Source organism: Pseudomonas sp. UF-293 (genome assembly GCF_058245595.1).
The window spans coordinates 1-57,671 of record NZ_JBSICA010000005.1 but is presented as its reverse complement, the minus strand read 5'-3'; the positions used below and the strand labels follow the sequence as shown (position 1 = coordinate 57,671).

Below are 57,671 nucleotides of genomic sequence, written 5' to 3'. Positions count from 1 at the left end.
CTAAAGCTCAATGTGCCAGTGCCGGTGGCACGCTTTCTGTTGCCCGACCTGCTGGCGCGTTTTCTGCGCCTTTATCCAGGGGTCAGTGTCGAAGTCGTCATGGACAACACCTTTGTCGACGTCAATGCTGGCGGGTATGACGCCGGCGTGCGCTATGAAGAGAGCCTGGCCAAGGACATGATCGCCGTGCCCATCGGCCCGCGTCGCCAACGCTTCGTTGCAGCCGCCGCCCCGGGCTATCTGGCTGAACGCGGTACGCCCACTCACCCCGAAGAACTGCCGGGCCATGACTTGCTTGGCCATCGCTTCGAGAGTGGCAAAGTCGGCGTATTCGAGTTCCATCGAGACGGCCGTATCGTGCGTGTCCCGCCTCAGGGGCAACTGCTGACGTCGTCGCACGATCTGAAAATTCGCTCGGCCATCAACGGACTGGGCATCGTCTATACCTTCGAGGACTTCCTGCGCGAGCCACTCTCCGATGGTCGACTGGTGCCGATTCTCGAGGACTGGTGGCAGACCTTCGCCGGTCCGTTTCTTTACTACCACGGCCGCCGCCACATGCCTTCGCCGCTGAGGGCGTTTGTGGATTTTTTGCGGGGGGAAGGGGACATTGCGGAGAGTGCAGGTGTTTGAAGCGCCGTTTCGTGAGGCGAATACATGGCCTGGCAGCAGAGCGCCCATGGCGACGGGGAGCAATCGGCCATTAGCGGACGCTCACAAGCGACCGCTACCTGCCATAATTCAACGTTCGATGATGTGATAACCGAAGTTTTTTCAGTGAAAAATAGAACCATTTTCTAGTGTTAGACCAACCGTCGCATTCAGGCATGTGTAAATGTTGGATTCCAATGAGCTAGATTTTGTTCTTCTACCTTTTTCTTTCAAGGATAGCACTGCCTTTTCGCGTTAATCGCTGGTATACCTTTCTAAGCGGTTGCGGGACAAGCCATCAATGGGTTGAGAAAAGTGAGCGTGCATGAAGGACATTAAAATAGTCAAGGCCAGTAAAGAGTTGCCTTTAGAAGACGCAGTAGAGGCATTCATCGACACCTTCGTAACCAATGAGGCTTTTGGCGAACTTCCCATAGCGGGGTCCGCAATAGGTATTTTTAAGGCTTTCAGAACATACAAAAAAGAGAGGCTCAAAGAAAAGCTGAAGGGATTTATTGAAGGTGCTGATGATTTAAAGCAGGGGGAAATCTCAAAATTCATAGCAGCTAGGGATCCTAAAGATGATCCTTTACTCTCCGAACATCTATTAGAACTTATTGAACACGCAGAATCCGAGCAGAAAGCCAAAATGATCGGCGTTACGTTCCGCAGACTTGTTAGAGATAAAATAAATCGAAGTCAATTTGCAGATCAAGTGCGCTTTATAAACAGCATATATATAATTGATATTTTTACATTTATGCATGGGTATCATAATCCGTACATTTTTGACGATGGCTTGGGAGATATCTTGGTAAATCATCGTATTTGTAAGCGCAGTGTCAACCTTGCAAGTCGAGACAGAAATTTGCTTAGTCAGGAAAAAGAACAATACATTAAAATTGCTTACGAAATTACAGGTATTGGTAATGCATTCCTAAAAACTTTGCACGACGCTTATAAAGATAAAATTGAAAAGAAGAATCTTCTGGAAGATTGATGCAGCTACAGCCTTTAGTAAAGATCTCTAAATACTTATTTCAGTCACCAGTGCGACCAGAGTGAAGTGTAAGCTTCGCTCCGGCCGCCGTATGGCATTGGCTATAGGTAACAAGCAGTCGGCGTTTCAATGTGGGTCAGGCCACTCGCTTCGAGTACCCCTCTATCCAGTCCGCAAGCGATCGCATATCTGTTTCGAGCTGGGCGAGTTCGGGGGGTACCGCTGGAAGATCGTCTGCTTGAGAATGCTCATACACAGAATATCGTGTCATCAAGTCGTCTATCAGATCGCAATCCTCCTGAGTGATGTTACTTAGCTGCCTCAGTAGCCCTTTGGTCATCACTTCCCTGCGGAATCGCAGCACGACACTGTTCAGCATTACCACCTCAACAGTGCGCTCCACGATGATCCTGAAGTCACTGCAAACACTCTTGGCCATGAGGTCGTAGCTTTCAGCATCGCCCTGTGCCTGGTGCCTCTTGAGTTGGGCTAAGTTCTCATTAAGTAGCTTGTTGATAGCCGGCTTCGGTTTCGAGTCTCGAGCACTTTGTCCTGTCAGAATGCCGGACGTTTTGTCGAGACGTCGAAGCGTCTGAACGTTAAAGACGATGTCTTGTATATCTGGATGCTCCTTCACTTTCTTTACTGCGGATTCCAGAAGTGTCACCAGCGAAAGCCTGTGGGTGAAGATGATGACCTGGCGGGACTGCGCCAAATCTACAAGGCGCGCGACAACTCGCTCCTCAAAATCTTGATCGAGTGAGGAAATCGGGTCATCGAAAATAAAGGGAGCTACTTGATTGGAGCCAGTAATATCAGCTAGGAATGCAGCCAACGCTACAATTCTTGTCTCGCCCTCACTGAGAATTTGTTCTGGTGGGCGGGCTCCTTTCGCGCCAACGAGTATCAGTCCGAATGTGGTTCTGCCTTTACCGACTGTTTTGCTTTGAGGGGCTACAGGCAACCTCGAGCCACCTAATAGTTTCAGTTCGGCGGCGAAGCGAGTTTGATATCCTGCCTCCACCTCGGATTTCGCCAACTCGTTGTTCTTGATAGTGAGCGTGTTGGTTGCAGCAAGCCGGATGGCTTTTCCGTACTGGTCAACAGCCAACAACCTGTCCCGTTCGGCAACGACTGCAGGTTTGTTTTGCGACAGCCATTGCAGAGCCTTCAGCTTAAGAAGTTGCGCCTCCATTTGCTGTCGTTTGCCGTCTTGAGAAAGCTCGTTCAACGACTTTTCTTCGCCAACTAACTGATCTGTTACTTCTGCCAGTGCTTGATCTACTAGTGACCAGTCGAATGGGGTCACATTTTCGACTTTTTCAGCGGTCTCGAGATCGGAACGTCTTTCCACCAAAGTTTTATGCAGTTCGATGGCCTGCTTTTGATCCAGTTTGATCAAGGCCATATGAGCTAACCAGTCCTGTTCCTTCGGTGATTGGGGTAAGGCTTGTAAAAAGCCCTTATGTTTGTCTTCTGCTTGTTTTGCGCTTAACTCTAAACCTTCGGTAACAAATTGCTCAAAGTGGGTCAACCGATGGCCAGCATCCTCATTGAGCTCTTGCTGGCAGAGCACACACCTTGCCTGCTCACCCACAACAGGAAATGGTTGACCAGGGTAAGCATGATTTTGAGAAAACAATCGAGCTTGGGCCCATAACTGTTGCCACACCGCTTCGCCGACTCCTTCGAGTGGAGTTTCGGAAAAAAGTTGTTGAGCAAATTTTTGAGCCGCTTGCCGCTTGCCCTTTGCATCAGCGTTGGCACTTACGATGATCTGCGCTGTTTCGTTGGAGAGCTTATCCTTGAGTTGGCTCATAGCTAGCCGAACTGTTGCCAACCCCTGCTTTTCTTTCGTGATTGATGCCAGTCGCCCCGCCACGTCCTTCTGGGCCAGCGCACCTTCTGTGATAATCCGCTCAGCATCGTGCTCGGGAGTGTACGTACAGAATCTGTCGATGACGGCATCAGTCGTTGCAGACTTAATACTCGCAAGCCACTTACCTTCCTCAGTGATTTCCAAGTCCGCTGGGAATTGTGGCAATACGCTCAGCAGTGCATTTTTCGATGCGGTGAGGTGCTGATTAACCCTGTCTGACACTGCGATCAATGACGCCACGAATTTCATTTGGCTTGGCTCGTAGCTGGCCTCGTTTTTACCCATGTACTGGGTGGCCGTTCTGGAGTCAAAAATCTGGGCGTGACGAAGTAAAGGATCTGCACCCTGTGCCAGCGTCCATTCAATAGTTCCTTTCTTTTCTCCTGCCGATATTTGGAAATTCGCCTTGCAGGCCTCAGGTTCTTCAATGAAGACGTTAGGGTGAATTTCGTCTTTTGACCTTGAGCCGCATGCCTGTTTCAGGAGGCGTGCATATCCGCTTTTTCCTGAACCATTTTGACCGTAGAACACTGTGATGTTGCCCGAGCCAAATGGTAGTGCTGCGCCTGATTTGATCGCATTCAACCCGTAGACATCTGAGATCCCTTCTATGCGTATGGCAGGACGACTGGCAGCGAGTGCCAACGAGCCTGGCGATACGGTGCAGAAGCCTGGGTCCTGTTCCTTCTTCGATTCAATCATGCACAGCCGGGCAAGCTCTCGGATCTGGTCGTCTGTTGGTGGCTTCTTGGTCTCGATTAGGTTCTTGGCAGCTGTCTGTAACCACCGGCTTCTTTCGCCGAGCCAAATTTCAAAATCGTCGGCAACGGGAGCGTCTAGCCCATTCAAATCTGGTACGACCATTGAGATCTCTCCTTGAAGACACCGCGGACGAACCGAGTATAGGCCAATAGTGGCGAATTGCTTTTGGTGCGGTTTGACCAGAAGTCCGTAAGCGTTCGCCATTAATAATCTGAAAGGAAAGACTTTTGCTTGTAGCCGTTAGTGGCCACTTGGGAGCGTCCGCTTCTGGCCGAAAGCCGACATCCGGTGACCTGCCCACACGTAATATCTCGCAGTTTCCTACAGGCAGATCCTTCAGCCGATTCTGGCAGGCTTATCTATTCAAGATCTCCCGCTTGAAGCGGAATTCGCCTGATAACGTCGTCGTAAGGCACCAGATCGAGAAAGGCAGTGACCTCAACTGCCTGCAGATTTTGCATGCGCATGATCCATACGTAGCTGTTGCGATAAGGCGCGCCGTCGGCTGCGGTGGCGGTGCCGTCCCAGTGCACAACGACGTCATCGCCTTCAGTCCAGATATCCGTCACCGTCGGGCGGACGGGCGAGGCGAGCCGTTTTGCGAAGGGTTGGACTGCGCGTTTCAGGAAGTCATCTCGGCCCCGATAAGTACCCGCCGAAGGGCTCGTCCCCTTGATTGTCCAGATCACATCGGGAGACAGCACATCTGTGAAGAACGTCCGGCCGCCTTGAGCCCACTGGCTGAACGCTTGCGCAATGAATTGGCGATTGCGTTCCGTAGTCGGTTCGCTGGCCACGGCGGGCGTCGGCCCTGCGATGAGTGTGGTGAGGACCAGTGCTAGCGCTGTAGAGAGGCGTTGAACAAACGTCATTTGCTGTGCTCCTTAATCTGTCCGATGAGCCCCGTCGAGTTGGATGGGCCGTTGTTGTTATCTGTAAGCCGCTAGTGGCGTTTTCCCGCGCCGTTGTTCTGTAGGGGCATTGGCGAAGAACCGTCGGCGCGGGGCATTGATTGGCCGGAATTACCTCTGGGCGTCATCTGAAGTGTGACTTACGAGCGGAGGAGGGCTGTTGCACGATCGTCCTGACTTCTTGCTTAATCATCCGATACCAGATGTTTAACCGCCGCATCGCCACGTTATGGAGTTGTGTTTGAATTCCCTTTCAAACCTTGTCGATATCGTTGGTCGTCACGCCCGGAATGACGGCATTCACATTCCGGGTGTAAGACTGATTCGTTTGGTTACGGCCACGATGCGTAAGCCGGTGATTTACGAGCCAATACTCTGCATGATCCAGCGAATAGATCAGTCTCTTTTTTGTCCGCCAGCTCCCCTGAGATCCTATGATCACATCGGTGTGAAGAGCTTTAGAAATTGCTGTCCTCAACAACGATCTCTAAGGATGGGAACCCACTCAGCGAGAACATCCATGAAAGCGAATCGCCTAATGCTCTCACGGCATTTTGGCCGCCGTCTGAGTGTAGCTCTGCCGTAATGGTCAGGTTGATTAGCTTCGTTGGTAACTCGCGACCCGGCCCAGCAAGAGGTGCCATCGACACTAGGTATGCAGCTTTGGCCACCTCCTCCAAAAAAGAGTAGACCAGCCCCGTACCACGGCTGCTCTTGGCGAGATACACCGCATCTAGCGTGACAGTGACATGGATTTCGTCAGAGAACTCGATGCCGGAGATGCCCAGCACAGCAACGCCGGCCAGCGAACCTTTAGTCCAGAGTTCATAGCAAGGACGACCGACGAAATTCGAAGGTTGCAGCAAATCCCCTACTGGCCTTTTCCTACGGAAAGGCCCTTTGATCTGCTGGTTAGTAGCGAGGCGGTAAGTGACTTGGTAAAAGAGATCGCGCCCCGAATCCAGGATGTGCGCGCTGGCGGCCAAGCTGCGGGGCTCATGCTCCGGGAATACGAGATCACTGCCTTCATCCTCCAACTCTTCAGCTATGCACAGAGAGTGAACGTTCATTTTTCATCCTTGGCTATCAACAAAAAGTGGGCTGGTAAGGGGCATCGACGACCTGTATAGGGTGGAGAGCCGCATGCTGTTACCTAAAGGCCCAGTGTCCGCTTTGGCTGAAAGGTGACATTCGGTGACGTGGTCATGACGTAAGCTCCTACCTGGCGCGGGGCTGGGACCTGCTGCGAAACCGGGTGTTTTTAACTTGGAAATGCGCCACAAGTTTCGATAACTTCACCATCCGTACGCCCATCAAGACCACCGTCTGCCCCGATATACACATCCGTACTTGGCCACTTCGGCTTAACCCGAACACAGTGCGCTTTCCCCGCGTTATTCCAATCAAACTCCATAAAGAACTGATCACCAGGGAAAATGTGTCCGGCGCCTCCCGTGGTTTCACCCGGGTAGATCTCGCCCTTTGAAATCTCGTGCTGAACGTTGAGGATGTAACCGAGGCGCCCCTGTCCTTTGTCAGAAAAATGAAAGCTCACTTGGGGAGTGGCGACATACCAGAGGATGATGGGAGCAACCAAGAGTGCTCCTGCCCAGCGCCAGAAATGCCGTTTCGGTTTACTTGCAGACATGATCACGCGTGCCGTCTCCCCAGCTTGAACGTGGTAGCGCCAGGACTTCGTCCATGAGCATTTTTGCGGTTACTCCACCGGTAGGATGCTGCTTGTACAATTTGATGCCGATACTGATCGAGACTCGATCGCCAACGTCATCCCATGCGCGCAGCCCTTCAATATCAGATGAGCGGTGAGGACCTTTTCGCTCGTCCCACTTCTGAATTTTCCTGATGGAGTCTGACGCAATCTGCTCGAGGCCGGCACCGTCTAGAAGAGCGCTTTCAGTGAGGCCACCCGCGCGTCCGACGTAGCCATAGTGAATGTTTCACCGCTGACAGATGCGATCGGTGTTGTAGCGTGACCGGGCAGTGGGCAGACATGCTTGTCGCCCAGTCGAGCGGAGGGAGTCATTCGTCATCCTTGTTGTGTAGTTACAGCCTCCATTCTTGAGGCTTAAGGCGTTTTTTCAGGTCGTGGAGATTAACGCAACGAACGGCGGCGAGTCAGTAGGAAATGACCGCCGCCAGATCGAGGCGAATGCTTACTCCACCGGCACGACGTTATCCAACGCCTGATTAACCGCCAGCTCGCCGAGCATGACGACCTGCGCGATACCTTGCAGTGTCTTGCGCGCAGATCCTTCAACCATCCCAATCACATCACTCAACATCACCGAAGCCGAGCCCAGCGATTCGCTGGCGTTGACCAGCAATTCTTCGGTCGCGGTTTTCGGGTTGGCGAGGAACATGCTGCTGGTTTGGTAGGGCGTGGTTTTGAGGGTGTCTGTGGGTTTGAGGTAGTGGTCGAGGGCGCGGTCGGCGGCTTCGTGGAGTTTTTTTGAGTCGAGGGATTCGTAGGGGGAGGTTGGGTCTGACTGTGGCGGGTTTGGCGTGACTTTGAACATGATGTTTCTCCTCGTGCCGCTTTAAAAGGAGCCATCACCCGTTCGCTACCAAACGAAGGGTGGCGGCCATGCACAGGTTGGTAGACCGGGACACGAGGCAAAACCGGCGCGCTCGAAAGCGCCCTGCGCATAGCCACCATAGAAGCCAGGCGAAGACTTCGCCAAACGGTGTCATTGCGCACTTCGTATACCCGGGCTACCAAACCCGATCACTGTTTTTCAGTGACCGTCCAACGATAGAACCCCGGCCCGAGGCGCACAAGCCGGCGGATTCTGGCGTAGTCGTAGGCAATGGCGCAAGGTGTTGTAGCTTGCTGGAATAGTCTGGATGTCGGTTTTAAACGGGGTGTTTAGGGAATTGGTTTTGGCTGATGTTTTGTGTTGATCGGGCTGGCTTCTTCGCGAGCAGGCTCGCTCCCACAGGTGTCGAGTTGGCAATGTTTATAGCGTCGTGCCGACAAGCCCCATCACACATTTTGAACTTTGCTTTCGGCGCCATTTCCATTGTTTGAGGTGACAACCCTCCAGCTCCTCCACACCTGAATCAAGGAATGACCGTGACGGCTCCCACTGACAAAACTTCTCTGCGCCGGGCTATCACTTTCCCGATGCTGTTTCTGTTTATTCTCGGCGATGTACTCGGCGCGGGTGTTTACGCACTCGCCGGAACGATCGCGGGGGAGGTGGGCGGCGCGATTTGGGTGCCGCTGCTGATTGCGCTGTTCTTCGCCATGTTGACGGCGGGTTCCTACGCGGAGTTGGTGACCAAATATCCTCACGCCGGCGCGGCTTCGGTGTTCGCGGAAAAGGCGTTCAAGTCACCGCTCATTTCCTTCCTCGTCGGTTTCTGCATGCTGGCGGCTGCGGTCACCAGCGCTGCGGGTTTGTCGCTGGCGTTTGCCGGTGATTACCTCAACGCCTTTGTCGACGTATCGCCGCACATTGCAGCCTTGGTGTTTCTTCTGGCAATCGGCCTGCTCAATGCGCGAGGGATCAAGGAATCGCTTGGGGCAAACCTGGTAATGACCGTGATTGAGCTGTCCGGGTTGATTCTGGTGATCGTGGCTGCGGTCTGGTATTTCCGCACAGGCGATGCGGATCTGGGACGGACGCTCACGTTCAAGCCGGGCGTCAGTCCCATGCTGGCGGTGCTGGGGGCGGCGTTGTTGGCTTTCTATTCCTTCGTAGGCTTCGAAACCTCGGCCAATCTGGCCGAGGAAATCAAAGACGTGCGCAAGGTTTACCCGCGTGCTTTGTTCGCGGCTTTACTTACCGCTGGGGTGGTTTACATGGCGGTGGGTGTGGCCGCTTCTTCGGTGCTGCCTACCGAGAAGTTGGTGGCCACGTCGGCGCCTTTGCTCGAAGTTGTCCGGGCATCGACCCTCGACATCCCGCCGGCGCTGTTTTCCTTTATTGCGCTGATCGCTGTGGCCAACGGCGCGTTGTTAACCATGATCATGGCCAGTCGTTTGACTTATGGCATGGCTAACCTCGGTCTGTTGCCGGGCGTGCTGGGCGCGGTGTTGCCTCGACGAAAAACCCCGTGGGCTGCCATTGTCGCAACGACCGTGGTCGCCATTGCCCTGACACTCACAGGGACGCTGGCAACGCTGGCAGAGACGGTGGTGTTGCTGTTGCTGTTCGTTTTTCTGAGTACGAATGTGGCGGTGCTTGTTCTTCGTCGTGACAGGGTGGAGGAGGACCACTTTCGCGTGCCGACCTTCGTTCCGGTGCTTGCGATCGTTTCGTGTCTGGTGCTGCTCAGTCAGCAGGGTTTGGAAACCTGGTTGCGGGCGGGGGCGTTGATCATTGTCGGGATGTTGCTGCACGGCTGTTCTCGTATCAATTCTTCTGCGATCAGTAAGGCTGGGTAGTGCGGCGGTTTGGGGGATTTGTGTTGTTTGGGCGGGCGTATTCGCGAGCAGGCTCGCTCCCACAGTGGTGGGCGCGCTGGCAACATTCATAAACCAACACGCATTGTCAGTCGGCGGGCGGGTGAGTAAGCTGCCGGCATGAATCACAATTCAGTTTCCCCATCCTTCCCCGGCCCGCGTGGTCCCGTCGATCACGATATTCGTGATCAGATTGTCGCGGCGGCCAACGAGCATTTCAGCCAGTACGGCTACGCCAAAACCACGGTGTCCGATCTGGCCAAGGCCATCGGTTTCTCCAAGGCATACATCTACAAATTCTTCGATTCCAAACAGGCGATCGGCGAAGCGATCTGCGCGAATTGTCTGGGGCAGATCGTTGCGGCGGTCGAGCAGGCGATCAACGAAGCAGACCTGACGCCTACCGAGCGCTTCCGTCGTTTGGTAAAAACCGTGATCGCCACGGGTGTGAACCTGTTCTTCAACGACCGCAAGCTCTACGACATTGCCGCATTCGCCGCTGGCGAAAACTGGCCGAGTGCGCAGCGTTACGATGCGCAGATCAAGCGCTTTATCACCGACATTGTCCGCGAAGGGCGCGAGGCCGGTGAGTTCGAGCGCAGGACGCCGCTGGATGAAACGGTCGAATCGATCCACCTGGCGCTGCGGCCCTTCGTCAATCCACTCATGCTGCAACACAATCTGGATTTCATCGAAGTGGCGCCGACGCTGACTTCGAACCTCATCTTGCGCAGCTTGATGCCTTGATCCTCTGCTGATCCGAGGAGTCGGATCAGTTGCCCCAACCCAATCCTGTTCCTGACGCAACGACATTTCCGCTGTTCTGGTTGTGACTCTTGAATGGCATGGTCACTAAGGCAACATGGCCGCCGCAGTTTGGTTATTTCAGTGCTGCGTACCGGGTTCTCGGTTGATCAGTCTCCGGCCAACAACACCGCTCGCGGACCGCGTATTCAACGACGCCTCGGCAGGAAAAGGTTCGTACAGCGCCAAATACAAGAATAGCGCCAGCGGCCTCGGTACTTCTGTCAGCTATCGCTTCTGATTCAGCGATGAAAATCGGGCCGGCGACGTAGTGACTGTTGACGGTGATGGTCACAAGACTGAGAATATGATGGTCATCCTATTTTCAGTAAAGGAATTCCATGCGCCGGCTCCGACCTTTCCCCCTCGCGGTATGTTTGCTGCCCTTGGCCCTGACGGCGTGCGGGGATTCCTCCAGCGCAAAAGATCCACGTACCTTGGCGCCGATTGTCAGATCGGCGGCGGTGCAACGGGCAGAAAATGGAACTCGATCATTTACCGGCGTCGTGGCTGCACGCACCCAGGGCGATCTGGGCTTTCGCGTGTCGGGCAAGGTGCTCGAGCGTCTGGTTGATACCGGTCAGACGGTCAAGCGCGGACAGCCGCTGATGCGCCTCGACCCAATCGACCTCGGCCTGCAGGCGCGAGCCCAGCAAGAAGCGGTTAGTGCCGCTCGTGCTCGAGCCCTACAGACTGCCGGTGACGAAGCGCGCAATCGCAAACTCGTCGCCGCCGGCGCTATTTCGGCATCGGCCTACGATCAGTTCAAAGCCGCAGCCGACACCGCCAAGGCGCAGCTCAATGCCGCTGTGGCGCAAGCGGACGTCGCGCGCAACGCCTCGGGTTACGCGGTTTTGGTGGCGGACGCTGATGGCGTGGTGGTGGAAACCCTCGCCGAGCCCGGACAAGTCGTCAGCCCGGGACAACCGGTGGTGCGGTTGGCGCGGGCCGGTCAGCGGGAGGCCATCGTCCATCTGCCCGAGACCTTGCGGCCCGCACCGGGCTCCATCGCTAAGGCAAAACAGTATGGCGATACATCGGCGGCCGTCAGCGCAAAACTGCGTCTGCTTTCCGATTCGGCTGACAGCACAACTCGTACTTTTGAGGCGCGCTATGTGCTCGAAGGCAGGTTGGCCAATGCGCCAATCGGCTCGACGGTCACCGTCGAAATTGCCCAGGGTTCTTCGCCAGATCAGGCGCTGAAGGTGCCCGTCGCGGCGATCTACGACCCGGGCAAAGGCCCCGGCGTATGGGTCATCGCCGGCACTCCGGCGACAGTGAGCTGGCGCTCGGTCGAGGTCCTGGGCTTGAGCGATGATTCGGCCCGTGTCGCTGGCGAGCTCAATGTCGGTGATCCGATTGTCGCGCTGGGCGCGCATCTGCTGCGCGATGGCGAGGAAGTGCGTTTGCTTGCGCGCGACGAGGGCCAGGTTGCCGGGAGTCGTCCATGAGCGAGGGCCGCTTCAACCTTTCTGCTATCGCCGTGCGCCAGCGCGCAATCACGGTGTTTCTGATTTTTCTGATCGCCGTTGCCGGCGTCCTGTCGTTCTTCAAATTGGGCCGGGCGGAAGACCCGCCGTTTACGGTCAAGCAGCTGACCGTCATCACCGCGTGGCCGGGGGCGACCGCGCAAGAGATGCAGGATCAGGTCGCCGAACCCCTCGAAAAGCGCCTGCAGGAATTGAAGTGGTACGACCGCTCGGAAACCTACACACGCCCGGGACTGGCATTCACCATGGTCTCGTTGCTCGACAGCACACCGCCATCGCAGGTGCAGGAAGAGTTTTATCAGGCACGGAAAAAGCTCGACGACGAAGCAATCAAGCTGCCGGCGGGTGTCGTCGGGCCGATGGTGAACGACGAGTTTTCCGACGTGACCTTCGCGCTGTTCGCCTTGAAAGCCAAGGGCGAGCCGCAGCGCTTGTTGGTGCGCGACGCGGAGACTTTACGCCAACGCCTGTTGCACGTACCGGGAGTGAAAAAGGTCAACATCATTGGTGAGCAGGCCGAGCGGATATTCGTCTCGTTTTCCCATGATCGGTTGGCGACGCTGGGCTTGTCGCCGCAGGACATCTTTGCCGCGCTGAACAATCAGAACGTGCTGACCCCCGCCGGATCGGTCGAAACCAAAGGGCCGGAGGTGTTTCTGCGCGTCGATGGCGCGTTCGACACGTTGCAGAAAATTCGTGACACGCCTGTTGTCGCTCAGGGCCGAACACTCAAGCTGTCTGACGTGGCCACGGTCGAGCGCGGCTACGAAGACCCGGCGACCTTTCTGGTACGCAACAACGGCGAGGAGGCTTTATTGCTCGGCGTGATCATGCGCGAGGGCTGGAACGGTCTGGATCTGGGCAATGCGCTGGATGCCGAGACACTCAAGATCAATGAAGAAATGCCCTTGGGCATGACCCTCTTGAAAGTCACCGATCAGGCGGTGAATATCGACTCGGCGGTCGGCGAGTTCATGGTCAAGTTCTTTGTCGCGCTGCTGGTGGTCATGCTCGTGTGTTTTCTCAGCATGGGCTGGCGTGTCGGCGTGGTGGTCGCAGCGGCAGTGCCGTTGACCCTGGCGATCGTTTTTGTGGTGATGGCGGCTACCGGCAAAAATTTTGACCGGATCACCTTGGGCTCGCTGATTCTTGCGCTGGGGCTGCTGGTCGATGACGCGATCATCGCCATTGAAATGATGGTGGTGAAAATGGAGGAGGGCTACGACCGCATCAAGGCCTCCGCTTATGCCTGGAGCCACACGGCAGCGCCAATGCTGGCCGGTACGCTGGTCACCGCGATTGGCTTTCTGCCCAACGGATTCGCGCAATCAACGGCGGGCGAATACACCAGTAACATGTTCTGGATTGTCGGCATCGCGCTCATCGCTTCGTGGGTCGTCGCCGTGGCTTTCACGCCGTACTTGGGCGTGAAGCTGTTGCCGGATATCCAGAAAGTCGAAGGCGGGCACGCGGCAATCTACGACACGCCGCGCTATAACCGTTTCCGGCGTGTTCTGGCATGGGTGATCACGCGCAAATGGCTGGTGGCCGGTGCGGTGGTCGCGCTGTTTGCCGTTGCGATTCCGGGCATGGGGCTGGTGAAGAAGCAGTTCTTTCCGACCTCTGACCGCCCTGAAGTGATGATCGAAGTGCAGATGCCCTACGGCACTTCCATCGAGCAGACCAGCGCCGCTGCGGCCAAAGTCGAAGCCTGGCTGCACAAGCAGGAAGAGGCAAAAATCGTCACCGCCTATATCGGTCAGGGTGCACCACGGTTTTTCCTGGCGATGGCGCCGGAGTTGCCGGATCCATCGTTCGCCAAAATCGTTGTGCTGACCGACAACCAGGACGCCCGTGAAACCCTCAAGTTGCGTTTGCGCGAAGCGGTCGCCGAAGGGCTTGCTCCAGAGGCGCGCGTCCGGGCGACGCAGATCGTCTTCGGCCCGTACTCGCCATTTCCGGTGGCCTACCGGGTGATGGGGCCTGATCCGGCGAAATTGCGCGACATCGCCGAGCAGGTCAGGGCGGTGATGCAGAACAGCCCGATGATGAGAACCGTCAACACTGACTGGGGGCCGCTGACGCCGACGCTGCATTTCAATCTGAATCAGGATCGCTTGCAGGCAGTGGGGCTGGCGTCCAGCGCAGTCGCCCAGCAGTTGCAATTTCTGCTCAGCGGTGTGCCGATCACGGCGGTGCGCGAAGACATCCGTTCCGTGCAGGTCATCGGCCGTGCGGCGGGCAATATCCGCCTCGACCCGGCGCAGATCGAAGGCTTCACCCTGGTCGGTGCGGCGGGGCAGCGCATCCCGCTGTCGCAGATCGGCCAGGTCGAAGTGCGCATGGAAGATCCGATCCTGCGCCGCCGTGATCGCACGCCAACCATCACCGTGCGTGGCGACATCGCCGAAGGTTTGCAACCGCCGGACGTTTCCGGCGCAATCACCCAGCAGTTGCAGCCGATCATCGAAAACCTGCCTTCCGGCTACCGTATTGAACAGGCGGGCGCCATCGAAGAGTCCGGCAAGGCGGGCAAGGCGATCCTGCCGTTGCTACCGATCATGATCGCCATGACGCTGCTCATCATCATCGTTCAGGTACGCTCGATTTCGGCGATGATCATGGTCTTCCTCACCTCGCCGTTAGGCTTGATCGGTGTGGTGCCGACGCTGCTGATCTTCAACCAGCCATTCGGTATCAATGCGCTGGTCGGGTTGATTGCGCTGTCGGGGATTCTGATGCGCAACACGCTGATTCTGATCGGGCAGATCCATCACAACGAACAGGAAGGGCTGGCGCCGTTCCATGCCGTGGTCGAAGCGACAGTGCAACGGGCGCGGCCGGTATTGTTGACCGCGCTGGCGGCGATTCTCGCGTTCATTCCGCTGACCCACTCGGTGTTCTGGGGCACGCTGGCCTACACGCTGATCGGCGGCACGTTTGTTGGCACCATCATCACGCTGGTGTTTCTGCCGGCGATGTATGCGATCTGGTTCAGGATTCGGCCTGAGAACAACCAAGAGGCTGACACGGTGAAATCAGCCTGAATCGAAGTAAAGGCATAAGAGGCCCGTCGTGCGGCGGGTCTTTTTTCTCGCACAAGAACAGGACGCAGAGGCTTTGGGATAGTTGAAGTGATAGCATGGCGATATCACTTTTCGCCGGAGACGGCCGCTGTTGACGAAGCGGCCGTAGGTATCTCAGCAAGGAAGAACAATGCGTTCGTCGTTTTTCAATTCACAACTCAAGCTAACCGCTGTTCTGCTGGCGGCCATTTTCACCACCGCCTGCTCCAACTATCACTACAAGGATTACCAGGGCGAATGGGCGCCGGAATCGATGACGCCTTATGATCTTTCCAATAACGCTCCCGACGCCGCGCTTGTGTACTTCGCGACCACTCAATTTCGCGCTATCGGTGTGCCTTTTCACCGACTGCTGCTGGCCACGCAAGTGGATGGCCAACCATTGCCGGGCGCCGGTCGTGCGTCAATTCTCGATGTTTCCGGCAAGCAGGCGCTACGCCTTACGCCCGGGAAGCACTCATTGGGCTGGTGCTGGGTATCGATGAACGGGCTGGGTACGGGCGGTGCCAAATGCGGCTTCGGTGCGCGCGATGTCGAGTTCCGCGCCGGTCAGCGTTACGTAGTGGATTTCTCCTCCAGCAACTCCATCAGCGGACCTCCAGGACGTGAGATATCAACCATCAGCATCGAATCCGAGATTCGCAACCTGGACACCCAGCAAGTCATTTATCCCACCGCACTGGCGCAACAGGTGAAGGAATGACTGGCAGACCCGCGAGCAGGGTTTGTGGCAGCGTCAAGCTACTGCCGAGCTGATGCGCGATTTCTTTCGTCGAAATCGGGACGAAGAACAGGATGCGCCTTGTAGTGCAAGGCGCTTCCAGATCGCCAACACCTTTTGAGCTTTCAACCTGCGATTGTCGACGTTTGAGAAAAATTGAACGGCATTTCACCAGCCACGCCTAATACTGAGCCTGTGGGCAATTCCGCTGGCGGTGCGCTAATGTCGGCACTACTCCGAGAGGTGGTTAACGTGGCTAAAGATGACAAAAAGAGCAAAGGTGAGACTTCGAAAGCCAGTAAAGAATTGAAAGACAAAAAGTCGTCATCGGCGAAGAAATCGGATGCGGCTTCGACGCTATCGAAGTCCTCCGGCAAGAAAGAAAAGCCCTCTGACAAGAAAGAAAAGAAAAAAGACGCCAAACCCAAGGATTCCGCCAAGAAAGTTGACAGCAAACCGGAGAAGGCGAAGAAATCAGAGAAGGCCGACAAGCCAGCGAAAAAGAAAAAGTGATATCTGCCAGCGCTCTGCGCCCTGCCTTGAGCTCAAGGCAGGGCTACGCTCAGGTTGGTCGCAAGCTCTGATCCTGTGCAGATGCAGGAAAAGTAAAACTGAAGCTTCGGTTGCTCGCCAGCGACCCTGGCTTCTGTCTTTTTTAGTAGCGACCAGCCTGGTCGCTACGATTTTTTATCCATTCACTTCTCCGTCCAGCTCAATCAACTCGCCACCGTCCTTTTCCAACCGCTGCAAAAAACCCTGCGCCTCCAGCAACTGATACGGAAAATACAGCCCCGGCCTCACCGGCGGCTGCCCATCCAGCCCAATCAGTCGCTCCAGTAACATGGCCACGCTGAGCCCGGTCAACGCCGCTGCACCGTCGCGGTGAACCACGGCGTGGCGGGTGCGCAACGCAGATCCCTTGTGATCCGTGCCTTCGATTTCAATCAGTATTTCCGTCGACATCGGCTGACCCTGACGCCGGGTCGAGCTGACGCCGCTGGCGAGGTTGAACTCGACGTTCGGGGCGTCGGTGGCGGCGGCCAGCCCGGTGACGTCGATGGAGGAAAAGCCGGCGCCCTGCAGGGGCGTGCCGTCGACAGCGCGGAAGTTGACCTTGGCGTCGTCGCCTTCACGCCAGATGAATTCGCCGCCTCTGCGGGTCAGTGCGGCGGGCAGCATCTTGTTCAGGTGTTCAAAATCGACGGCCACGGTCGGGCCGCCGCCGTCCTGTTCGTCGACCAGTGCATGAATGCGGATGTCGTGCACGCGGGCGAAGGCTTTGGCGATGTGCAGCGTCGCTACCGTGGTCGCGCCGACCATCCATTCGTAGCCGAGGACAATGGGCGACGCGTCAGGCGTGTGCATGAAACTGGCGATTTGCGGGGCGATTTCGAACACGCCCGAAGAGATGCTCAGGTGCGGCACCTTGCGCTTTTGCGCAAAGCGCAGCCCGGCGAGGGCGTGGTCCATGTAGAACAGGACGATGGCGCTGACCGGGCGATCACCCAGCCCCAGATCATCTGCGCCAGCATCGATGACCACACCCTGGGCATTACCGATTTGCTCGGCGGTTTGCTCAGCCTTGGCGAGGTCGCGTCCGCCGATCAGCAACGGGACGTCGGGATGCGCCGCGCGCAATGCGCGAGCCGTCTGGTGGCCGATGGCGCCGGAGCCGCCCATGAACAGAATGGGATGAAGTGGCATGAATCCTCCTCATTTTTCCTGGATTGAAACGTGCGTGGATTAGAAACTTCAGGCCGCCTGCCGTCGTCGGCTTCAGCCCACCAGATGAAGAAACTGCATGTGCCGCTCGTATTGATCGAGGATATCTCCGATCACCTCTTCGCGTGACCAGCCCATGATGTCCTTGTCTTGCCCACCTTCTCGCAAATGCACTTCGGCCCTGAAGTACTTGCGATCCTCATCCTGTGTGTCACCCATGACAAAGCTCGGCATCGCGTAGGGGTGAGGGCGCACTTCATAGATGAACTGCGGATTGTCCGCACCGCCGACGCTGAGTCGGACACTGCTGTCTTCCAGGTCTTCGACATTGCACACGTAGCCCTGCTTTCGCCATTCCTCAGCCACCGACAGACAAGCCGGTTTCGCCGTCTCGGTAATGAAGCGAAGCACATGTGAACGCCGCGGGAACATGGCCATTGTCCGCAACCTGCGTTGCCAGCTCCCCGGGCTGCGGCTGACGCCGGGCGACATTGACTGATAACGCAGTCCGCGTTTGGTCGCATCGAGTTTCAAGGCCTTGAGTAGACCTCGCATGCTGAAAAGCAGGGTGATTGTGAAGGGCAATGCGCTGGCAATGGTCGCGGTCTGCAAAGCCTTGAGACCATCTGCCAGAAGCAGAGCAATGGCAACCAGGCCCATGCTCGACGCCCAGAACACGCGCTGCCATACCGGCGTGTTTGCCGATCCGCCCGAAGCGAGCATGTCGACCACCATCGCACCGGAGTCTGCCGAGGTGACGAAGAACACCACAACCATTACCACGGCGACCAGCGAGATCACGCCGGAAAACGGGAAATGCTGAAGGAACGCAAAGAGCGCGAGGGAAGTGTCCTTATCAATGGCTGCGCCCAGGTCAGTGATGCCTTCGGTGAGAATCATATGAATGGCAGTGTTACCGAACACGGTCATCCACAACAGAGTGAAAGCTGCGGGAACGAGCAACACACCCATGACGAATTCACGGATGGTGCGGCCTCGGGAAATGCGTGCGATGAAAAGTCCGACAAAGGGCGACCAGGCCAGCCACCAACCCCAGTAGAACAATGTCCAACCGCCGATCCAGGCGGTAGGTTGGTAGGCATATAGGTTTAGCGTTCTGCTGACGATTTCGGTGAGATAGCCACCGGTGTTCTGCACGAAAGTCTGCAGGATCAGCACCGTAGGCCCGAGGACGATAACCATCAACAACAGCAGCACCGCCAATCCGAGATTGAGTTCCGAGAGGCGGCGCACGCCTTTGTCCAGACCGGTGACAACCGAAACAGTGGCGAGCCCGGTTGTGACGACGATCAAGATGATCTGCACGGTGGTGTTGATCGGGACGCCGAACAACGCGTTGAGACCTGTGTTGATTTGCGCAACACCGAAGCCCAGGGACGTCGCGACCCCGAGCACCGTGCCGATGATGGCGAAGATGTCGACGGCATGGCCTATCGGCCCGTAGATACGATCTCCGATCAACGGGTACAGCGCTGATCTGAGCGTGAGCGGCAGCCCGTGACGATAACTGAAATAGGCAAGGATCATCGCCACGATGGCGTAGATCGCCCAGGCATGCAGGCCCCAATGGAAGAAGGTGATCTTCATTGCTTCCCGTGCAGCCTCGACGGTGTTGCCGTCGCCGACTGGCGGGTTGAGAAAATGCATGACCGGTTCAGCCACGCCAAAGAACATCAGGCCGATCCCCATACCGGCCGAGAACAGCATCGCGAACCAGGTTGTGCTGCTGTAATCGGGGCTGCTGTGGTCGGGACCGAGTTTTATATCGCCGTATCGGCTGATACCGAGAAACACAACGGTCCCAAGGATGATCGCTACAGCAAGAATGTAGAACCAGCTGACATTGGTGATGATCCAGCTTTGAACCTCGGCAAACACCAACTGAGCGTTGGCCTGGAAAACACTGGCATAGATGACCAGCAATAGCAGGATGATCCCCGATGTATAAAAAACCGGTGGGTTGAGTGTAGGCGTGGCTTTTGGGTCGGCCTTGTCTGTCATATGAATCTCCTCAGGACGATCTCAGCGAATCGTGTCCCTCTGTACGCTGATGCAGTGCGTTGCAGATGACTCTGCACATCAGTGGTCGTTCCGTTTAGAGGTGATATCAAAATAGACGCTCGCAGCGCTTCCATTTCGGATCCTGGATCCAATGATTGACTCACTATATCGCTCGCCGACAAGCGGTAGGCTGAGCCTATTGCTAAAAGTGATGGCGCAATGACATATTGCAGCACCTTTCCTCACTTCAAGATGTACCGAAAATGCGCCCCCTCAAGTCACTTGTTGCAGCGTCGTTGCTGCTCAGCGGGTGCAATGGAATGCCAGTCACTTTTGTTCAGGATCCTGTTTTAGACCAAGCCTTTGTCGTCCACTCCGGTGCGCCTTTGCCTTACCTGCTGATGGGTTCGGCTGTGCAATGGAATGAGGATTTTGCCGTGACGGTGAAGCACATTCCTTACTTGTCGGGCACGGTTTTCCAGGGGCAGGCAGACGTGCAGTTCTTCCGTCACAAGGCCAATAGCGTGCCGGCGTGGCGCGGCTATACGCCGGGCGAAGAGCTGACTTCGGTGGGCTTCAATTCGCTGTATATGTCGATCAAGGGCACCGGCCAGGCTTTACCGGCCATGGTTCGCCTCGACGTCAAAGAGGGCAACGTGCTTTACGGCACCCACAATGGCGCACTGGCCAAAGGTATGTCCGGCGGGCCGGTGTTTTCTGCCGATGGCAAAGTGGTCGGCATCAACGTAGCGTTCCTCACCCGTGACGACGTCAGCCGCCTCAAGCGTAAAGACCTGCTCGATCAACCGCGCGTAAGCATCTTTTTGCCGTACGCGGAGATCAATCGCGAGTGGTCGCGCTATCAGGCCAGCATCACTCCAGCGACGCCGCCAGCGACCAAACTGGCCAGCCGCTGATCAGCGTTCGCGCAACGCTTCGCGGGCGCGGTTGAGCGGTTTGATCAGGTAGTCCAGCACGGTTTTTTCGCCGGTACGAATGTCCACCGTGGCGATCATCCCGGGGACGATGGCGAAGCGTTTGCCGGCCTTGTTGCGCAGTTCATCCGAAGCGGTGCGGATGAACACGCGGTAGTAGAAGATTTCCGGCTTGGCTTCGTCCTGGATGGTGTCCGGCGAGATCGTCACCACTTCGCCGTCGAGGCTGCCGTAGATCGAATAGTCGTAAGCGGTGATTTTCACTTTCGCCGCCTGACCTGGGTGAATGAAAGCGATGTCGCGCGGTGAGATGCGCGTCTCGATCAGCAGTTGTTCATCGAGCGGCACGATCTGCATGACCTGGCCGTTGGGCGCAATAACGCCGCCAATCGTGCTGACCTCGATGTCCTTGACGATGCCGCGCACCGGCGAGCGCAGGGTCAGACGCGACAGTGAATCGGTGCGACCACGGATCACCGCTTCGAGCATCTGCGCCTCGGCGTTGGCCTTGGCCAGGTCTTCGCGGGCGCGGACCATGTAATCGGAGCGGGCTTCGGTGGCTTTCAATTCCAGCTCCGAGCGCTGACGGGTCAGGCGCAGCACTTCAACCCGGCTTGAGGCGCCGATCTTCGCCAGGTTTTCAGTAATCGCCAGTTCGCTGCGCACCAGTTTCAGCGAGCTCTGAATACCGTCGAGGGTTTCCGCCAGACCTTTGCGCCGGGTTTGGTAAAGCTCGGTTTCGGCGCGGATCAGGTCAGGAAACTCCTGCAGCGAGGCGTCAAAAGTCAGGGGCTTTTCGCTGACCTCGGCCTGCAAGCGATTGACGCTGGCCAGCGCTGCACGGTACTTGGCCGCGCTTTCGCCGACGTTGGACTGGTTCTTCACCGGGTCCAGTTGCGCGAGGATCTGGCCGCGCTCGACCATAGCGCCTTCGCTGACATTGAGTTGCTCGAGAATGCCGCCCTCCATCGACTGAATCACCTGCTCGCGCGAGCTGGGCACGACTTTGCCGGTGCCGGTCGAGACCTCGACGATCTCAAACCACGCCGCCCAGGCAATGAAGCAGGCGAGCATCAGCGCGCAACCCCAGATCACCTTTGCGCCACCGGCAAGTGCGCGCTCATCGCGGCCGTCGAGGTAGGACATCGGGTCCGGCACGTCGGTCATCATCGGCTTCATACCGCCACTCCTTTGCCCGGTGCGCGCAACCGCGCGAGGGCCGCGTCGCGATGGTCGTCAATGACGATGCGGCCGTTGTCGAGGACGATGATCCGCTCGACCAGTTGCAACACACTGACCCGGTGCGTGGCGACCACCAGCGTTCGACCTTGGGTCCAGGTCGCGAGTTTTTCCAGCAGCAAACGCTCGGTGACGTCATCTAGCGCGGCCGTCGGCTCGTCGAGCAGCAGCACTTGCGGCTGGCGGATCAACAAACGCGACAGCAACAGGCTTTGACGCTGACCTCCGGACAAACCCAGCCCGCCCTCAAGCACCAGGTGATCCATGCCTTTGGGCAGTTGGCGAACAAAGTCCAGGGCACCGGTAACGGTCAGCGCGGCGATGATTTCCTGATCGCTGGCCTGGCCGGCACCGAGGGTGATGTTGTCGCGCAGGGTGCCGTGAAACAGTCGCGCCTGTTGCGACAGCAGGCCGACATCGCGGCGCAGATCGGCCGGATCCAGATGCGCAAGGGCAATGCCGTCCAGGGTGGTTTCACCACTGCTCAGATCCATCGCGCCGCCCAGTGCTTGCAGCAACGTCGACTTGCCGGCGCCGTTGCGGCCGAGCAGGGCGATGCGCTCGCCGGGGCGAATGCTCAGGTCGATGTTGTTGAGCGCCGGGGTCGCTTCCTCGCTGTAGCGAAAACTGGCCTGACGCAGGCGGTAGTCGCCGCGAATCGCCGGCAGGTGCACGCGCTGGCTGCCTTCGGGATGATCCACCGGCATCTGCATGATCCGGTTCAAGCCTTCGAGCGCGACCTTGGCCTGCTGCCATCGGGTGAGCACGTGGGTCAGTTGCGCCATCGGCCCCATCATCCGCGACGACAGAATCGACGCCGCGACCAGACTGCCGGTGGTGAGGTCGCCGGCAATCACCATCGGCGCGCCGAACACGATGACCACCGCGAACACTCCGCCTTGTACGTTCTGCGTCCACGCCACCAGGCTGTTGGTCAAGGTGCGCAGGCGCAGGCTGCTGTCCGCCGAGGCGGCGTTGTACTGGTTCCACTGTTGCTGGAAACGCTGCTCGGCCTGCAATGCCTTGATGTCGTCCAGGCCCTGAATACTTTCCACCAGCATGGCGTTGCGCAGCGCCGCCTCGCGCATCGACGCATTGGCCAGTCGCGCCAGACGCGGTTGCGCGATGATTCCGGGCAGCAACATGAACACCAGCGCCACTAGCGGGATCAGCACCAGCGGCCCGCCAATCAAATAGAACACCAGCAGGAACAGCAGGAAAAACGGCATGTCCGCCAGTGCCGTGGCGGTGCTGGAGGTGATCAGGTCGCGGATCTGCTCCAGCTCGCGCAGTTGTGAGATGAACGAACCGGTGGATTTCGGCCGCGCCGAATTGCGCAGACGCAAGGCATGGCCGAAGACCAGATCGGAGACGCGCAAGTCGGCGCGCTTGCCCAGCACGTCGGTGATGCGCAGACGCAGAATGCGCATGACGAAATCGAACAGCAGCGCCAGCATCACCCCGCCGAACAACACGTACAGGGTCGGCAGCGACTCGGCCGGAATCACCCGGTCGTACACCTGCATGGAAAACAGTACCCCGGCCATGCCCAGCAGGTTGGCCACCAGTGAGGCGATCATCACTTGGCTGTAGGGCCGCAGATCGGTGAGGACGATGCGCCGGAACCAGTGTTCGTCGTAGGGCTTGATGTAATCGTTGGTGCGCACGTCGGCCACCGGTTGCGTCGGACGCAGAATCACCGTGCGCAGGGCCTGCTCGGTCAGAGCGCCGGCCTCCATGCGACTCTGCAAACCTTGATCACCACTGAAGCAGATGCCCAGCTCGCCGGTCTCGCCAATGCTTTCGAGCACGCCGACCTGCCCGTCACGCAGTTGCACCACCAGCGGCGTGCGCCAGCGGCTCAGGCTCTTGTTGTCGAACACCGCGAACTTGACGCTCAAACCGGCCTGACGCGCCATGTGCCGAACCACTTCTTCGACGCGGCCTTCGCTGTGCACCGAAGCCAGGCGTACGCTTTCCGGCGAGACATCGAGGCGATAGTGGCGGGCGACCTTGAGCACCGCTTCCAGCCACGGCGAATAATCTTCGCGAGCCTCGGCAGCGGCGGGTTCGGGAGCAGTGATGCTGGCATTGGTCATGGCAGGATCTCGACATTCTGGATGGCGCTGTGGTCGATGCCGAAGACCCGGCGAATCGCACCGCTGTTGTAGAAGCAGTCGATCTGCAGGCGTTGCAGATCAGCCTGGGTGTTGACCAGATCGAAGCGCGACTGATGGATTTCCTGCTCGGCGTTGAGCAAGTCCAGCAGCGGCCGCGTGCCCAGTTCCAGGTACTGGCGGCCATACAACATGCGCGCCTCGGTGATGCTGGTCTGGCGAAATTCCAGCGAGCGCAGCCGCCGGTTCAGCCCCGAGGTTTGCGCCTGGGCTTCGGCCAGACCCTGGCGCGCTTGCAGCCGGGCGAAGTCTTCGGCCGAGTCCGCTGCGGTCAGCGCATGGCCGGCCGCGCGGCTGCGCGCACTGATAGCGCCGCCCTGATAGATCGGCACTTCGAGGTTGAGGAAGATCCCCACCTGGGTGCGGTCGGCGCGCGAGTTCTGATCGTCGTAGTGGTCATCCAGATATTGATTGACCGAGGGTTGCAGCGACAGGGTCGGGTAGGCTTCGGCTTTGGCCTGGGCCAGTTCGGCCTGGGCCTGCGTGCGTTGCGCGGCGGCCTGGAGGACAGCGGGCAGGGTGTCGGAGATCTGCGAAGCGTCACAGGCCTGAGTCAGCGTCGGCGCGGGCGCGTCGCTGACTGCCGGCGGCGTGCGCCGTCCGAGCAGGCTGGTCAGCGTCGCTTGCCAGCGCGCGTATTGCGCCTTGAATTCCTGCAATGTGGCCGTCGCACCTTCGGCCCGGGACTGTGCCTGGACCATATCGGAACGGGTGCTGGCACCCATGTCGCTGCGTTGTTTGGCCAGGTCGACGATGCCGCCGATGCCCTGAATCTGCTCACGCGCAACCTCGAGCAGACGCTGATAACGCTGCACCTCGATGTAGGCCCTGGCGGTGTCGCGGGCAATGTCGTCGATCGCCAGCAGAATCCCGGCCTGACTGCGCGCCACCCGGGCGCGGGCGGCGTCGACGGAACTGGAAACCTTGCCGAAGTCATACAGCATCTGCTTGAGGGAAATGTTCACCGACTGGCTGCCGGCATCGCTGCCGTAACCGCTGGTGTAGCCACCCTTGATGCCGCCGGTGACCTGCGGGTAATAGCCGGATTCGGCGACGTTGACCCCTTCGCCTTGCTGGAACAGGGTGCCGATGGCCTCGCCGATCCGTGGGTGCCAGTCCACGGCCAGCCTGACCGCTTGTTCCAGCCCCAACGCGTCCGCATCGGCGGACGCTTTCAGAGCAAGGGCAGGGCGCTGACGGTTGTCATTGCCTGCCGGTTGTTGCAGTTGCGACGGGCTGATGCTGCGCAAGCTGCTGTCGAGATTGTCGTCGGCGCGGACGCCGACGGTGAAAGCGGGGTAGAGGCCGATGGTCAACAGGACCACCGGCCATTTCTGGCGAAAAACTGACTCCACAGACTTCCCTTACTGTTGAGAGACCAACGTTTGATGTCTTGTTTCAAACCACTTGAATGCCGTTCTGCACCCACAAGTGATGGCTCGGATCCTCCTGTGCCGTGTATTGAACATAGTCGATGCCGTCGGCCTGTTGCGTGCCATCAGCGACCCAGCCACCGGTCATGTGCACGCTGTCCTTTTCGTCACCCTTGATCAGCAGGGTGTTGTTGTCCGAAGAGGTAATCGCCAGCAGATCGCTGAGATTCAGTGTCAGCGCAACCGCACTGGAATGGTTGAGGTCGAGGATCTCGACGTTGTGGATTTTGCTCTGCAGATCGCCGAGGTTGATCGATACGTCGCCACCGGCCCAGAGCAGGGTGTCGGTGCCGCTGCCGCCGTCCACCGAGGTGAACTGCTGATCGGCGATGATCAGCGTGTCGTCGCCACCGCCACCTTGCAGGGTCACGGCGCCACCGTGCGAGCCGTCGAGGGTGTCGTTGCCCTCGGTGCCCTGGATCAACTCGCTGCCAGTGGCATGGGCCAGACCGAGGTCATCGCTGGCCAGTGCCGAGAATGCCGTGGTAGCAAAAGCGCCGGCCTTGTTCAGGTCGATGGTCAGTGTCGCGGAATCGACCGTGCCGTTGGGGTGGGTGAGCTGATAGGTAAAGGTGTCTTCCTGGCCGATCACCGCATCGGTCAGCCCGGCCTTGAGCGTGTAGGTGTAGTTGCCGTTGGCCTGAACCACCAATGTCCCGTAGTTGCCGACCAGCGACACGCCGTTGTAACCCGGCGCCACGTAACTGCCGGCGACCAGCACGCTGAGCAAGGTATAGACCGAGCCCAACACATCGGCGCCGCCACCAGCGGTGTCGGTGAGCAGATTGCCTGATACTGGCGTGTAGCTGCCGACCACGAACTGATTGTTGTAGGTCGCGACGTTGATCAGGCTGGTGTTGACGCTGGTCAGCAGGCCGAGGCCGCCCACTGCCACCCGCACTTGATAACTGCCAGCGGTCTGGTCGTCGAACTTGATCCCGTAGTTGCCGCCGCCGAGATTGAGCAGGGCATTGCCGCCGTAGCTTTTCACCAGCACGTACTGGTTGGTCGCCGTGTTGAGTTTGTACAGGCCCACCGTCATCGAACCGAGCAGCGCCAACAGGTTGCTCGAATTGACCACCACGGTCAGATCACTGACGGTGTCCGCCGCGACCACCGTGTTGTAGTTACCACTGCCGCCGCCCAGCAGCACATTGAACGTGCCGAGGGCGGAGTTGGTGGTGACTTCGCGGTTGATCAGGGTGACGTCAGTCGAGGCGATGTCCGCTGTGGCATCCACCACCAGTGCCGGGCTGCCAAGGTTGGCGTCATTCCACACTTCGCTGGCTTGCGGGCTGTCGATGCGCACGTACAGATTGGCGGTGTCGCTCAAGCCGTTCGGGTGCACCAGTTGATAGTTGAACACGTCGACTTTGCCGACACTGCCAACACTGCCGTTCGGTTTGTAGCTGTAGTTGCCGTTGGCGTCGATGGTCAGCGTGCCGTACAACCCTTGCACCGTGGTGCCGGCACCGGCGCTGACCCAGGCGCCGTTCTTGAAGATCTGCAACTGCGCGCCGTTGTCCGGGCCGGTCTGATCGGCCGTGCCATCGACGCCGACGTTGGTGATGACGTTGCCGGTCACCGCTGGCCCGGCAATGCCGTTGAACTGGGTCAGGCTGCTGACGTCCAGTTGCAGCTGGGTATTGACCGTGGTCAGCACGCCGATGCCGGTGCTCGAAACCGTCAGTCGATAATCGCCTGACAGCAGGTTACCGATATCGACTCGCACGCCTTGGCCGGCCAAGGCAATCAGGTCAAGCAGGCCGCCGCTGCCGTTGACATCCAGAGTCACCCAGTTGCCGCTGGCATCCTTGACTTGCAGGGTGTAGACCACGCCATCGATCAGCGAAATCAGGCTGCTGGTGGTCAGCGTCAGGGTCGGATCAAGACGCGTACCGCCGGCCACGGTGAAGGTGAAGGTTTTCGAGAATCCGGCCAGCAGCGTGGTGAACGAGTCGTTGAAGGTCTGCGACGCGGTGACCGGGGCCAGGGTGACGGTGCCGACGGCGAGGTTATCGCTGGCGACCACGGGCGCATTGACGTCGACGTCCGGCGCGATGACGTTGGCGGCGAGCGAGACGTTGCCGCGTGCATCGCTGAGGTTGATGGTGAGTTTTTCGCCGTTGATCTGCGCACTGCTCAGGGTGACGGTAAACACGCCGAGGTTGTTGACCGTGCCGGTTCCGAGAACGGCGCCGCTGGCCGACTTGATGGTGACGGTTGCGCCGACTTCGCCGGTACCGGTGACGGTCAGGCCGTCGGCGCCGACCAGCAGCGCCGTGGCGGCAGCGGGCGGTGTCAGGTCTGGCGCCGTCGCGGTCGCCGCTGCCGATACGTTGCCGCTCGGATCGGCCTGGGTGACGCTGAGCACTTGGCTGTTGATCTGCGCCGAGGCCAGTACCACGGAGAAGCTGCCGTTGGCGGCGACGGTCGCGGTGCCAAGCACCACACCGCCGGCGCCACGCACGCTGATGGTTGAGCCGGGCACACCGACGCCAGTGAGCACGGTGCCGCTGCCATTGACGCTGACGCCGGTGGGCACGCCGGGGGCGGTGCTGTCCGGCGCCGTCACGCTGGCATTGGGCGACAGGTTGCCGGCCGGGTCGACCAGACGCACGGTCAACAGCTGCCCGTCCAATTGCGCGGTGTTCAGGTTGAAGCTGAACGTGCCGCCACTGCCCACCGTGGTGGTGCCGAGCAGCGCGCCGCCGGGGCCGTAGACATTAACCGTGGCACCGGCTTCACCTGTACCGCTCAAGGTCAGACCGTTGGCAGCAAGCGTCAAACCGCTGGCCGCGATCGGCGCCTGTACGTCAGGGGCCGTCAGGTTGAATACCGCCGACAGATTGCCCGTCGGGTCGGCCTGTTGCACGTTGAGCTGTTGGCCGTTCAGTTGCGCGCTGGACAGTTGCACGGTAAAGGTGCCGCCAGCATTGACCACGGCGGTGCCGAGGACGGTACCGGCTGCGTTGGTCACGCTGACGGTCGCGCCGGCTTCACCCGTGCCGCTGACGGCCAGGCCGGTGCCGTTCAGGCTCACATTGCTCAGCGGCGCCGGCGCTGTGGTATCGGCAACGCTTAGGTTGGTAACCGGCGAAACGTTGCCCGCCGCATCACTCTGCGTGACGCTCAGCTGCTCGCCGTTGAGTTGCGCCGATGACAAGGTCACCGAGAACGAGCCATTGCCCGCCACCGTCGCAGTGCCCAACACCGTGCCACCCGCACCGCGCACGGTGACGATGGCGCCGGCTTCACCGAGCCCGCCGAGCACCAGACCGGCGCCGCTGAGGACCAGCGCCGTCGGAGCCGCCGGAGGGGTGATGTCGGGCGCGGTTACGTTAAGGCCGGATGAGGTGTTGTTGGACGCATCGGTCTGAGTCGCATTGAGCACCTGACCATTGACCTGCGGTGCATTGAGTTGCGCGCTGAAGGTGCCATTGGCGCCGACCGTCGCATTGCCCAGCACCACGCCGCCCGCGCCGGTGATGGTCACCGACGCGCCGACTTCGCCGCGACCGGTAACGACTGTGCCGCTGGCATTGACCGCCAGATCACTGAGTGGCGCCGGCGCCGAGGTGTCACCTGTGGTGATTTCAGTCGGCAGCGAGGCGCCACCCAACGCAGTGTTGGCGGTGACTTCGAGGCTTTGGCCGTTGGTTTGCGCGGGCGTCAGCACCACGCTGAACGTGCCATCCCCGCCGGTGACGCCGGTGCCGATCAGACTGTTGTCAGGCCCATAAACATTGATGGTGGTGCCGATCGCCGCTGTGCCGGTCAGCGTCACGCCGTCGGCTGTCAGCACAAGATTGTCCGGCGCAGCCGGGGCTGGCACTGCCGGAACAGTCAGGTCGGCTTCTGCAGACACGTTGGTCGCGACATCTGTTTGCTTCACGGTCAGCACTTGGCCGGCGGTGATGCCCGGGTCCAGATCGATCAGGAATGTGCCGTTGGCCGCGACCGTGCCGGTGCCGACAACATCGCCCAGCGCATCGGTCACTTCGACACTCGCGCCGGCTTCGCCGCGACCGGCGAGCTGGGTCAGATCACCGCTGATGGTCAGGCCGGTAACGGCATCGGGAGGAGTGATATCAGGTGCCGGGAAGAGGAATGTCGGCGATGAGTTTTGCGCCTCGTCCGTCGCTATCACCGACAACAACTCACCGTTGGCCTGGGCTGGATTCAGCGTAACGGTGTAGGTGCCGTCGCCCAGTGCCACCGCTGTGCCGAGCACGGTGCCGGTGGCGGACAGCACAGTCACGGTGCTGCCGGCTTCGGCGGTACCGGCGAGCAGGGTGCCGGCGCCGGTCAGCGATGTGACTGTCGGTGCGATCGGTGCAGTGCTGTCCGGTGCGTCGACCAGTACGGGCTCGGACTCGTTGTTTTGTGCGTCGGCCTGTACGACCGAAAGTGCGCGACCATCGAGTTGCGCAGCCGACAACGTCACGCTGAAACTGCCGTCTGCGGCCACGGTCGCTGTGCCGAGCACCACCGTGCCGTCACGCACGGTGACGATCGCCCCGGGCTCACCGGTACCCGTCACGGTCAAGCCGTCCTGGCTGACATTGAGGTCGGCCACTACCAGCGGATCAGTGCTGTCGCCTGCCTGTAGGGGCGCGGCTGGCGAAGTGTTCGACGCCAGATCGGTCTGATTGACGCTCAACAGCTCGCCGTTCACTTGCGGCGGGTCGAGAGTCACGCTGAACGAGCCATTGGCGGCCACGATTGCCGAGCCCAGTACCGTGCCAGTCGCGCTCAGCACGCGCACCGTGGCGCCGGCTTCACCGGTACCCGTCAGCGTCACGCCATCGGGCGTGAGGGCAAGACTGGCAGGCGCGACAGGCACGGTGGTGTCCGGTGCAGTGACCGGCACGATAGGCGAGGGATTGCCCGCCGCATCGCGCTGGATCACCGACAAGGCTTCACCGTTGAGCAGCGGTTGATCCAGAGTCACGCTGAAGCTGCCATCGGCCGCGACGGTGCCGGTGCCGACGATGGTGCCCACCGCGTTGGTGACGATCACTTGCGAGCCAGCCGCGCCGGAACCAGTAATCAGGCTGCCGCTGGCGTCGATATCGACATCGGTCAGCGCGGCAGGAGGCGTGCTGTCAGGCGCGGTCAGGGTGCCGGCAGGCGAGGCATTGCCGGCCGCATCCGCCAATACCACGAACAGCGCTTGGCCATCGGTCTGCGCCGGGGTCACGGTGATCTGGAAACGCCCATCGCTGCCCACCGTACCGGTGCCCAGTTCGGTGCCATCGGCCGATGTCACGCGGACAATGGCGCCGACCTCGCCGGTACCAGTGAGCGTGTCGCCATCGGCATTCAGTTGCAGATCGGCCGGTGTCTCTGGCGGGGTCAGATCCGGTGCGGTAACCGACACCGGGGCGCTGACGTTGCCGGGTGGATCGGCCTGCTGCACGCTGAGGATCTGTTCGTTGATCTGCGGCGGATTCAAGGTGACGCTGAAGGTGCCGTCGCCGAGTACCACGCTGGTGCCGAGCAAGGTGCCGTTGGCATCGCGCACGGTGACGGTCGCGCCGGGTTCGCCAGTACCGATGACCAACGCGCCGGACGAGTTGATATCGACGTTGTCCAGTGGATCCGGCGGGGTGAAGTCCGGTGTCGTCAGGCTCACCGCAGGCGAGTCGTTGCCCGCCGCGTCGGCCTGCACGACGGTGATCACTTCGGCATTGGTCAACGCCGGGTTCAGTGGCAGGGTGAAGGTACCGGTCGCGCTGACCACGGCGGTGCCGAGCACGTTGCCGTCACTGTCGATGACCCGGACTTGCGCGCCGGGTTCGCCGCGCCCGGTCAAGCTGCCGCCGTCGCCGCCGATGCTCAGTTGCGAAACGGCCGCTGGCGGTGTGCTGTCGACCGAAGTGAACGGCGTGGCTGCCGAGGTGTTGCCCGCCGCATCCGTCAGCGACACGGTCAGCGCCTGGCCGTTGGCTTGCGGCGTGGTCAGGGTGATTGCAAATGTGCCGTCGATGCTCACGGTACCGGTCCCGACCAGCGCTCCGGCGGCGTTGTACACGTTGACCGTGGTGCCGGCCTCACCGGTACCCGACAGCAAAGTGCCGTCAGCGCTTGCCACCAGCGCCGCCGGCGCATTGGGCGCGAGCAGGTCCGGCGCGATCAGGTTGACGCTGTTGGATTCGTTGCCGGCGGTGTCGGCCTGGCTCAGGCTCAGGGTCTGGCCCGAGGTCTGGGCCGGGCTGAGGGAGACGCTGAACGTGCCGTTGGCCGCCACCACGGCGCTGCCGAGAACCACTTCGCCCGTGCCGAGCACGGTCACCGTGGCGCCGGCTTCACCGCGCCCGGTCAGGGCCGTGCCGTTCGGCGCCAGGCTCAGTTCGCTGAGCGGCGTTGGCGCGGCGACATCGGCTGCGGTGTAATCGGTCGGGGAGGAATTGATGCCGGTGCTCGACGTCGCCACGGCAGACAGCTGTTCGCCGTTGAGTTGTGCGGCATTTAGCGTGACGCTGAAAGTGCCATTGGCCGCCACCAGCGCACTGCCGAGCAACACACCCGACGCATTGCGAATACTCACGGTGCTGCCGGCGGTGGCCGAGCCGGTCAGGGTCAGCCCGTCAGCGCTGAGGGCCAGATTGGTCGGTGCGCTTTCCGCAAGATTGCCCGGCGCGGTCACCGGACCTGCCGGCCCGGTATTGCCGGCAGCATCGATCTGCACTACGGAAAGATTCGCTCCAGCCACCGCCGCCGGGGACAACGTGACGCTGAAATTGCCGTTGCTGGCAACGGTGGCGGTACCCAGCAAAACACCACCGGCATCACGCACTTCCACGCTGGCGCCAGCCTCACCGATACCGGTCAGGGTTGCACCGTTGGCGCTGACTGCCAGATCGCTGGCCGCCAACGGCGCGGTGCTGTCGAGGGCATTGACGATAGCCGGTGCAGACGGATTGCCCGCCGCGTCGGTGGCTGTCACGTTGAGTGCCTGGCCGTTGGTTTGCGGGCTGTTGAGGGTGATTTGGAAAGTGCCGTTTGCGGCCGCTGTGGTAGTGCCGAGGATATTGCCCTGGCTGTCGCGCACGGTCACTGTGCTGCCGGCCTCGGCGTTACCGGCCAGTTGCACGCCAGCCGCGTTCAGGGTCAATGCGCTCGGAATCGCCGGCGCGGTCAAATCCACGGCGGTGACTTCAACCGCCGTCGAAACGTTGCCCGGCGGATCCTCCTGAGTGACGGTCAGCACTTCGGCATTCAGTTGTGCTGCGTTGAGGGTGACCGTGAACGCGCCGCCACTGCCGACCTGCGCCGTGCCAAGCAACGTGCCGTCGGCGCTGCGCACGGAAACGGTGGCGCCCGGTTCGCCATGACCAGTGACGGTGACACCGTCAGCATTCACCGCGACTTGGGTCAGTGCTGCCGGCGGGCTGATATCGGGTGCGTTGACACTGGCCGACGGTGAAACATTGCCGGCAGGGTCGGTCTGGCTGATCGCGAGCGCTTCACCATTGGTCGGCGCTGGCGCCAGGGTCACGCTGAACGAGCCGTCCGCGCCAACTACGGCGCTGCCCAGCAGGGTGCCGTTGGCGGTGGTGACATTGACGGTTGCGCCAGCCTCACCCGTGCCGCTGAGGGTGCTGCCATCGGCACTGATCAGTGGATTCTGCACGGCGGCCGGCGGGGTGCCGTCGACGGTGATCACGCCAGTGGAAATCGAGGCGTTGCCGTTGGCGTCGGTCAGGGTGACCTGCAGGGTTTCGCCGGTGTTCTGCGCGTTGGGCAAGGTGACCTGGAAGTTACCGCTTTGATCGACTACGCCGGTGGCCAACACGTTACCGGCGGCATCCCGCACGGTTACGGTGCTGCCGGCTTCGCCCTGGCCTTTGACCACGGTGCCGACGTCATTGATCGTAACGCCAGTCGCTGCGGCTGGCGGTTGCAGATCGGTGGCAATGATGCCGGCGGGTTGCGACAGGTTGCCGGCGGCGTCGCTCTGGATCGCGGTAAGCGCCTGGCCATTGAGCTGCGCCGGCGTCAGCGTCAGGCTGAACGTGCCGTTGCTGGCGACCAGTGCAATACCGAGCACGGTGCCTGTGGCGTCGGTGACACTGACCGTCGCTCCGGCCTCACCGCGTCCAGTGAGTGTCGTGCCGTTGGTATTCAGCGCCAGATCGGTCACCGCGTCCGGCGCCGTGCCATCGACCGCCGTCACCGTGCCTGGAATCGAGACGTCACCGTCGGGACTGGTGGCCGTCACCTGGAGGACTTGCGCATTGATCTGTTTGCTGCTGAGCAACAGGGTGAACCGGCCGAAGCTGTTGATCAGACCTGAGCCGAGCACCGTGCCGCTGCTGCTGGTCACGGTCACGGTGCAACCGGGCGTTCCGGCGCCGGTCAGGGTGAAACCGTCGGCACTCAAGGCCAGATCGGTCGGGGTCGCAACTTGCGTACCGTCCAGACCCGCCAGCGGCACAACGGGCGAATCATTGCCGCCGCCATCCGTGCTGATCACTTCCAGATTGCCGCCAGGCTCGGCCGCAGGATTCAGGGTAACGACGAAGCGGCCGTCCTCATCCGCCGTTGCGGTACCCAGCACGAGACCGCCGCCAGCGATGCTGACGGTGACCGTCGTGCCCGGTTCAGCAAGTCCCGACACTTGCGTACCGGCGGGGTTGAGCGCGAGATCGCTGACTGGCGCCGGTGGCGTGCTGTCAGGCGCGGTGACATTGCCGGGAAGCGAACTGTTGGTGCCGTCCGACGCCACGACTTGCAAGGCTTCGCCATTGATCTGTGCAGTATCGAGGTTGACCGTGAAGGCGCCCGTGCCGTCAGCGGTTGCGGTGCCGATGACGTTGCCGTCGGCATCCAGCACCTGCACCGTGTTATTGGGCTGCGTGGTGCCGGTGACCGTGGCACCCGCCGGATCGATGAGCACACCGCTCGGTGCCGGTGGGGCGGTGATGTCCGGTGCGGTGACCGGCGTGACCGGCGAGGGCAGGGCACTCGCATCGGTCTGGATCACGCTCAGTACCTGACCGTCGAGCTGAGCAGGATTCAGGTTAACGCTGAAACTGCCGTCGCTGGCGACCACCGCAGTGCCGAGCACCGTGCCGTCCGGTGCGCTGACGGTTACGGTGCTGCCGGCTTGCCCGGTACCGGTCAACGTCACGCCGTTGCTGGCGAGCACGACATTGTCCGGGGCTAGCGGCGCGGTGGTGTCCGTTGCTGTCAGTGGTGTACTGGGGGAAACGTTCACGCCATCCGATTGGCTGACTTGCAGTTGCTGGCCGTTGAGTTGAGGGCTGTTCAGCGTCACCGTAAATGCACCGCTGCCGTCGACGATCGCGGTGCCCAGCGTGTTACCGGCCGCATCCTTGACCGACACCGTGGCACCGGGTTCGCCTGTGCCGCTCAGTTCAGTGCCGCCTGCATTCAGCGCCAGATCCGAAGGGGCAGTGGGGGCCTGGATATCCGGTGCTTCAACCGGAACTGCCGGGGAGCCTGAGGGCGAGCCATCGGTCTGCACAACGCTAAGGTTCTGGCCATTGGTCTGTGGCGACGACAGGGTGACTTCGAAACGGCCGTTGCTGCCGACGACGGCGGTGCCCAACACCGCACCACCGGCGTCAGTCACGGTCACGGTCGCGCCGGCCTGACCCGCGCCAGAGACCACGGCGCCATTGGCGGAAATGCTCACATCGGTTACGGCTACCGGTGTGGTCAGATCGGGTGCGACCACGTTGACCGGGGCCGAAGGATTGCCGTCTGCGTCGGTCTGGATCACTTGCAACTGTTGTGCATCGGTCTGTGGTGTTGAAAGGGGGACGGTGAAATTGCCATCGGCACCCACCGTGCCGGTGCCGATGATGTTGCCCGCCGGATCGCGCACAGTGATCGACGCACCCAACTCACCTTTGCCGGTCAGCGTCTGACCCTGACCATCGAGGACGAGGTCGGATACCGCTGCCGGTCCCTGGGTGTCCGGCGTGACGTAGCTCAGCGGCGCAGAGGTGTTGCCAGCGGCGTCACTGGCGCTGATCTGCAGCGTTTCGCCATTGTTCTGCGGACTGCTCAGTTGCAGGCTGAACGTGCCGTCCGCCGCCACCACGGCTGAACCGAGCACATTGCCGTTGGCGTCGCGCACCGTCACGGTCGAACCGGGCTGGCCGCGTCCGCTCAACTGTGTGCCGTCGACGCTTACCGCGATGTCGCTGGGTTGAGTCAGACCATCGAGATCGATGGCGATAACGGTCGCTGCTGGCGAAGGGTTGCCGGCGGCGTCAGTGACCTGCACGCTCAGCACCTGACCATCGATTTGCGCGGCGTTGAGTTGCACGGTGAACGAGCCGTCGGCGGCGACCAAAGCCGTGCCGAGCAGCGTGCCCTGGGCATTGGTGACGCTGACTGTGCTGCCGGGCTCGCCACGGCCGGTGACCGAGAGGCCATCGCTGCTCACGGCCACATCTGTCGCAGCGCCGGGGCCGGTGATGTCCGGGGCATTGAAGGTTGCGCTCGGCGATTGCGCACCGGAACTGTTGACCGCCACGACACTGAATGTTTCGCCGTTGGCCTGCGCACGAATCAGCGTCAGCAGGAAAGTGCCGTCAGCGGCCACCGCCGCGCGCCCGAGCAATTCGCCATTGGCGGCACGCACTTCAATCGTGGTGCCGGCCCGCGCGGTGCCGCTCAGTTGGCTGCCGTCGCTGCTCAAACCGAGATTGGTGGGTGTCGTCGGTTCGACGATCTCCGGCGCGCTGACCGTTGCGCCGGAGGACGTGTTGCCTGCCGCATCGGTGGCATTCACCGTCAGTGGCTGACCGCCGGTTTGCGCAGGGCTGAGGCCGACGCTGAAAGTGCCGTCCGCCGCGACGACGGCGCTGCCGAGCAGGGTGCCATCGGCGGCGCGCACCTGGATGGTCGAGCCGACTTCACCGGTGCCGCCGAGTTGCGTGCCATCGGCGCTTACGCTGAGGTTGCCCGGGGCGGTAGGCGCGGTGGTATCCGGCGCGGTGATCGAGCCCGGTGTCGACACGTTGCCCGCAGGGTCGGTGAGCGTCACGTCGAGCGGCTGGCCATTGTTCTGCGGCGTACCCAGATCGACCTGGAAACTGCCATCAGCGCCCACCGGTCCGGAGCCCAAGAGATTGCCCGCTGCGTCGCGCACCTGCACGACGCTGCCAACTTCGCCAAAGCCACTCAGCACCCGGCCATCGGCCGACAAGGTCAATCCGGTCGCAGGCGCGGGAGGCGTCGCGTCTCCACCGCCGCCGCCGCCGCCTCCGCCGCCCCCACCACCACTGCCCGTAGCGGCCGCTGCGCCCCCCGCGCCCAACAGGCCAAGCCCGGCAATCGCCCAGGCCGGCGTCGCGCCATCCACCACACCGACGCCAGCGATCAGCTCGTCCAGCGAATTGATTTCGTCAAAGGTAAAGCCGTTGAACGGCTCGGCGCTGTAGCGCGCCTGCCACAGCGTCGCGTCGTCACCCTGAAAGACAATGTCATTGGGCACGCCGTCAGGGCTGGTGACGAAGAAATTGGAGATTTTGATTTGCTCGCCAGACTTCAGATTGACGATCAAATCCTGACCGCTGCGACTGGTCGACGCCAGTTGGTCGGGACGGACCGGCATTTGTACAACTGAAGGCTGACTGAGCTGAACATTGCCCCAGTTCTGGGCAGTGAGCTGAGAATTGGCTTTGTCGGCAATGACGATGTTGTCCATTACTACTCCCTGTAAATGGGTGGGCGGACGTCCACGTGTGGTTTTAAAACCATAGATAGGGAGTGTCGGATGGAGCTGCCTGATTTTTGGCGAGCGTCGGGATTGGCAATTTGCCCACGCTTATCTATCTGAAAAATAGCTTTATTTCACACGCTACCGTTTGTCGGGATGTTGGATCCAAGCGATTTTTGGGTGCAACAAAATGTGTCGTTTTCGACATTATCAAAAGTGGCGGTGGAAAAAGTGCGGGCGGACCCGAAGAGGGTGATGGCTAAGCGATATTGAATTTCTCAAAGCTTGAGCCACCCTCCGCATTTGCCTGTCTGCGAAGGTATTAATCAATAAGCGTAAAAGCAGAGGAAGGCTTTGTATAAGAAATCCGGTTTTACCGTCTCAGCTCTTCTTGCCGTCGCCTGGCATTTAATGCGCTAGCTATCGTTCGTCGAAGTGATCGGACGATATCCAGCGCAGATTGCTCGGTAACACCGCCGGGATACTGATCAAACATATGTGGCGCCCCGGGGTAGACGTGCAGCTCGACGGCAACCCCGGCGCGCGACAGGTGCAGGGCAAACGCGACGTCCTCTTCAAGAAACAGATCCAACGCCCCGACGGCCAGAAACGTCGGTGGCAAGTCACGCAGATCATCCTGCAGGGCCGGGGAGAACCAGCCGATTTGCTGATCATCCAGCGCGTGGTCAGCGCGCAGGCACCGCCAGCAGAATTGGTTGGCTTGCGCCGGCCAGCCAATCACGCCGGTCGTGCTGTTTTGGTGAGGCGAGGCTGCGCTGCCCGAACGGTAATCGAGCATCGGATAAACCAGCACCTGGCTGGCGATGGAGTATTCGCCGCGATCCCGCGCCGCAATCGCCAGCGCTGCTGCCAGCCCGGCGCCGGCACTGTGGCCCATGACGATTACTTTGTCGGCGTCGATATTCAGCAATTGCTGGTGGGCGCAAACCCAGGCGAGGGCGGTGTAGCAGTCCTCGAGAGGAATGGGGAAGGGGTGTTCAGGCGCGAGACGGTAATCGACAGCGACGATGATCGTCTGAAGTTCTTCGGCGAGGTTAGCCAGATAGTCATCGGCCATTTCGGGACAACCAAGGACGAAGCCCCCACCGTGGATGTACAGGATCACCGCAAAAACACCGTCCGGTGCCGCGCCTGCGGGCCGGTAAAGACACAGGCGCAAATCCCCACCGTCGTAGGCCTTGGTCCACAGGCTTTCACAGCGCGCTTGTTCTGGAGATTTGAACGTCGCGTGAACACGCTCCCTGATCGCGGGCAGCGTTTCCAAAGTCCAGGCTTGTGCGCCGGGGGTTAAAAAGCTTTGGAAGTCGGGATCCAGCAATTCATGTGCTTTCACGTTCTGCCTCCTGTTCTCGAATGAGCGGCGCCTCGGATGGAGGCGCCGCTCATGATGGAGTTACAGCCAGGCCTTGATCTGTGCGCAAACGGCCGGCGTCGAAATCCCATAGCGATCATGCAGCGTCGGCAGGGCGCCGGCGTCGAGGAAGGCGTCGGGCAACGCGATCTGTCTGAAGGTCGGCGTCACGCCATTGCGCAACAACAAACCGGCGACGGCTTCGCCCAGACCGCCGATGATCGAGCTGTTCTCGGCGGTGACCACCAGACGCCCGGATTTACGTGCTTCGGCGAGAATGGTTTGCTCATCCAGCGGCTTGATGGTCGGCACGTGCAGCACAGCCACATCAATGCCGTCGGCCTGCAATTGCTTGGCCGCTTCCAGCGAACGCATGGTCATCAGCCCGGTGGAGATGATCAGCACGTCGTTGCCCGTGCGCAGGGTCTTGGCCTTGCCGATCTCGAATTGATAGCCGTACTCGTCCAGCACCAACGGCACATTGCCGCGCAGCAAACGCATGTACACCGGGCCTTGGTGAGCAGCGATGGCCGGCACGGCCTGTTCGATTTCCAGCGCATCACACGGGTCGACAATCATCAGATTGGGCATGGCGCGGAAAATAGCGAGGTCATCGGTGGCCTGGTGGCTCGGCCCGTAACCCGTGGTGAGGCCGGGCAGGCCGCAGACGATTTTGACGTTGAGGTTTTCCTCGGCGATGGCCATGCAGATGAAGTCGTAAGCACGGCGCGAGGCGAACACCGCGTAGGTGGTGGCGAACGGCACGAACCCCTCACGTGCCATGCCCGCAGCTGCGCTCATCAGCAGTTGCTCGGCCATGCCCATCTGATAGAAACGCTCCGGGTGCGCCTTGGCGAAAATGTGCAGGTCGGTGTACTTGGACAGGTCAGCCGACAAACCGACGATGTCTGCACGCTGCTCTGCCAGCGCCGCGAGCGCATGGCCGAACGGTGCCGAGCGGGTCGCCTGACCCTCGGAAGCAATCGAGGCAATCATCGCCGAGGTGGTCAGGCGCTTTTTCACCGGCGCGCCAGGAGAAGTCGAAGTCGCAGTATTGGCGGCGTTGCTCATTGGTCTTTTCCTTCTTCAAGGTTGCTCAGTGCCAGGTCCCATTCGTGCTCTTCGACGCGAATGAAGTGGGTCTTTTCCCGGTTCTCCAGAAACGGCACGCCTTTGCCCATTTTTGTGTCGCAGATGATCACGCGCGGTTGCCCGCCGGGGTGATTGCGCGCGGCATCGAATGCAGCGACCAAGGCGTCGAGGTCATTGCCGTCGACGCGCTGGGTGAACCAGCCGAAGGCTTGCCAGCGATCGACGATCGGTTCGAACGAAAGAATCTCGCTGGAGTAACCGTCGGCCTGCTGGTTGTTGACGTCGACGATGGCGATCAGGTTGTCGAGCTTCCAGTGCGAAGCCGACATCACCGCTTCCCAGGTCGAGCCTTCATTGAGTTCGCCATCGGACAGCAGGTTGTAGACGAACGAGGTCGAGCCTTTGCGCTTGAGGCCCAGGCAGGCACCGACCGCGATACCCAGGCCCTGACCTAGCGAGCCGCCGGTGATTTCCATCCCTGGCGTGTAGGCGGCCATACCCGACATCGGCAAGCGGCTGTCATCCGAGCCGTAGGTTTCCAGCTCGTCGAGCGGAATGATCTCGGCTTCGATCAGCGCTGCGTACAGCGCGATGGCGTAGTGGCCGATGGAGAGATAGAAGCGATCGCGCTGCTCCCATTCGGGATCTGTCGGGCGATGATTCATCGCATGGAAGTAAGACACCGCCAGCAGGTCAGCCGCGCCGAGGGCCTGGCCCACATAGCCCTGGCCCTGAACCTGGCCCATGCGCAGTGCGTGGCGGCGAATGTTGTGCGCGCGCTGGGTCAGGCTCAGCGATGCAGCGTGTGAAAGATTAGTCGTCATGATGAAACTCCGTTGACTCAACGATTGACCAAAGCGGCAGGAATACGCAGGACCAGACTGGCGCCGAGGAACAGCACACCGGTGATCAGGTACATGCCGATGGCGCTGGAACCGGTCAGGGTGGTGATCCAGCCGATCAGATAAGGCGAGCAGAACCCGGCGAGGTTGGCGAAGCTGTTGACCGCCGCGATGCCGGCCGCCGCAGACACGCCGCCGAGCAGCGTGGTGGGCAGCATCCAGAACAACGAGGTGGCGGACAGAATGCCGGAAGCGGCCAGACACAGGCTGAGGATCGACAAGGTCGGGTTGCCGCCCATCATCGCTGCCAGGCTCAAACCGATCGCACCGGCGATCATCGGCACGATCAGGTGCCAGCGGCGCTCGCGATGTTTGTCGCCACTGCGGCCGACCAGGAGCATGGCGGCGATGGCGCACAGATAGGGCAGGCTGGTCAGGAAACCGATGTGCAATGGGTCGGAAACCCCTGCATTACGCACCAGTGTCGGCAGCCAGAAGGTGATCGCGTATTGGCCCATGACCACACAGAAGTAGATCGCCGCCAGCAGCCACAAGCGCCGGTCGCGGATGAACTCGCCGATCGAGGCGTGGGTGACCTTTTGCTGGTCGTCTTCGGCCAGCTCGCGAGTGATCAAGGCTTTTTCTTCGTCATTGAGCCAGGTCGCCTGATGCACGCCGTCTTTCAGATAGCTCAGCACCAGCAGGCCGACGATGACCGTGGGCACCGCCTCGAGAACGAACATCCATTGCCAGCCGGCCCAGCCATGCACGCCGGCAAAGTGGTTCATGATCCAACCGGACAGCGGGCCACCGACCATGCCCGACAGCGGAATGGCGATAAACCACAACACGGTCATGCGCGCCCGGCGATAGGACGGAAACCAGTAGGTGAGATAGAGCAGCAGGCCCGGCGCCAGACCAGCTTCGGCGATCCCCAGCAGAAAGCGCAGGGCATAGAACTGCCAGGCGGTTTCGACGAAGGCGAACAGCGCCGAAACGATGCCCCAGGTGATCATGATCCGCGCAATCCACACCCGCGCGCCGACCTTGTGCAGGATGATGTTGCTGGGCACTTCGCAGAGGAAATAGCCGATGAAAAACACCCCGGCGCCCAGTCCGTAGACCGTTTCGCTGAGGGCCAGATCGTTCATCATTTGCAGCTTGGCGAAACCGACGTTGACCCGATCCAGATACGCGCACAGGTAGCACAGCATGAGGAACGGCATCAGCCGCCAGGCCGTTTTGCGGTAGGCAGAAGAGCGCACGGTCGAAACCGCTTCGAGCGACAGGGTAGTCATGATGGTCTGATCTCTTGTTTTTATTGACCGCCAGGCCATCAGGCCCGGCTGCGTCGTCGATCCAGAACCGCACGGGCCACGCAGGCCCGCCCAGAGTGACTCAGTGAATCAGCATGCCGCCGTTCACATCGAGGGTGATGCCGGTCAGATAAGCGGACAGGTCGCTGGCCAAAAACAGCGCAGCGTTGGCGACGTCCTGCGCTTGACCCAGGCGACCCAGCGGAATGCCGTCGATGATGGCGTGACGGCGGTCATCCTGCATCAGGCCACCGGTGATGTCGGTGTGAATCAGCCCCGGTGCGATGGAATTGACGCGAATATTGTCCGGCCCCAATTCCCGTGCCATGGCCTTGCCCAACCCCAGCACACCGGCCTTGGCCGCGCTGTAATGCGGGCCGCCGAAGATGCCGCCGCCGCGTTGGGCCGACACCGACGACATGCAGACGATGCTGCCAGAGGACTGCTGACGCATCAGCGGAATCACCGCCTGGGACATGAGCAGGGTGCCGCGCAGGCTGACGTCCAGCACTTTGTCATAATCAGAGCCGCGAATATCGAGGGTCTTCAGTGGCTGGGTGATGCCGGCGTTGTTGACAAGAATATCGATGCGCCCGAAGTGCTCGATGATGGTGGCGACGGCTTGCTGAACCTGCGCTTCGTCGGCCACGTTGGCCGCCAGGCCCAGATGACCTTCGCCCAGTGCTGCGGCGGCGTCACGTGCTGCGGATGCATCCAGATCGAGGATGACCACGCGAGCGCCGTGTTGCGCGAATGTGCTGGCGGTAGCGCGGCCAATGCCACGGGCAGATGCGGCACCGGTAATGATTGCGACTTTGCCTTGAAGAAGCATGGAGGATTCCCTCGAATTGTTTTTATTGGGTCGGTGTGTAAGTAACCGATGACTCAGCTTGTCCTCCGGGGCGAGCGTGAGCAATAACGCGGAAGTCACTCAATGCTGAAAAAAATTCAGCACTCGTCAGGCCGTTTCGCAAATGCTTGAATGAAACCGGTCCGTACATCACAAGAAATCACCACGGAGTCCCCATGCGCTCAGACACTGAGGCACCGATTATCCTGCCACCGCTGAAAGCAATTCAGGCCTTCGAGCAAACCGCGCGCTTCGGCAATGTCGCCAGGGCAGCGGAAGTGCTGGACCTGACCCCCTCGGCAGTCAGCCATCAACTGGCGAAACTTGAAGGGATGATCGGCCGGCAATTATTTGTTCGCGCCGCTCGGGGCGTCTCGCTGACGCCGGTCGGCGAGCAGTACCTCAAGGAAGTTTCGGGGATTCTGCACAGTCTCGCCGTTGCCACCGAGCGTGCGGCCAGCGATGTCAGCCTGGATTGCCTGCGCTTGCACTCGTCGCCAAGCTTCGGTCTGCTCTGGCTGATGCCGCGCCTGGAAGCGTTTCGCGCCAGTCATCCGGACATTCAGATCAACCTGTCGTGCTCGTATGAATCGCTGCACTTCAGTCGCGACAAGATCGACGTCGATATCCGCCACGGTTTGCCGAACTGGCCCAGTTATGAGGTGCGCACGGTCAGGAACGAGACATTCGCGGTGCTGACTTCACCGAAACTGCTCGCGCAACGCCCGGTGCGTGGCGCGGCGGATCTGCTTGAGTGCGATCTGATTCTTTCCGAGGCCACGCTGCTCAAATGGCCGCAATGGTTTGCCCAGCATGGTCTGGCGCGTCCGGAACGGCCTTACGCATTGAGCTTCGATCGCTCGTATATGTCGCTGGAAGCAGCCAGTCACGGCTTGGGTTTCGCGCTGGAAAGCACATTGCTTGCGCAGAAGTATCTGGCAGCGGGCACGTTGGTTGAAGTAGCGCCTGAATCACTGAGTGCTGCGGTGGCGGCGCACCATTTGGTGTATCCCAAGGCGCATTCGAGCTTTCCACGGGTGAGGCGTTTTCTGGCGTGGATGGAGAGCGAATTGGGCCACGAGTTCGCGTATTGAGTGGGGATCAATTGTTTCAAACTCTCTGAAACGCTCAAGGTCAATCCATTAACGGTCTTGATCATTCACGCAAGAACGCACTTTTCCGCGCGCCGCCGACCCACGAAAAAGCCAAAGGCTGAGCCGCCTGTTCTGCTCTGTGTTCATCGTTTCTTCAGGAGGGTCTGATTTATGGTTATCGCATGTCTGGGATGGGGATCACTGCTCTGCAAGCCGGGGAAGCGATGAGCGCCCGCAGCCAGGCGCAGATTGCCGCGATCTTCGATCAGCTGTTGGCACTGCGAGAAAGTGTCGACATTCTCCAGCACGTGGAGAGCGCTAGTGTCGAGTCGCTGCGTGGGCATCAGACCGTGGACGCCCCCGAGTCGCTGGATCTGGTGTTTCAGAAGCTGCATGAAGACATCGCCAGTATGGAGGAAACCCTGGCGACGATAGCCGAGGCTACCGGGGATGTGTCGAAGTTGTGAGGGGCGCGCGGGGTGGCATGCAGAGATGATTTGCCTGGTCTGGCGTCTTCGCGAGCAGGCTCGCTCCCACAGGGTTTCGCGTCAGATCCCAGAAGTCAATTGACTTACAAATCAGGTGGGAGCGAGCCTGCTCGCGAAAGCGCTGGGTCAGGCACTCACTCAGTTGGATGTGCCGACCCTATCGCGAGCAGGCTCACTCCTACAGCGGGGCTGGGTCTCTGACCACGCGCAGCGCTTCCACCACCAGGGAAAACGCCGGCGACGGCTGGCGGCGGCTGGGGTAGTAGAGGTGGAAGCCACCGAACGGTTCGCACCAGTCTTCCAGCACTCTGACCAAACGCCCTTCAGCCAGGTGCGCGCCGAACTCGTCTTCGGGCAGGTAGGCAATCCCTAAGCCGTTCACAGCGGCGTCGGCGATGTGCACAGTCGAATTGAACACCAGTTGGCCGTCGACCCGCACTTTCAACTTTTTGCCCTGACGCTCGAATTCCCAGGCATCGACACCGTCGTAGGTCGGAAAGCGGATGTCGATGCAGCGGTGCGCCGCCAGATCGCGCGGATGTTGCGGGGCAGGGTGCTGGGCAAAGTAGCTGGGCGAAGCGACCACGGCCATGCGCAGCGGCGAGCCGATCGGCACGGCGATCATGTCCTGGGCGACGGTGTCGCTGAAGCGCACACCGGCATCGAAGCGGTCGGCAACGATGTCGCGGAAACCATAGTTGATATCGAATTCGAGCTTGATGTCCGGGTATTGCAGCAGTAGCGGCGTCAGCTTGGGCAGCAGAGTGGTCTTGATGATGTTGTCGCCACACGTGATCCGCACGGTGCCGGCAGGCTTGTCGCGCAACTCGGTGAGAGCGTCCAGCTCGGCTTCGATTTCATCGAAACGATGACCCACGGTTTGCAGCAAGCGTTCGCCGGCCGCCGTCAGTGACACGCTGCGCGTGGTGCGGGTCAGCAGGCGAATTTTCAGACGTGCTTCCAGCGCCGAGACTACCTGGCTCACCGCCGATTGCGTCACGCCCAGTTGCACCGCCGCGCGGGTGAAACTGCCGCTGCGGGCAACGGTGACGAAGGCGAGCAGGTCGTTGAAATTGGGTTTGGCCATGGGCGCGCGCTCGGGTTTATTGATTAGCAGTGTTTATAACCGCATTAAGCACTCATTAGCTAATCAAAGCCTCGAGCCTGCGCAACAATACCTCCAACCCGGCCTCGCCTGGTTTCTCGATCAAGGACGCCCCCATGAAACGACTGTTCATACTGCTCGGGTTTCTCCTGAGTTCATTTACTGCATTCGGAGCTGACATGTCCCACGGTGCTGACAATTTTTTCAAGAGCGATAAGGTGACCGTGCAGAAGGTCAGCTTCAAAAATCAATATCAACTCACCGTGGTCGGCAACCTGTTTGTCCCCAAAGGACTCGACCCGGCAGCGCGCAGCGCGGCGATTATCGTTGGCCATCCGATGGGCGCCGTAAAGGAGCAGAGCTCCAATCTGTATGCGCAGAAACTGGCGGAGCAGGGCTTTGTCACCCTGTCGCTGGACCTGTCGTTCTGGGGCGAAAGCGAGGGCGCGCCGCGCAACGCGGTGCTGCCGGATATGTACGCCGAAGACTTCAGCGCGGCCGTCGATTACCTCGGCACACGGCCATTTATCGACCGCGAGCGCATCGGCGTGTTGGGCATCTGCGGTAGCGGCAGCTTCGTGATCAGCGCGGCGAAAATCGACCCGCGCATGAAAGCCATCGCCACGGTCAGCATTTACGACATGGGGGCGGCCAACCGTGACGGCCTAAAGCATTCGCAAAGCCTTGCGCAGCGCAAGCAGATCATTGCGCAAGCGGCCGAGCAGCGTTACGCCGAGTTCACTGGCGGCAAGGTCGAATACACCGGCGGCACGGTGCTGGAACTGAAAGCCGACACACATCCGATCCAGCGTGAATTCTTCGATTTCTACCGCACCCCGCGCGGCGAATTCACCCCGGCCAGCTCGACGCCGCAACAGACCACGCGGCCTACGCTGACCAGCAACACCAAGTTCATGAACTTCTATCCGTTCGTCGATATCGAGAGCATCTCGCCGCGCCCCATGTTGTTTATTGCCGGTGCCGACGCGCACTCGCGCGAGTTCAGCGAAGAGGCGTTCCGGTTGGCGGGACAGCCAAAAGAACTGGTGATCGTGCCGAATGCCGGCCATGTCGATCTGTACGACCGGGTCGAGCTGATTCCTTTTGCCAAGCTGACGCAGTTCTTCAAGAGCAACCTGAAGTAACTTTCACCGCGACGGAGCAAAGCGATGCGGATTTTTGCCAACGGCTGGAAGGGATTCGTTCTGATGGCTTGGCTGCCCTTTGCTCTGTCTGCACCGACCGCTATGGAGGACCGCACGATGTGGATGACTGTCGGAGAACACCGCTTTGCCATTGCCCTGGATGACAACCCGAGCACTCGGCAATTGCTCACGCGATTGCCGTTGAGCCTGGACATGGCCGACCTGCACAGCAATGAAAAATACGCCACCGTGCAGCCGCCATTACCTACCCAGCCCTACCTGCCGGGCACGATCCACAACGGCGATTTCCTTTTGTATGGCGACGATACGCTGGTGGTCTTCTACCAAACCTACGATTCGTCTTACCGCTATTCGCGCCTTGGTCGCATCGACCGACCGCAGGACTTGGCCGAAGCCTTGGGGCGCGACGGTGTGCGGGTGACGTTCACTCTGCATGAGTGAGGAGAGTCATTGATGAACCGGAAATCGTTAAATCAAGGGCGTCTTCTGCGCATCGTGGCCCTCGGCTGTGCGGTCCTCGCCAGCGCAGCCTGTGTGAATCCTCTTTGCGCCAATCCTTCCCAATCACCGGAGAAACCGATCATGCAAGAACAGCCTCTGACGCTTAAACAACTGGCGATCGCCCCGATTGCCGCCAACGCCGCAATCGGCGACATGCCGCGTTTGCACGACGCACTCGATCAAGGTCTCGATGCCGGGCTGAGCATCAGTGAAACCAAGGAAATTCTGGTCCAGCTGTACGCCTACGCCGGGTTCCCGCGCAGCCTCAACGCCTTGTCATTGCTGATGAAGGTTTTGCAGGAACGCGCTGCTCGGGGCATCGAAGACGTGCCGGGACGCGAGCCGGGTCCGGTTCCGTCGGGATATGCGCTCACCGAACTCGGCACCGACAATCAGACCCGTCTGGTCGGCGCGCCAGTCGCCGGCCCACTGTTCGAATTCGCCCCGGCGATCGATCAGTTTCTGAAAGTGCACTTGTTCGGTGACATCTTCGCCCGCGACAACCTGGCATGGACGGATCGGGAACTGGCGACGGTTGGCGCACTGGCGGCAATGGCTGGGGTGGAATCGCAGCTGGAGTCACATTTGAAGATCAGTCTGAATGTCGGGTTGACGGTTGAGCAGTTGCGGCAAGTAGCGCAGGAGTTGGAGGCGCGTGGGGATTTGCAGGCTGCTGAGCGGGTGGGCGCGGGGCTGGACAAAATCCAGCGGTGAGGGCGGCTCGGATTCATTGCCGCCCTGTTAATGCAATTCCTATAGTGCGCGCTGGCGCCGACTCGCTCCCGGCGAGGCACCTGTTATGCGCTTGAAGGCACGACTGAACGCCGCTTGGGAGGTGTAGCCCAAGCGCTGCGCCACTTCTTCGATCGGCAGTCTTTCCAGTGTCAGCCACTGACTGGCCAAGCGCATCCGCAGTTCGGTGGCGTAGCGCAGCGGCGGGGTGCTGAGGGTGGTCTGGAAGCGTTCGGCGAAGACCGAGCGTGAGGTGTTGCACAGCGTTGCCAGTTCGGCGACGCTCCAGTCGCGGCCCGGTTGTTGGTGCAAGGCCAGCAAGGCCTGCGCCAGGCGTGGGTCGCGCAGGGCGGCGACGAGACCGGAGGCATTGCCGCAAGCGCATTCGACCCAGCCACGAACAATCATTGCCGCCACTACGTCGGCAAGGCGAGCGAGAATGCCGGCGAAGCCGATGCGCGCTGCGCTGACTTCGCGTTCCATGGTCGCGAGAATCGGCATGAGTCCCGGATAACGCTGGCCGCCTGCGTCGATCAGCATCAGTCCCGGCATCAGCCGACCGAGGCCTTGCAGGCTGCCGAGTTCGAACTCCATACAGCCACTGAAGAGCAGGGCGCTATCGGGCGAATCGGCGCTGTGCCCGACCTGCACCGCGCAGACCGTATCGCCCAGTGGCGCGGCGACGGCGCTGTCAATGTCCTGCACCTGGGCGCCCGGGTCTGACAGCAACTGGTGCGCGGCACCATGGGCAATGAATACCGCATTGCCCGCCGACAATGCGTACAGGCTGCCGTCCTCTAGTCGCAACACCGTCGATCCAGCAGCGACGAAGTGGAAATACGCATGGCCGGATTTGTCGCTGAAACCCAGGCCATACGGTGGACCGGCGTGGATCCGCCGATACTGCACGCCACGCAGACGCATGCTGCGCAGCAATTCTGTGATCAGGTCTGAGGACACGGAGAAGGGATCGGTGCTGCTCATGTTCGGGGTTTCGATCAAAAGTTCAAGACTTCGCATCATAGATCATCCGGTTTGCCGTCAATAGACTGCCCTCTTGAAATGTCCGAGGGAGTCTGGAAATGAATGAATGTGTATGTGATGGGCGAACTGAACAGGAGCCGCTGGTGCCTGCGTGGATGGCGGTTTTCTCACTGGCGATGGGGGTGTTCGGTTTGCTCACTGCGGAATATCTGCCGGCCAGCCTGCTGACACCAATGGCGCTGGATCTCGGCGTCAGCGAAGCGCTGGCCGGGCAAGCCGTGACCGTGACAGCGGTGGTCGCGCTGTTTGCCGGATTGCTCGTACCTGGGTTGACGCGCAGCCTTGATCGGCGCTTGGTCTTGCTCGGTTTCTCGGCACTGATGATCGCGTCGAATCTGCTGGTGGCGTTGTCGTCCAGCCTCGCGGTGTTGCTGATCATGCGCATCCTTTTGGGTATAGCCCTCGGCGGATTCTGGAGCATGGCGGCGGCCGTGGCGATGCGCCTGGTGCCGGCGGCGCTGCTGCCCCGCGCGTTGTCGATCATCTTCAGCGGGATCGCCGTGGGTACCGTGGTGGCGGTGCCGTTGGGCAGTTATCTCGGCGGCCAGTTTGGCTGGCGCAGTGCGTTTTTCGCAGCTGCAGCGGTGGGCGTGGTGACGCTGATTTTTCAGATGTTCACGCTACCCAGTCTGGCGCCGCATCGTCCGTCACGCCTGCGCACGGTGCTGGAGGTGTTGCTGCGACCGGGCATTGCCGTCGGCATGTTCGGCTGCGTATTGGTACACACCGGTCACTTTGCGTTGTTCACCTACATCAGGCCATTTCTGGAAAGCACCACCGGCGTCGACGCGCAGACCTTGGCACTGATGCTCCTTGGTTTCGGCGTGGCGAACTTTGCCGGCACGCTGTTCGCCGGCTGGCTGTTGCAGCGCAATCCACGCGCAACACTGGTGCTGATGCCGGTGTTGGTGGGCGTTGCTGCTCTGGCGCTGGTCGGGTTACCGGCGTCGCTCACCGGGCAGGCGTTGCTCTTGGCGCTTTGGGGGATGGCCTTCGGTGGCGTTCCGGTGGCATGGTCGAACTGGGTGGCGCGCTCGATACCCGATCAGGCCGAAAGCGCAGGCGGCATGGTTGTGGCGTCCGTGCAGTCGGCGATTGCCGCAGGCGCCGCCGCCGGTGGTTCGGTGTTCAGTTTCAGCGGTATCAATGGCGTGTTTGTAGCGGCTGGAATGCTGATGTTGCTGGCCGCGCTGCTGATTGCACTGAAGGTCAATGTCGATGTGCCGGAGCCGGGTTCGGCGCCGGTGGCACCGGTGCATTTGTGATCTGATCAATCCGCCTTACGCGAGGCGGCAATGTCCCAGGTCTGCATGACCTGAGTGATGGCAGCATCAATGTTCTCCAGCGCGGTATTGTCTCTGGCGAGGATGGATATGCCCTGCAGGAAACTGTCGAATACCGTCGCCATCGCCGCCGTACTTGTGCCGCTGGCCAGCTCGCCGGCATTCACAGCGCGTTCGACGCAGGCTTGAATGCCGGCACGGGTGCGCTGCCGTGAGCGGGTCAGGGCTTGCGCCACATGGGCGTTTTCCGGGCTCGGTGCGCTCATGACACCGAGGGTAACCATGCAACCCTTGGGGTGCGTGTCGTCGCATTGCATGCGTGCCGACCGGCGCAAAGCGGTCTCGATCGCCTGGCGTGGTGGCAGGCTGTCGTCCCACAGGCACTCGGTGACTTGCGCATAGGTGGCTAAATAAAGTTGCACGCATTCATCGAACAACGCTTCCTTGGATCCGAACGCGGCGTAGAAACTAGGCGCAGAGATACCGCCACCCAGGCCTGCCTTCAACTGGGCCAGCGATGTCGCGTCGTAGCCGTGTTGCCAGAACAGTTGCAGAGCCTGATCGACGGCGTCGTCGCGATCAAACTGACGGGGGCGACCGGTTCTCGCCATGACCTGACTCCTCATTGATTTCATATAAAGACTAGTCGATACAGAAATTGTTGACAACGCTGCGCATGCACCCTCAGGATCTAGAACGATCGGTATTTAAATCTGATTCGGTTTTTTCGAGGAGCTTCCAGTGACACCTTCAATCACCTTAACGGCTACGCCAAAAGGCCTGCCCATCGGCGCTTTGCTGGCGCTGGCCATGACTGGCTTCATCTGCATCGTCACCGAAACCCTGCCGGCGGGCTTGCTGCCGTTGATCAGTGAAGCCCTGGCGATTTCGCCGTCCATGGCTGGGCAAATGGTTACCGCGTACGCATTGGGTTCCGTACTGGCGGTGATCCCGATGACCATCGCCACCCGGGGCTGGCGGCGCCGCAACGTCCTGCTGCTGACGATTGTCGGTTTCCTGCTGTTCAATTCGATTACCGCGCTGTCGTCGCACTACGGCGTGACGCTGGTCGCGCGGTTCTTCGCCGGGGTTGCGGCGGGTTTGGCATGGAGTCTGTTGGCCGGCTATGCGCGACGCATGGTTGAGCCCGAACAGCAGGGCAAGGCGTTGGCACTGGCGATGGTCGGCACACCGATTGCGCTGTCGCTGGGCGTGCCTCTGGGTACGTGGCTCGGTGGGCTGGTCGGTTGGCGCACTACATTCGGCCTGATGTCGGCGCTGACCTTGGTACTGATCGTCTGGGTGCTGGTGAAAGTGCCCGACTACCCGCCGCAGCCGGCCCATCAACGCCGATCGCTGAGCAAAGTCCTGACTACCCCGGGCGTGCGTCCTGTGCTTGCAGTGGTGATCAGCTGGATGCTGGCGCACAACATTCTCTACACCTATATCGCTCCGTTCGTTGCGCCGGCGGGCATGGCCGAGCGGGTGGATGTGGTGTTGTTGATCTTCGGCATCGCCGCGCTGGTCGGGATATGGCTGACGGCGAAGCTGGTCGAGCCGCTGCTGCGCTCGACTGTTCTGCTGAGTTTGGCGACCTTTGCCGCCGTCTGCGTGGCGCTGGGTTTTGGCGGAGGCAACCCAGAGGTGATTTATCTCGCCGTGGCGGTATGGGGTTTGACCTTCGGCGGCGCGGCGACGCTGTTGCAAACGGCGCTGGCTGACGCGGCGGGCGACGGAGCGGATGTCGCCTTGTCGTTGAATGTAGTGGCGTGGAACAGCGCGATCGCTGGCAGCGGTGTCGTCGGCGGCGTGCTGCTCGATCAGTGGGGCGTTGCCTCATTTCCGTGGGCCATGCTGGCACTGGTCGCTATCGCCTTCGCCATTGCCTGGGGTGCCCGGGCCCACGGTTTCAAGTCGGGCCCGCGATCTGTAGGAACTTCGGTGGTGGCGGGGCATTGAACCCCGCCAGCAGCTTTTTCAACCGCGCTTCGGCAGTTTCCAGTTTGGTCGGATGAAGTGGCAGGTGTAGCCGTTCGGAATGCGCTCCAGATAATCCTGATGCTCGGGTTCCGCTTCCCAGAACGGCCCCGCCGGTTCTATTTCCGTAACCACTCGGCCCGGCCACAACTTCGATGCGTCGACATCGGCGGCGGTGTCCTCAGCGACGGCGCGCTGCTCGTCGTTGCGGTAGTAGATCGCCGAGCGGTAGCTCGGGCCAAGATCGTTGCCCTGACGGTTAGGCGTACTCGGGTCGTGGATCTGGAAGAAGAACTCGAGGATCTGCCGGTAGCTGATTACCGCCGGATCGAATTCAATCTCGATAGCTTCGGCATGGTTGCCGTGGTTGCGATAAGTCGCATTCGGCACATCGCCGCCGGTGTAGCCGACGCGGGTCTTGAGCACGCCGGGGTAGCGGCGCAACAGATCCTGCATACCCCAGAAGCAGCCGCCGGCGAGAATGGCAGTTTCGGTTTGAGTGGTCATGGTGTGTGCTTCCTCTCGGAGACGATGGGGGATACCCACTGTTATGAGGGCGAGTTGAGAGAATCCAAGGTCACGCTCATCAGAATCGACGACTGGCCCGCTGATCAAGCGGCCTGCAGGCGACTGTCAACCAAAGCCAAAGAACGAACGCAGCTTGCTCGGTGCCTTGCGTTCGTAGAATGGCTTGGTCTCCTTGAGAAAGTAATCACTCAGCCCGGTTTGTCCCGTCAGCACGCGGCAAAAATCAACCGGCCCGCCATCAGGGGCCGTGTCCGCAGCGACATTGCCGGCTTCGCGCATGACCTGTTCGATATCGCCATCCGCTTCGATGCCGACGATCAGGTGCGGCTTTTCATCAACCGAGGCGTCGTGCATCAGCGCCAGGAACGCGCGTTTCACATTGGCGTGTTTGGCCAGCAGTTGCGAGAGCGAATGGACCATCGTCGATGGGTAGTCCGAAGGCTGTCCGAGCAACACGTTGGTTTCTTTTTCGACGGTACGCTGCGTGGCGGGCCGGCCAATTTCGCCTGAGAGCAGGCGTTGCACTTCATCCGGAAGGAATTCCTTGCCGTACGGCGACTTCGGATTCAGAAAGAGCAGTGCGCCCAACGTGATTTCGAATAATGATCGGGCAGGGATTTCTACGTAGCTCTGCTCGCTGTCGATGGATTGTTGCAGCGTGGGCAGTGAGGAGAAGAACGGAATGACCGGCGTGCCATCGGGCTTCTGCCAATGAGCGATGCTGATATTGCTGCCGGCCTCGAGATTGACATGACCTTGCGCCGCACCGGCGGTGCCGAGGATGTAGACGGTCGAATCCAGCAGGGTGCGATAGAACTCAGGGCGATGCGCGGGTTCGTCAGCGGCCAGTCGGAGTGATGTTTCCAGAGAGTTTTCTTGGGAAGTATCCATGAGATTAATCCGTTATTTTCAGTGGAGAGCGATGATTACCTGACCGACTCGAAGATGCCTGCATTCACCAGCATTTCATCCAGCTTCTCGGGCCATATCTGATCGTCGATGCCTCGTAGCGATTCAGCGGACCACCAACGATGATCGGCCATGACCTCGGTTTCTTCCTGAGTCCAGCCAGCTCTGGATAGCCGCTCGCTTGGCGTATGCACGACGAAATATTGTTCGACCGCGAGTACAGTTTCGCCGCTGGGTAATAGCATGGAAAAATCACGGTGAGCTACAGGTCCGTCAACCGTGAGGACCTCAATACCGGTTTCCTCACGCAACTCACGTATTGCAGCGTCATGGAATGTCTCACCGGCCTCAAGGCCGCCGCCTGGGGTTGCCCAGTAATTTCTGCCGGCCAAGGCGCCGTTCTCATGGATGAATCTGAAAAGCAGAACTTCTTGCGAGGGACTTATGACCAGTAATCGTGCTGCTTTGCGTTCGCGCATCTACATCTTCCTTGAAGGGCTTGCCACTGCTTGTTGCGTTTCGGATTCGTATTGCAAGAGGACGTCGGGCTGGCAAAAGCTCCTTATTGCACAGCCATTAAAGACCACCCAACCCGCTGAACCATGGAAAAACAACGCCAGATTCATGGCCTTTATATGCTGACCTCGCCCGCAATTGTCTGCGACAACGAAGCCAGCTGATGATCGCCGGTATCGCCAATAGCGTCAAAAACCACTGGAAAGCATTGCTGGACTGAAGCGCGAGGGCCAGAAGCACATTGATCAGCAATGCCCCAAGAATCGCGACGTTGTACTTGATGTGCCGACGTTTGATCGCAACAAATTCTTCCCAGTCGTAAATCAACCAATCGTGGGAAAACTCTCCGCACTCAGGGCATTTATGCGTGGGCGGAAGGTTATCGGTGGTGAACCCACAATCAGGGCAGCAGACTGTCATTGAGCGAACCTTCCGCAAGCTGTCTCATATCGCTAGCCAGCGTAGTGCAGATTGGCTGGAGTTGTCCGTCTACAGCCAACAGGCCTCACAACAAACTCCACGAAACCCCAACATAAACCCCCATCCCTTCACCCGGTGTCGACCGCGCGGCATCCAGACCTTTGTCGTCATACCCCGGCGTGACCGTTGCCGCATAACGCTTGCCGGTCAGGTTGCGCATGTCGACCCAGCCTTGCCAGTCGCCCTTCGGGGCGTTGTAGCCCAGCGTGGCGCCGAACAGGGCGTAGGGGTCGGCGTAGTAGCTGTTGGCGTAGTCCACGGCAACTTTGGACACCAGTTGCGTGTTCACGGCGGCGAAGAAACCCTGCGGCCAGTCGTAACGCAGTTCGCCCTGGTAATAATGCATTGGCAGGCCCGGCAGGCGGTTGTCGCCGAAGCGTTCGTCGTTGCGGTAGTGGAAGTCGCTGAAGGTGTAGGCCTGGCGCAAGCTCAACTGGCGGCCGTCAGCGGCGGTCCAGAGTTTGCTGTTGAGGCTGGCCTCGATGCCTTGGTGCACTGTCGGGCTGGCGTTGAGTTCGTAGGGCGTGACGGCGTTGGCGTCCGGCAGAACCGAGAGCAATTCGTGACGAACTTGCGCGTAGTACCAGGCCAGGCTCCATTCGCCGAAGGCGCTGTCGCCACGGCCGCCGAGTTCCAGGGTGGTCGCGGTCTGGTTTTGCAGTTTGATCGGGTCGCGCTGAGTGCCGGTGGCGGCGCCGCTGCCGGCAGGGAAGCGCACGTTGGAGCTGTAGATCAGCGACCACGGGTGCGGTGCTTCGACGGAGCGGCTGAGGTTGCCGAACACTTGTACGTCCGGGGTGATGTGATACCGCAGGCCGATGCGCGGTGCATAGTCCCAATCGCTGAGACTGGTTTTGCCGCCACCCTGCGGATAGGTCACGGCGCTTTCGCGGCGGGTGTAGATGGCGGCGAGGCCGGTGGTCAGCCACAGGTCGTCGGCAATTTCCAGATCGTTACCGAAATGCAGCACGGTATCCGAACCCTGATAAGTGAAATTACGCATTCGCGTGCCGGGGGCATAGCTGGCGGTGTTGCCACTCGGGATTCGCACGAACTCGCTGGCGCCATCGTTGGGCAGGTGCTTGGTCACGCGCAGGCCGACATTGCTGCGGCTTTCCATGCCGAACAAAGTGTCGCGGCGCTTGTAGTCGAAGGTGCCGCTGACGTCGGTGTATGCCACCTTCAGCCGGTTGGGGCCTTCGCGCAGATCCATCGGGTAGTCGTGGTAGGCGAGGCCGGTCTGGATGCTCGAATCGTCATCGAGATAGAACGTGGTCTTGTTGCCGATGAAGGTACTGCCGGGTTGCTTGCGGCTGTCATCGCGGGCCACATACGCCGGGTTGGCTGCCCGTGGGCTGTGTTCGATGGAATGCTTGGTCACGCGACCGGCGAGGTCGTTGTCGGTTTCGCGATAGCGGAAGTAGAAGCGGGTTTCCAGATTCGGGTTGAAGCGATAGCCGAAGTTGGCGATCAGGCCTTTGCTCTCGCTGGCGGTGTGGTCCTGATAGCCGTCGGCGTTGGCATCGGTCAGGGACACGTAGTAATCGAAATCTCCCAGCACTTGCCCGGAGCTGACCTGGCGCTGCTGATAGCCATGGCTGCCGGTGGCGTAGCGCACTTGCAGCTTTGGCGCGGTGTAACCGGTGTGGCTGACGTAATCGATAGCGCCGCCCAGTGCCAGCGAGCCGCGATCGAAGCCGTTGGCGCCGCGCAGCACTTCGACATGGTCGACCCACAGCGGCTCGAGCAATTCATACGGCGTGCCGCCGGGGCCGGTGAGGGGCAAGCCATCCAGCATCGTGTAGAGCCCCGAGGCGTGGGCGCCGGGTGCGCGGTTGATGCCTGAACCACGGATGGAAATCTTCACACCTTCGTTGCCCGCCGACTGGGCATAGACCCCCGGCTGATAGGCCAGCACGTCCTGATTGCTGGCAACGCGGCCCTGCAACGGCTGGCGCATATCGACCACGTTGGTGGCGCCGGCTACCTGTTCGAGGCGTTCCCTGGCTTCTTCGGCCGAGGCATCGGTGCCACTGCGCTGATCCGCCGAAATCAATACCTGCCCCAGCTCCAGACCTTGGGTCTCGGCCATCACTGGGCAGGCCAGGGCCAGACCGAGCAGGGCAGTGGGCAATGATTTGGGCGACGGCATCGAGAAACTCCAGCAAACAGGGGATCGGGCAATGAACAGTGCGACGTCGGAACAAACCCAGGAAACACATGGCGACAGGGCTTTTTTGCCCGGTGATGGCAAACAACCCGGCGTCAACTAACCTCACGGATCAGGGCCATCGGGTCAATAAACAATTTCAGCGGGCTGTTGAAGCGCGAGGACAGGTTCATGGCGAAAGACAAGAAGAAACCTGCAAAGGCAATCGAACGTCCACGCTTGAAAAACAAGGACTATCTCGAACAGCTGCGCAAGCTGCACATTGAACTGGTCAAGCTGCAGGAGTGGGTCATCGCCAAAGGTGTCAAGGTGTGTATTGTTTTCGAAGGCCGCGACGGTGCGGGCAAAGGCGGGGTGATCAAGGCGATCACGGAACGCGTCAGCCCACGGGTGTTCCGGGTGATGGCATTGCCGGCGCCAACCGATCGAGAAAAAAGTCAGATGCATGTACAGCGCTATCTGCCGCATCTGCCGGCGGGCGGCGAGGTGGTGATTTTCGACCGCAGTTGGTACAACCGCGCCGGCGTCGAACGGGTCATGGGCTTTTGCACGGAAGAACAGGCCGACAAGTTTCTCAAGTCGATCCCGTGGGTAGAAAACGCTATCGTCGATTCGGGGGTGATCCTGCTCAAGTACTGGCTCGAAGTCAGTCCGGAGGAACAGACCCGCCGGCTCGAAGCGCGAATCAATGACGGGCGCAAGATCTGGAAACTGACACCCATGGATCTGAAATCCTACAGCCGCTGGTATGACTACTCACGGGCGCGGGACGAGATGTTCAAACATACCGATACCGATTGGGCGCCGTGGAGGGTTGCCGATTCCAATGACAAACGTCGTGCACGGCTTAACATCATCACTGATCTGCTCAGTCGCATTCCCTATGAAGAGGTGAAGCGCGACAAGGTCGAGTTGCCGAAACGGCAGAAGCCGGGCAAGTATCGGGAGCCGGATTATCCGTATAAGCGGGTGGCGGAGCGGTTTTGACATTTGCGGGGTTTTTGGGGGCTTGGCGGCCTTTGGGCCGACCAGGCTCTTGGGGTTTTGGGTGTATATCCGTTTTTTCGGGTGTTGCGGCTGGCGGTTTCGCCCTTACGGCGAGTCACCTTTTCCAAACGCCGAAAAGGTAACCCAAAAGGCTTGCTCCTACGTTCGGCCCCTCGCGGGCTCGGGGTTCCTTCGCTCCGGGATCGATCCTGGCGCAGCGGCTACGGTTTGCTTCGCTGCACCTCCTTCCGCTG

41 protein-coding genes and 2 pseudogenes (1 of these 43 running past the window's edge) are annotated in these 57,671 nt (G+C 60.3%); 18 read left to right on the top strand and 25 right to left on the bottom strand.

Annotated elements, in window-relative coordinates:
- Positions 1-633, top strand: the 3' portion of a protein-coding gene (locus tag AC4IHP_RS08085) for a LysR family transcriptional regulator (protein ID WP_490831402.1). It extends 285 nt beyond the left edge of the window; only the last 633 of its 918 coding nucleotides appear in the window; its start codon lies beyond the left edge, outside the window; its stop codon occupies positions 631-633.
- A 343-nt stretch (positions 634-976) separates the two neighbouring features.
- On the top strand, positions 977-1,651 hold the full coding sequence (locus AC4IHP_RS08080; RefSeq protein WP_460118613.1) for a hypothetical protein: 675 nt from the start codon (positions 977-979) through the stop codon (positions 1,649-1,651).
- A 136-nt stretch (positions 1,652-1,787) separates the two neighbouring features.
- On the opposite strand, the gene AC4IHP_RS08075 is transcribed toward AC4IHP_RS08080, so the two are convergent.
- The 6 genes and pseudogenes from AC4IHP_RS08075 to AC4IHP_RS08050 form a co-directional block, all read right to left on the bottom strand.
- Positions 1,788-4,394, bottom strand: coding sequence for an AAA family ATPase (locus tag AC4IHP_RS08075; protein ID WP_460118615.1), 2,607 nt, complete (start codon positions 4,392-4,394; stop codon positions 1,788-1,790).
- A gap of 257 nt (positions 4,395-4,651) precedes the next feature.
- Entirely contained in the window at positions 4,652-5,164 is a 513-nt protein-coding gene (locus AC4IHP_RS08070) for a nuclear transport factor 2 family protein (protein ID WP_490831401.1), read from the bottom strand.
- A 497-nt stretch (positions 5,165-5,661) separates the two neighbouring features.
- A complete protein-coding gene (locus AC4IHP_RS08065) occupies positions 5,662-6,273 on the bottom strand; it encodes a hypothetical protein (RefSeq protein WP_490831400.1) in 612 nt (203 codons plus the stop codon).
- A gap of 191 nt (positions 6,274-6,464) precedes the next feature.
- A complete protein-coding gene (locus AC4IHP_RS08060) occupies positions 6,465-6,851 on the bottom strand; it encodes a hypothetical protein (RefSeq protein WP_490831399.1) in 387 nt (128 codons plus the stop codon).
- Positions 6,838-7,161 (bottom strand): annotated as a pseudogene (locus tag AC4IHP_RS08055) (polymorphic toxin type 44 domain-containing protein); the annotation flags it as partial. The pseudogene AC4IHP_RS08055 and the gene AC4IHP_RS08060, both read right to left, overlap by 14 nt.
- A gap of 216 nt (positions 7,162-7,377) precedes the next feature.
- Positions 7,378-7,740 (bottom strand): DUF6124 family protein, encoded by a 363-nt coding sequence (locus AC4IHP_RS08050; protein WP_071171984.1) that lies wholly within the window; start codon positions 7,738-7,740, stop codon positions 7,378-7,380.
- Positions 7,741-8,291: 551 nt separating this feature from the next.
- On the opposite strand from AC4IHP_RS08050, the gene AC4IHP_RS08045 reads away from it, so the two are divergent.
- The 7 genes and pseudogenes from AC4IHP_RS08045 to AC4IHP_RS08015 all read left to right on the top strand — a co-directional run bounded on the left by AC4IHP_RS08045 (position 8,292) and on the right by AC4IHP_RS08015 (position 16,246).
- A complete protein-coding gene (locus tag AC4IHP_RS08045) occupies positions 8,292-9,614 on the top strand; it encodes an APC family permease (protein WP_490831398.1) in 1,323 nt (440 codons plus the stop codon).
- A 138-nt stretch (positions 9,615-9,752) separates the two neighbouring features.
- Entirely contained in the window at positions 9,753-10,379 is a 627-nt protein-coding gene (locus AC4IHP_RS08040) for a TetR/AcrR family transcriptional regulator (RefSeq protein ID WP_490831397.1), read from the top strand.
- Positions 10,380-10,520: 141 nt separating this feature from the next.
- Positions 10,521-10,677: pseudogene (locus tag AC4IHP_RS08035) on the top strand (transporter); the annotation flags it as partial.
- Positions 10,678-10,777: 100 nt separating this feature from the next.
- On the top strand, positions 10,778-11,887 hold the full coding sequence (locus AC4IHP_RS08030) for an efflux RND transporter periplasmic adaptor subunit (RefSeq protein ID WP_490831396.1): 1,110 nt from the start codon (positions 10,778-10,780) through the stop codon (positions 11,885-11,887).
- On the top strand, positions 11,884-14,973 hold the full coding sequence (locus AC4IHP_RS08025; RefSeq protein ID WP_490831395.1) for an efflux RND transporter permease subunit: 3,090 nt from the start codon (positions 11,884-11,886) through the stop codon (positions 14,971-14,973). The genes AC4IHP_RS08030 and AC4IHP_RS08025 overlap by 4 nt, the downstream gene beginning before the upstream one ends.
- Before the next feature lie 169 nt (positions 14,974-15,142).
- Positions 15,143-15,715 carry a hypothetical protein gene (locus AC4IHP_RS08020; RefSeq protein ID WP_490831394.1) on the top strand — a complete coding sequence of 191 codons (573 nt, stop codon included), beginning with the start codon at positions 15,143-15,145 and terminating at the stop codon, positions 15,713-15,715.
- Positions 15,716-15,976: 261 nt separating this feature from the next.
- Positions 15,977-16,246 carry a hypothetical protein gene (locus tag AC4IHP_RS08015; RefSeq protein WP_490831502.1) on the top strand — a complete coding sequence of 90 codons (270 nt, stop codon included), beginning with the start codon at positions 15,977-15,979 and terminating at the stop codon, positions 16,244-16,246.
- Between the two features lie 174 nt (positions 16,247-16,420).
- Here AC4IHP_RS08015 and AC4IHP_RS08010 read toward each other — a convergent pair whose 3' ends face one another.
- Positions 16,421-17,437 carry an NAD(P)-dependent oxidoreductase gene (locus AC4IHP_RS08010; RefSeq protein ID WP_490831393.1) on the bottom strand — a complete coding sequence of 339 codons (1,017 nt, stop codon included), beginning with the start codon at positions 17,435-17,437 and terminating at the stop codon, positions 16,421-16,423.
- 72 nt (positions 17,438-17,509) lie between these two features.
- Positions 17,510-19,477, bottom strand: coding sequence for a BCCT family transporter (locus AC4IHP_RS08005; protein WP_490831392.1), 1,968 nt, complete (start codon positions 19,475-19,477; stop codon positions 17,510-17,512).
- 320 nt (positions 19,478-19,797) lie between these two features.
- Here AC4IHP_RS08005 and AC4IHP_RS08000 point away from each other — a divergent pair, with 320 nt between their 5' ends.
- A complete protein-coding gene (locus AC4IHP_RS08000; protein ID WP_490831391.1) occupies positions 19,798-20,394 on the top strand; it encodes a trypsin-like peptidase domain-containing protein in 597 nt (198 codons plus the stop codon).
- On the opposite strand, the gene AC4IHP_RS07995 is transcribed toward AC4IHP_RS08000, so the two are convergent.
- The 9 genes from AC4IHP_RS07995 to AC4IHP_RS07955 form a co-directional block, all read right to left on the bottom strand.
- On the bottom strand, positions 20,395-21,582 hold the full coding sequence (locus AC4IHP_RS07995; RefSeq protein ID WP_460125323.1) for an HlyD family type I secretion periplasmic adaptor subunit: 1,188 nt from the start codon (positions 21,580-21,582) through the stop codon (positions 20,395-20,397).
- Between the two features lie 5 nt (positions 21,583-21,587).
- Entirely contained in the window at positions 21,588-23,750 is a 2,163-nt protein-coding gene (locus AC4IHP_RS07990; protein WP_490831390.1) for a type I secretion system permease/ATPase, read from the bottom strand.
- A complete protein-coding gene (locus AC4IHP_RS07985; protein WP_490831389.1) occupies positions 23,747-25,183 on the bottom strand; it encodes a TolC family outer membrane protein in 1,437 nt (478 codons plus the stop codon). The genes AC4IHP_RS07990 and AC4IHP_RS07985 overlap by 4 nt, the downstream gene beginning before the upstream one ends.
- Before the next feature lie 43 nt (positions 25,184-25,226).
- Positions 25,227-36,953 carry a BapA/Bap/LapF family large adhesin gene (locus tag AC4IHP_RS07980; RefSeq protein ID WP_490831388.1) on the bottom strand — a complete coding sequence of 3,909 codons (11,727 nt, stop codon included), beginning with the start codon at positions 36,951-36,953 and terminating at the stop codon, positions 25,227-25,229.
- Positions 36,954-37,338: 385 nt separating this feature from the next.
- Entirely contained in the window at positions 37,339-38,319 is a 981-nt protein-coding gene (locus AC4IHP_RS07975) for an alpha/beta hydrolase (RefSeq protein WP_490831387.1), read from the bottom strand.
- A 60-nt stretch (positions 38,320-38,379) separates the two neighbouring features.
- Positions 38,380-39,408 carry a transketolase family protein gene (locus tag AC4IHP_RS07970; RefSeq protein WP_460118647.1) on the bottom strand — a complete coding sequence of 343 codons (1,029 nt, stop codon included), beginning with the start codon at positions 39,406-39,408 and terminating at the stop codon, positions 38,380-38,382.
- Positions 39,405-40,253: a transketolase gene (locus AC4IHP_RS07965; RefSeq protein ID WP_460118649.1), complete on the bottom strand. Its 849-nt coding sequence runs from the start codon at positions 40,251-40,253 to the stop codon at positions 39,405-39,407. Before AC4IHP_RS07965 ends, AC4IHP_RS07970 begins: the two co-directional genes overlap by 4 nt.
- A gap of 17 nt (positions 40,254-40,270) precedes the next feature.
- Complete coding sequence (locus tag AC4IHP_RS07960; RefSeq protein WP_460118651.1) at positions 40,271-41,569, bottom strand: MFS transporter; 1,299 nt, start codon at positions 41,567-41,569, stop codon at positions 40,271-40,273.
- A 100-nt stretch (positions 41,570-41,669) separates the two neighbouring features.
- Positions 41,670-42,419, bottom strand: a complete 750-nt coding sequence (locus AC4IHP_RS07955; RefSeq protein WP_490831386.1) for an SDR family NAD(P)-dependent oxidoreductase — start codon at positions 42,417-42,419, stop codon at positions 41,670-41,672.
- A gap of 194 nt (positions 42,420-42,613) precedes the next feature.
- On the opposite strand from AC4IHP_RS07955, the gene AC4IHP_RS07950 reads away from it, so the two are divergent.
- Together AC4IHP_RS07950 and AC4IHP_RS07945 are read left to right on the top strand one after the other, a co-directional pair.
- On the top strand, positions 42,614-43,531 hold the full coding sequence (locus AC4IHP_RS07950; protein WP_460118655.1) for a LysR substrate-binding domain-containing protein: 918 nt from the start codon (positions 42,614-42,616) through the stop codon (positions 43,529-43,531).
- 182 nt (positions 43,532-43,713) lie between these two features.
- Complete coding sequence (locus tag AC4IHP_RS07945) at positions 43,714-43,998, top strand: hypothetical protein (RefSeq protein WP_490831385.1); 285 nt, start codon at positions 43,714-43,716, stop codon at positions 43,996-43,998.
- A 199-nt stretch (positions 43,999-44,197) separates the two neighbouring features.
- Here the strand turns inward: AC4IHP_RS07945 and AC4IHP_RS07940 are convergent, their stop codons facing one another.
- On the bottom strand, positions 44,198-45,106 hold the full coding sequence (locus AC4IHP_RS07940) for a LysR family transcriptional regulator (RefSeq protein WP_490831384.1): 909 nt from the start codon (positions 45,104-45,106) through the stop codon (positions 44,198-44,200).
- A gap of 134 nt (positions 45,107-45,240) precedes the next feature.
- Between AC4IHP_RS07940 and AC4IHP_RS07935 the strand changes: the two genes are divergently transcribed.
- The 3 genes from AC4IHP_RS07935 to AC4IHP_RS07925 all read left to right on the top strand — a co-directional run bounded on the left by AC4IHP_RS07935 (position 45,241) and on the right by AC4IHP_RS07925 (position 47,505).
- A complete protein-coding gene (locus AC4IHP_RS07935; RefSeq protein WP_490831383.1) occupies positions 45,241-46,269 on the top strand; it encodes an alpha/beta hydrolase in 1,029 nt (342 codons plus the stop codon).
- A 63-nt stretch (positions 46,270-46,332) separates the two neighbouring features.
- Positions 46,333-46,731 (top strand): cyclophilin-like fold protein, encoded by a 399-nt coding sequence (locus AC4IHP_RS07930; protein ID WP_490831382.1) that lies wholly within the window; start codon positions 46,333-46,335, stop codon positions 46,729-46,731.
- Positions 46,732-46,743: 12 nt separating this feature from the next.
- Positions 46,744-47,505: a carboxymuconolactone decarboxylase family protein gene (locus AC4IHP_RS07925; protein ID WP_490831381.1), complete on the top strand. Its 762-nt coding sequence runs from the start codon at positions 46,744-46,746 to the stop codon at positions 47,503-47,505.
- Positions 47,506-47,544: 39 nt separating this feature from the next.
- Here AC4IHP_RS07925 and AC4IHP_RS07920 read toward each other — a convergent pair whose 3' ends face one another.
- The gene (locus AC4IHP_RS07920) at positions 47,545-48,507 is read right to left on the bottom strand and encodes a cupin domain-containing protein (RefSeq protein WP_490831380.1); all 963 of its coding nucleotides are present in this window, start codon (positions 48,505-48,507) and stop codon (positions 47,545-47,547) included.
- Between the two features lie 98 nt (positions 48,508-48,605).
- On the opposite strand from AC4IHP_RS07920, the gene AC4IHP_RS07915 reads away from it, so the two are divergent.
- Positions 48,606-49,832 (top strand): MFS transporter, encoded by a 1,227-nt coding sequence (locus AC4IHP_RS07915; protein WP_490831379.1) that lies wholly within the window; start codon positions 48,606-48,608, stop codon positions 49,830-49,832.
- 5 nt (positions 49,833-49,837) lie between these two features.
- Here the strand turns inward: AC4IHP_RS07915 and AC4IHP_RS07910 are convergent, their stop codons facing one another.
- Entirely contained in the window at positions 49,838-50,461 is a 624-nt protein-coding gene (locus tag AC4IHP_RS07910) for a TetR/AcrR family transcriptional regulator (RefSeq protein ID WP_490831378.1), read from the bottom strand.
- 130 nt (positions 50,462-50,591) lie between these two features.
- Between AC4IHP_RS07910 and AC4IHP_RS07905 the strand changes: the two genes are divergently transcribed.
- Positions 50,592-51,809, top strand: a complete 1,218-nt coding sequence (locus tag AC4IHP_RS07905) for an MFS transporter (RefSeq protein WP_490831377.1) — start codon at positions 50,592-50,594, stop codon at positions 51,807-51,809.
- 18 nt (positions 51,810-51,827) lie between these two features.
- Here the strand turns inward: AC4IHP_RS07905 and msrA are convergent, their stop codons facing one another.
- The 5 genes from msrA to AC4IHP_RS07880 all read right to left on the bottom strand — a co-directional run bounded on the left by msrA (position 51,828) and on the right by AC4IHP_RS07880 (position 56,412).
- The gene (gene msrA / locus AC4IHP_RS07900) at positions 51,828-52,334 is read right to left on the bottom strand and encodes a peptide-methionine (S)-S-oxide reductase MsrA (RefSeq protein WP_490831376.1); all 507 of its coding nucleotides are present in this window, start codon (positions 52,332-52,334) and stop codon (positions 51,828-51,830) included.
- A 126-nt stretch (positions 52,335-52,460) separates the two neighbouring features.
- Positions 52,461-53,246 carry an enhanced serine sensitivity protein SseB gene (sseB, locus tag AC4IHP_RS07895; RefSeq protein WP_490831375.1) on the bottom strand — a complete coding sequence of 262 codons (786 nt, stop codon included), beginning with the start codon at positions 53,244-53,246 and terminating at the stop codon, positions 52,461-52,463.
- Between the two features lie 35 nt (positions 53,247-53,281).
- Positions 53,282-53,743 carry an NUDIX hydrolase gene (locus AC4IHP_RS07890; RefSeq protein ID WP_490831374.1) on the bottom strand — a complete coding sequence of 154 codons (462 nt, stop codon included), beginning with the start codon at positions 53,741-53,743 and terminating at the stop codon, positions 53,282-53,284.
- A 97-nt stretch (positions 53,744-53,840) separates the two neighbouring features.
- Positions 53,841-54,200: a hypothetical protein gene (locus AC4IHP_RS07885; RefSeq protein ID WP_122699165.1), complete on the bottom strand. Its 360-nt coding sequence runs from the start codon at positions 54,198-54,200 to the stop codon at positions 53,841-53,843.
- 85 nt (positions 54,201-54,285) lie between these two features.
- Positions 54,286-56,412, bottom strand: a complete 2,127-nt coding sequence (locus AC4IHP_RS07880) for a TonB-dependent receptor family protein (protein WP_490831373.1) — start codon at positions 56,410-56,412, stop codon at positions 54,286-54,288.
- A gap of 189 nt (positions 56,413-56,601) precedes the next feature.
- On the opposite strand from AC4IHP_RS07880, the gene ppk2 reads away from it, so the two are divergent.
- Positions 56,602-57,417, top strand: a complete 816-nt coding sequence (gene ppk2, locus AC4IHP_RS07875; protein ID WP_460118683.1) for a polyphosphate kinase 2 — start codon at positions 56,602-56,604, stop codon at positions 57,415-57,417.
- Positions 57,418-57,671 lie beyond the last annotated feature (254 nt).

What these genes read in the sequence shown, in the direction of transcription:
- AC4IHP_RS07950 (WP_460118655.1), top strand. Translation starts at nt 42,614, where the DNA reads ATGCGCTCAGACACTGAGGCACCGATTATCCTGCCACCGCTGAAAGCA.
- AC4IHP_RS07930 (WP_490831382.1), top strand. Translation starts at nt 46,333, where the DNA reads ATGGCTTGGCTGCCCTTTGCTCTGTCTGCACCGACCGCTATGGAGGAC.
- AC4IHP_RS08080 (WP_460118613.1), top strand. Translation starts at nt 977, where the DNA reads ATGAAGGACATTAAAATAGTCAAGGCCAGTAAAGAGTTGCCTTTAGAA.
- AC4IHP_RS08030 (WP_490831396.1), top strand. Translation starts at nt 10,778, where the DNA reads ATGCGCCGGCTCCGACCTTTCCCCCTCGCGGTATGTTTGCTGCCCTTG.
- AC4IHP_RS07885 (WP_122699165.1), bottom strand. Translation starts at nt 54,200, where the DNA reads ATGACAGTCTGCTGCCCTGATTGTGGGTTCACCACCGATAACCTTCCG.
- AC4IHP_RS08000 (WP_490831391.1), top strand. Translation starts at nt 19,798, where the DNA reads ATGCCAGTCACTTTTGTTCAGGATCCTGTTTTAGACCAAGCCTTTGTC.
- msrA (WP_490831376.1), bottom strand. Translation starts at nt 52,334, where the DNA reads ATGACCACTCAAACCGAAACTGCCATTCTCGCCGGCGGCTGCTTCTGG.
- AC4IHP_RS07955 (WP_490831386.1), bottom strand. Translation starts at nt 42,419, where the DNA reads ATGCTTCTTCAAGGCAAAGTCGCAATCATTACCGGTGCCGCATCTGCC.
- AC4IHP_RS07945 (WP_490831385.1), top strand. Translation starts at nt 43,714, where the DNA reads ATGTCTGGGATGGGGATCACTGCTCTGCAAGCCGGGGAAGCGATGAGC.
- AC4IHP_RS08010 (WP_490831393.1), bottom strand. Translation starts at nt 17,437, where the DNA reads ATGCCACTTCATCCCATTCTGTTCATGGGCGGCTCCGGCGCCATCGGC.
- AC4IHP_RS08070 (WP_490831401.1), bottom strand. Translation starts at nt 5,164, where the DNA reads ATGACGTTTGTTCAACGCCTCTCTACAGCGCTAGCACTGGTCCTCACC.
- AC4IHP_RS08050 (WP_071171984.1), bottom strand. Translation starts at nt 7,740, where the DNA reads ATGTTCAAAGTCACGCCAAACCCGCCACAGTCAGACCCAACCTCCCCC.
- AC4IHP_RS07980 (WP_490831388.1), bottom strand. Translation starts at nt 36,953, where the DNA reads ATGGACAACATCGTCATTGCCGACAAAGCCAATTCTCAGCTCACTGCC.
- AC4IHP_RS07920 (WP_490831380.1), bottom strand. Translation starts at nt 48,507, where the DNA reads ATGAGCAGCACCGATCCCTTCTCCGTGTCCTCAGACCTGATCACAGAA.
- AC4IHP_RS08060 (WP_490831399.1), bottom strand. Translation starts at nt 6,851, where the DNA reads ATGTCTGCAAGTAAACCGAAACGGCATTTCTGGCGCTGGGCAGGAGCA.
- AC4IHP_RS07925 (WP_490831381.1), top strand. Translation starts at nt 46,744, where the DNA reads ATGAACCGGAAATCGTTAAATCAAGGGCGTCTTCTGCGCATCGTGGCC.
- AC4IHP_RS07910 (WP_490831378.1), bottom strand. Translation starts at nt 50,461, where the DNA reads ATGGCGAGAACCGGTCGCCCCCGTCAGTTTGATCGCGACGACGCCGTC.
- AC4IHP_RS07890 (WP_490831374.1), bottom strand. Translation starts at nt 53,743, where the DNA reads ATGCGCGAACGCAAAGCAGCACGATTACTGGTCATAAGTCCCTCGCAA.
- AC4IHP_RS08075 (WP_460118615.1), bottom strand. Translation starts at nt 4,394, where the DNA reads ATGGTCGTACCAGATTTGAATGGGCTAGACGCTCCCGTTGCCGACGAT.
- AC4IHP_RS07995 (WP_460125323.1), bottom strand. Translation starts at nt 21,582, where the DNA reads ATGATGACCGACGTGCCGGACCCGATGTCCTACCTCGACGGCCGCGAT.
- sseB (WP_490831375.1), bottom strand. Translation starts at nt 53,246, where the DNA reads ATGGATACTTCCCAAGAAAACTCTCTGGAAACATCACTCCGACTGGCC.
- AC4IHP_RS08025 (WP_490831395.1), top strand. Translation starts at nt 11,884, where the DNA reads ATGAGCGAGGGCCGCTTCAACCTTTCTGCTATCGCCGTGCGCCAGCGC.
- AC4IHP_RS07970 (WP_460118647.1), bottom strand. Translation starts at nt 39,408, where the DNA reads ATGAGCAACGCCGCCAATACTGCGACTTCGACTTCTCCTGGCGCGCCG.
- AC4IHP_RS07940 (WP_490831384.1), bottom strand. Translation starts at nt 45,106, where the DNA reads ATGGCCAAACCCAATTTCAACGACCTGCTCGCCTTCGTCACCGTTGCC.
- AC4IHP_RS08065 (WP_490831400.1), bottom strand. Translation starts at nt 6,273, where the DNA reads ATGAACGTTCACTCTCTGTGCATAGCTGAAGAGTTGGAGGATGAAGGC.
- AC4IHP_RS07880 (WP_490831373.1), bottom strand. Translation starts at nt 56,412, where the DNA reads ATGCCGTCGCCCAAATCATTGCCCACTGCCCTGCTCGGTCTGGCCCTG.
- AC4IHP_RS08040 (WP_490831397.1), top strand. Translation starts at nt 9,753, where the DNA reads ATGAATCACAATTCAGTTTCCCCATCCTTCCCCGGCCCGCGTGGTCCC.
- AC4IHP_RS08005 (WP_490831392.1), bottom strand. Translation starts at nt 19,477, where the DNA reads ATGACAGACAAGGCCGACCCAAAAGCCACGCCTACACTCAACCCACCG.
- AC4IHP_RS07990 (WP_490831390.1), bottom strand. Translation starts at nt 23,750, where the DNA reads ATGACCAATGCCAGCATCACTGCTCCCGAACCCGCCGCTGCCGAGGCT.
- AC4IHP_RS07935 (WP_490831383.1), top strand. Translation starts at nt 45,241, where the DNA reads ATGAAACGACTGTTCATACTGCTCGGGTTTCTCCTGAGTTCATTTACT.
- AC4IHP_RS08045 (WP_490831398.1), top strand. Translation starts at nt 8,292, where the DNA reads ATGACCGTGACGGCTCCCACTGACAAAACTTCTCTGCGCCGGGCTATC.
- AC4IHP_RS08020 (WP_490831394.1), top strand. Translation starts at nt 15,143, where the DNA reads ATGCGTTCGTCGTTTTTCAATTCACAACTCAAGCTAACCGCTGTTCTG.
- ppk2 (WP_460118683.1), top strand. Translation starts at nt 56,602, where the DNA reads ATGGCGAAAGACAAGAAGAAACCTGCAAAGGCAATCGAACGTCCACGC.
- AC4IHP_RS07960 (WP_460118651.1), bottom strand. Translation starts at nt 41,569, where the DNA reads ATGACTACCCTGTCGCTCGAAGCGGTTTCGACCGTGCGCTCTTCTGCC.
- AC4IHP_RS07965 (WP_460118649.1), bottom strand. Translation starts at nt 40,253, where the DNA reads ATGACGACTAATCTTTCACACGCTGCATCGCTGAGCCTGACCCAGCGC.
- AC4IHP_RS07915 (WP_490831379.1), top strand. Translation starts at nt 48,606, where the DNA reads ATGAATGAATGTGTATGTGATGGGCGAACTGAACAGGAGCCGCTGGTG.